The sequence below is a fragment of the Streptomyces sp. NPDC005202 genome, assembly GCF_040608235.1.
Classification (GTDB): Bacteria; Actinomycetota; Actinomycetes; order Streptomycetales; family Streptomycetaceae; genus Streptomyces.
This window is the reverse complement of sequence record NZ_JBEXHW010000005.1, coordinates 22,921-79,114: the sequence shown is the minus strand read 5'-3', so window position 1 is coordinate 79,114 and position 56,194 is coordinate 22,921. Positions and strand designations below refer to the sequence as shown.

The following is a 56,194-nucleotide window of genomic DNA, read 5'->3' as shown; positions in this document are numbered from 1 at the left end:
ACTACCAGCCGAAGTCGGACTTCGAAGCACAGGCCTACCAGCCGCTCGTGGACCAGGTGACCGCCGCCGACCAGGCCCGGGCCGCGCGCGCCGACTCCACCAGGGCGACCATGCCGGACGTGGTGTGGTTCGGGCTGGTCTCCGGGGCCGTGGTCACCATCGGCATGGTGTTCGCGCTGCAGATCCGGCGTACGACACGGGAGCTGATCCTTGCCGGGTTGTTCTCCGCGCTGATCGCCTTCCTGCTCTTCCTGATCTGGGACTTCGACGCGCCCTACAGCCGGGGGATCGCGGCGTCGGTACAGCCCTTCCTGAACCTGTTCCCGCACGTCACGGACTGACGGGCCCTCAGTGTCGAGAGCTCTCCGGGGTCTGACAGGCCCTCACCCGACGAACCGTCGGCGGGGGCGGCCCCCGCGCCGCTCCCGTCCCCCGGCCGCAGGAACGCGTCCCCTGTGCGGCGCATGCGATTGACCCGTTCGCCCGAGTGCGATCGCGCCGGAGTGCACATCTTCCTAGCGTTTCGATCATCGAGGTGCATTTCTGACACAAGCGGAAAAGGTCCGCAGCTGCTCCTCGGGGACCCGGAGGATTCATCATGCGCGTAATAAGCGTCGCTTCGGCCGCACTGCTGGGCGTCAGCGCCCTCACCTTCTCCGCGCCGACCGCCCTCGCGAGCGACAGTGACAGCGGCCGCTCCTACGGTGGCAGCAGTGACAGCCAGTCCTACGGTGGCGGCGACAGCCGCTCCAGCGGTGGGAGCGGCGACAGCCAGTCCGACGGTGGCGGCGACAGCCGCTCCAGCGGTGGGAGCGGCGACAGCCAGTCCGACGGTGGCGGCGACAGCCACTCCGGCGGTGGGAGCGGCGACAGCCACTCCTACGGTGGCGGTGGCGGTGGCGACAGCCACTCCGGCGGTGGGAGCGACGAGAGCCGCTCCGGCGGTGGCGGTGGCGACAAGCCGGAGCACTTCCAGCACGGCGTCCGCGCGGGCGAGGGCGGCACCATCGGCGGTTTCGACCTGAAGGAGATCGGTATGGGCACCGCGCTCATCGGGGGGTCGGTCGGCGCGGCGTACTACCTCTCGCGCCGCCGCACCGGCGAGGTCGAGGCCTGACCAGGTCCGTCCCGTCCGCACAGGCCTTCGCCCCGGATCCCAAGGGTCCGGGGCGAAGGCCTGTCGACGTGCGACGTCGAGGTGTGATGTGCAGGTGCGATGTCACGTGCGATGTCGAGACGTGATGCCGACGTGCGGCCGGTGGGCGACGCCGCGCAGCGCAGACGAAGAATCCGGCCTCCGAAGGGAAGGAGGCCGGATCACCTGGGCGAAGGAGTCGGATCCCGGAGGCCGGGCGGACACCTCCCGCGGCGACGGGGGGCGGATCCCGGCGTGGCCGGGTCAGATCCGCTTCTCCGAGCGGCGGCGCACCCAGAACGCGCCGCCCGCGACAACGGCCGCGGCCACCAGCCCGCCGCCGATGGCCATGTCGGCCGGGGTGGCCCCGGTGGAGCTGCTGCCGCCGACACCGCCGCGGACGCCGCCGATGACGGTGAAGGCCGCCGGGCGGGTCAGGGTCCGACCGCCGCAGTTGACCGTGATGTCGAACGAGCCGGGGCTGGCGTTTTCACGGATCGTCACGATGCCCCTCGCCGTGTCGCCGGCACCGTTGAGCTGCCTCAGCGGTGTCGTCGGGAACGCGCGCGACGACATGGTCCCGCCATTTTGGCAGCCGTCCACCGTGACCGTCATCTGCCCGCCGCGGGCAATCCCACTGCGCCCGGCCAAGATGTTGCGGGGGCTGCCCGGCCCGCCGAGACCGTTGCCCTGCCCGTTGCCCTGCCTGTTGCCCTGCCCGTTGCCCTGATTGCCAAAGCCATTACCCTGACCGTTTCCGAAGCCATTACCCTGACCGTTGCCGAAGCCATTACCCTGACCGTTGCCGAAGCCATTGCCCTGGCCGTTGCCAAAACCGTTGCCGTTGCCCTGCCCATTACCGAAACCATTTCCGTGCCCGTTGCCCCGATTGCCGAAGCCGTTGCCCTGCCCGTTACCGAAACCGTTGCCATGATTGCCGAAACCATTGCCGTGACCGTTGCCCCGATTGCCGAAACCGTTACCCTGCCCGTTACCGAAGCCGTTGCCCTGATTGCCGAAACCGTTGCCCTGCCCGTTACCGAAACCGTTGCCTCGGCCGTTGCCCTGACTGCCGAAGCCGTTGCCCTGCCCGTTACCGAAGCCGTTGCCCTGATTGCCGAAACCGTTGCCTTGCCCGTTACCGAGGCCGTTACCGAGACCGTTGCCTTGCCCGTTACCGAGGCCGTTACCGAGACCGTTGCCTTGCCCGTTACCGAGGCCGTTACCGAGACCGTTGCCCTGCCCGTTACCGAGACCGTTACCGAGACCGTTGCCCTGCCCGTTACCGAGACCGTTACCGAGACCGTTGCCCTGCCCGTTACCGAGACCGTTGCCCTGCCCGAGACCGTTGCCCTGACCGTTAACGAGACCGTTGCCCTGACCATTGCCGGGGCCGCCGCCCAGACCGCCGTCCCACATGACGGCCGGCAAATCGCCGCCCTTCGCGACAGCCTCCGGGGCGGCGAACCCGAGGGCGGCGACCGCGGCGACCGAGACCGCCAGGGGGGCACGAGGAGTACGCATGTGATCCTCCGCGGAAGGCGCCCCGGGGACCCGTCCCCGGTCGATCGGCGAGAAAGCACCTCCCGGAAAAACCCTCAGATGCCCTGCAGGGGGGCGCATTTCGGCGATGGTCCGTACTGGTGAGCCACCACGCCGGAGGACATCGCGCAATCGGATATCGGCGCAGGTCACGCACCGTCAGAAATTTCCTGTCCGGGGCGACTCGGATGGCGCACCGAAAGACGCCCGGTCCACCCGTTCGCGTCTTCCCCGTCGCCGGTTCCGCGTTCGCAACTTAGCGTTCTCGTATGCGCAAATGACGGGCGACGGCCGCATCGAGAGGGGATGGCGAATGTCTGCGAGCGAGCTGTCCGACATTTCCGAAGAGGATGAGCGGGAGCCACAGAAGAAACGTGCCCCGTGGGGCGTGATAGCGCTAGTTCTGCTCGCCGGACTCGCTCTCATTCGGAACGGTTCGGGAGAGTTCGACGTGGGTCCGCCGCAGCCCGCGACGGCGGTTGCCCCGGACAGCAGCCGCACGCCGGGCGCCACCTCGGGGACCCCGGAACCGCTGCCGCACTCGGTGCCCGACCGGGTCAGGATTCCCACGATCCAGGTCGACGCGCCCGTCACGCCGGTCGGTCTGGACACGGACGGCTGGGTCGGCGCGCCGCCGCCGGAGAACCCGAATCTGGCGGGCTGGTTCACCGGTGCCGTCACGCCCGGTGAAAAGGGGACGGCCGTCGTCGTCGGCCATGTCGACAACAAGATGGGTCCCGCCGTCTTCTACGGGCTCGGCGCGTTGAAGAAGGGAAACCGCGTCGAAATCCTGCGCCAGGACGGGAAGACAGCCGTTTTCGAGATCTACGGCATCGAGGTGTTCGAGAAGAACGACTTCCCCGGCGACCGCGTCTACGGCTCGAAGGGAACACCGGAACTGCGGGTCATCACCTGCGGCGGCGGTTACTCCAAGCAGACCGGCTACGACGGCAACGTCGTCGTCTTCGCCCGCCTGGTCCAGGTCCGCTGAGCGTCCCCGGCCGGGCGGGCACGAGAGGGCTCAGGTGCACCGGGCGGGCGCGGCCCGGTGCACCGGGTCACCGGGTCACCGGGTCAGCTCCGGCGCGGGACGGTGAGGTGGTAACCGTCGTCCAGCAGCTGCGGCAGGTACTTGCGCAGTGCTCGGACGCTCTGTGAGCGGTCGCCCCCGGCGTCGTGGGAGAGCACCACGACGCCGGGGGCGGCGCCGCTCTCGATGCGGTCGACGATGGTGCCGGTTCCGGGGGTGGTCCAGTCGAGGCTGTCGACGGTCCAGGCCAGCGGCTCCATGCCCATCTCGGCGCCGAGCTGGAAAATCGCCCGGTTCCAGGCGCCATAGGGGGCGCGGAACCACAGCGGCCGCTCGCCGTAGGCCTTCTCGATGACGTCGCTGGTGCGTTCCATCTCGGAGCGGATCCGGCGTCGGGTGAGCTGGGTGAGCAGCGGGTGGGACCAGGTGTGGTTGCCGACGACGTGTCCCTCGTCGGCCATCCGGGCCAGCAGGTCCCGGTTCCAGTCGGCCATCTCCCCGCACACGAAGAACGTGGCACGGACGTCGTACTTCGCCAGGGTGTCCAGGATGTGCGGGGTGTAGCGGGGGTCGGGGCCGTCGTCGAACGTCAGCAGCATGGTGCGGCCGCGTCCGGAGATGCGCAGGATCGGCTCGTGCCGCACGCGGGTAGGTCCGGGCTCGGCGCGCGGCGCGCCGTCGCCGGTGAGGGGCTGGAGACGGTAGGCGGAGGGCTTGAGGGCACTGCGCGCCTGGGGGCCCGGGGCGGGGCCGCCGGACCGTGCCGGAGTATCGGACGAACCGGAGAACAGCAGACCGGCCGTGCCGGCCGCTCCCGCCGCCCCCAGAGCGGCGGCCCCGGCGAGCAGGGCCCGGCGCCGCATGAGCAACTGATCCTTCTGCATGAATCATCAGTCGCCCGGTGTGCGACCGGCCCACCCCTCCAGCACCGGTGCGGCGGCACGAAAACACCCGCCCGGCCCAGTGACCCCGCTCAGCGGCGGCGCACGAGCGGGAACGGCAGCGTCTCACGGATCGTCAGACCGGTGAGGAACATGACCAGTCGGTCGACGCCGAGGCCGAGGCCCCCGGTGGGCGGCATGGCGTGTTCGAGGGCGTCGAGGAAGTCCTCGTCCAGTTCCATCGCCTCCGGGTCTCCCCCGGCGGCGAGCAGGGACTGGGCTGTGAGTCGGCGCCGCTGTTCCACGGGGTCGGTCAGCTCGGAGTAGGCGGTGCCCAGTTCGGAGCCGAAGGCGACGAGGTCCCAGCGCTCGGCGAGCCGCGGGTCGGTGCGGTGCTGCCGGGTGAGCGGGGAGACGTCGGTCGGGAAGTCCTTGTAGAAGGTGGGCAGCTGGGTCCGCTCCTCCACCAGCCGCTCGTACATCTCCAGGACGACGTCGCCGTGACCGTCGTCCGCGGTGTACGGCACGCCCGCGCGGTCGCAGTGCCGGTACAGGGTCTTCAGATCGGTGCCCGGGTCGATCTCCTCCCCCAGCGCCTCGGAGATCGCGCCGTGGACGGTCTTGACCGGCCAGCGCCCGGAGATGTCGTACTCCGTGCCGTCCTTACGGGCGACCGGGCTGCCGAAGGCGGCGGTCGCGGCGCCCTGGATCAGCTCGCGTGCGAGGTCGAGCATCACGTCGTAGTCGGCGTAGGCCTGGTAGGCCTCGAGCATCGTGAACTCGGGGTTGTGCTTGTAGGAGACGCCCTCGTTGCGGAAGGTGCGGCCCAGCTCGAACACCTTCTCCAGGCCGCCGACGCACAGCCGTTTCAGGTACAGCTCGGGGGCGATGCGCAGGTACAGGTCGAGGTCGTAGGCGTTGATGTGGGTGGTGAACGGGCGAGCGTTGGCGCCGCCGTGGATCTGTTGCAGCATCGGGGTCTCGACCTCGAGGAAGCCGCGGTCCAGCAGGCCCTGGCGCAGGGCCTGGACGGCGGTGGAGCGGTCGCGGACGACGGCGCGGGCACCGGGGCTCGCGACCAGGTCGAGATAGCGGCGGCGCACCTTGGTCTCGGGGTCGGCGAGGCCGCGGCGCTTGTCGGGCAGCGGGCGCAGGCACTTGCCGAGCAGCTGCCAGGAGGTGACGAAGACCGTCGGCTCGCCCTTGTCGCTGACCCCTGCGCGGCCGGTGGCGGCGATGTGGTCGCCGATGTCGGTGTCGGCGGTGAAGCGGTCGAGCGCGGGACCGAAGCCGTCGCGGGTGAGGGCGAGCTGGTGGTCGCCGGACCAGTCGCGCAGGACGACGAAGACGATGCCGCCGAAGTCCCGCACCAGCATGATCCGGCCGGCGACCGTGACCTGCTCGCCCGCCCGGACGTCGGCGAGGGTGTGGGTGCGGGCCGGGATCCCCACCGGATAGGGGTCGGTACCGGACGCGCGCAGCCGGTCGAGCGTGCGGTGCCTGACGCGGACCTGTTCGGGCAGGCCGGCGAGGGGGTCGCCGGGCCCGGCGCCCTGTCCTTCGCCGAGGCCGAGCGCAAACAGCGACGGCAGGCCCTCGGTGGTGGCGGGCCTGGGTCCGCGCTTCGGGTGGGCCTTGCCCCAGAGCTTGCGCAGCGAGGGTACGGAGACGAAGCCCTCGGCGATGCCGGAGGCCAGGCCGATGCGGGCCAGGGACGCGGTCTCGCCGTAGCAGATGAAGCGCGGGTACCACTCGGGGTGGTACTTGGCGTTGGAGCGGTACAGGGCCTCCAGCTGCCACCAGCGGGAGAAGAACAGCAGCAGGCCTCGCCACAGCCGCAGGACCGGGCCGGCGCCGATGCGGGCGCCCTCCTCGAAGACCGAGCGGAACGCCGCGAAGTTCAGGGAGATCCGGCGCACGCCCAGTTTCGGGGCGGCCGCGCACAGTTCGGCGACCATGAACTCCGTGACGCCGTTGGGGGCGCTGCGGTCACGGCGCATCAGGTCCAGGGAGATCCCGTCCCTGCCCCACGGCACGAAGGACAGCAGGGCGAGGAGCCGGCCGTTGGCGCCGAGGGCCTCGACGAGGAGGCAGTCGCCGTCCGCCGGGTCGCCGAGCCGGTCCAGGGCCATGGAGAAGCCGCGCTCGGTCTCGGTGTCGCGCCAGGCGTCGGCCTTGTCGACGATCTCCTCCATCTCCTCGTCGGTGAGGGTGGCGTGGCGGCGGATGCGGCAGGTGGCACCGGTGCGCCGGACGCGGTGCACGGCCTGCCGGGTCACGCGCATGTCGCGGCCGTCGAGGTCGAAGTCGGCCACGTGCACGATCGCCTCGTCACCGAGCTGGAGGGCGCCGAGCCCGGCGCGGGCGTAGGCCCTGGCGCCCTCCTCGGAGGCACCCATCACGGCGTGCGCCCAGGCGTAGCGGCGGGCCACGTCCAGCCAGGCCCCGATGGCGCGCGGCCAGGCCTCCCGGTCACCGACGGGGTCGCCGCTGGCCAGGCACACGCCGGCCTCGACGCGGTAGGTGACGGCGGCCTTGGCACTGGGTGAGAAGACGACGGCCTTGTCGCGGCGGGTGGCGAAGTAGCCGAGGGAGTCCTGGTCGCCGTAGGCCTTGAGGAGGGCGCGGATGCGCAGCTCCTCGTCGTCGTGCAGGGCCGCCTCCAGGCGCTGCGAGCGGAACAGCGTGGCCGCGGCGTTGAGCAGGGCGAGCGCGCCGAGCAGGCCGAGCAGGAAGGTCACGGGGCGGGGCGGGCGGCCGTCGAAGGAGCGCGCGGAGACCAGGCCGCCGCAGACCCGGTCGGCCGCCCACGCGAGGTGCTGGCTCTGCGGCAGCGTGCCGGGGAACAACGCCACCAGGCCCCAGCCGATCAGGATCGCCACGGCGAGCCCGGCGACCAGCACGGCGAGCGCCCGCCACACGGCGCCGCGGCGGGAGGCCGCGTAGAACTCCCTGCGGGCCGTGATCAGCAGGAGCAGCGCGAGACCGCACACGATCAGGGACGGAAGCGACTCGGCGTACAGGCCGACGGCGACGCCCAGGGCGTCGGTGAGGATCAGCAGGCCCAGGTAGACGACGACCAGCCACCAGGCGACCTTCTTGCGGGCGGCGGTGGCGCCGGCCAGCAGGAAGAGGAAGACGGCGTAGGCGAGGTTGGCGCTGACGGGGACAAGGAGCAGGTCGAGGATGCGGACGAGCGGGCGGAGCAGGGTGCGCAGCGGGGCGATCAGGGCCAGCAGCACACAGAGCAGGCCCAGGGCGCCGAAGAAGGTGGCGAAGCCCTCGGGCACCCTGCCGAGGAAGCCGCTCCCCGGCGGCCGCTGCGGACTCGCGGCATTCCTGGCCGGGGCGGCGTCGGCGGTGGCGGTCATGGTTCCGACGGAGTGGCACTCATGGTTCCGACTGTAGGAACACCCCGCCCGCCGCGCCCGTCGAGAGGTCCAGTGACGGTGCACCTCGGTTGGCCAGGTGGAATCGGCGCGCAGAGGATCGGCGGAACATCGGCACGAGTACCGTGCCTGCATGACGGAGGGGACAGCGGGTGGCGAAGGCGCGCCGCCGGCCTCCGTCGCGGCGCACCGGATGCCTTCGCACGGCATCTCGACGCTTCTGAAGACGCGCCGCGGCACGGATGAGCGCACAGGGGCCGGCAGCAGGGCGCTCCACGGTGGACGCGCAACGGATCCCGCACGGCGGCGCGACCTGCGGCTTCCGATAGCCTCACCGGCGTGACGGAACAGCACGCGCACCAGTTCGAGCGGGGTACGGACGGGCCGAAGCTCATCGTCGTCGGGGTGGACGGCTCCGACTCCTCGATGCGGGCCGCCGCCTATGCCGCCGGCCTGGCCCGGCGGCAGCGCGCGCTGCTCGCGGTCGTGTACGTGCAGCCGGTGATGACGGCGGGGGCGGCGCTCGGGGCGCCGGTCGCCGAGACGACCGACGAGATCGCCGAGGACCTCGTCCAGCAGATCCGCGAGGCCGCCGAGCGGCTCAAGGGGATATTCGAGGTCCGCTGGGAGTTCCACACGTTCCGCGGCGACCCGTACAACGGCCTGGTGAGGGCCGCCGACGAGCTGAAGGCGGACGCCGTGGTCGTGGGCGCCTCCGAGCAGGCCGGCCACCGGATCATCGGCTCGGTCGCCATCCGCCTGCTGAAGGCCGGTCGGTGGCCGGTTACCGTGGTCCCGTAGGGCCACTGCGGCGGGTCGGACACCCGCTCACTCCCCCACTCGTTACGTGGTGTCTTCCGTACCCGGCGCCACTGGGCCATCATGATCCGCCGTCAGCGATTGCCGTCTGCGAAGAGGTGAGGCTCATGGCCGGGCTCCGGATGGGCGAGGGCATCCTCCGCCGCAAACCCATCGAACACATCGAAGAGACGGAAATCGGCGAGGGCACACGGCTCGACCGGTCGCTCGGGCTGTGGCAGCTGACCGCGATCGGCGTGGGCGGCATCATCGGCGCGGGCATCTTCACCCTCGCCGGCACGGTGGCCAACGGCACGGCCGGCCCGGCGGTGCTCGTCTCCTTCCTCATCGCCGGTGTCGCCAGTGCCGCGGCCGCACTGTCGTATGCCGAGTTCGCGGGCCTCATCCCGAAGGCGGGTTCCGCCTACACCTACGGCTACGCCGTGCTCGGCGAGTTCGCGGGCTGGTTCATCGGCTGGGACCTGCTGCTGGAGTACACGGCGATCGTGGCGGTGGTCGCGATCGGCATCTCCGGCTACTTCAGCTTCCTGATCGGCGACATGGGCGCCCAGCTGCCGGCGTGGATGCTGGGGGCGCCCGGGACCGGCACCGGGCACCGGGTCGACCTGTTCGCGGCCGTGCTGTGCCTGATCATCGCGTGGCTGCTGAACCTCGGCATCAGGAACGCGGCCCGCTTCGAGACGGCCGTGGTGGTGCTGAAGGTCCTGGTCGTGCTGCTGGTGATCGGCGTCGGCGTCTTCCACATCACCACCGCGAACTACCACCCGTTCTTCCCGTACGGGATCGGCGGGGCGTTCACCGGTGCGGCCACCGTGTTCTTCGCGGTCTTCGGCTACGACGCCATGTCCACGGCGGCTGAGGAGTCCAAGGACGCCCAGCGACACATGCCGAAGGCGATCCTCTACTCCCTCGCGATCTCGATGGTGCTGTACGTGGCGGCGTGTCTGGTGCTGACCGGCATGCAGAACTACAAGGACATCGACAAGGAGAGCGGCTTCTCGACGGCGTTCAAGTCGGTGGGCCTGAGCGGGCTGGCGGACATCATCGCGGTGGGCGCGATCATCGGCATCCTCACCGTGATGTTCACCTTCATGCTGGGCGTGACCCGGGTGTGGTTCTCCATGTCCCGGGACGGGCTGCTGCCCCGGTGGTTTGCGAAGACCCACCCCACGCGTCACGTGCCGACGCGCGTGACGTGGATCGTCGGGGTGGCGTCGGCCGCCATCGCCGGGTTCCTGCCGATCGCCCAGGCGGCCGAACTGACCAACATCGGCATCCTGCTGGCGTTCGTGGTGGTGTGCGCGGCGGTGATCGTGCTGCGCTACCGGCAGCCGGAGCTGCCGCGCACCTTCCGCACCCCGTGGATGCCGTTCGTGCCGGCGCTGGGTGTGGTCTTCTCGATCTGGCTGATCACGTTCCTGCAGTGGCAGACCTGGGTGCGGTTCGCCGTGTGGTTCGTGATCGGCTGCGTGATCTACTTCGGGTACTCGTACAAGCGGTCGGTGCTGGCGCAGCGTCAGTCCGGGCCGGCGCCGCGTTAGAGGGTGCGGAGGAAGTCCTCGAGGATCCGGTTGAAGGCCTCCGGCTTCTCCAGGTTCGGGTAGTGCCCGACGCCCTCGATCGTCACGGAACGGCCGTTCGGCGCCGACTGGACGACCCGTTCCGCCATCCCGACGCTGTCGGAGGCGTCGAGGGCGCCGTGGACGGCCAGCACGGGGACGTCGATCTTCGGCAGCCGGGCCCAGGTGTCGGTGACGGGCACGAGCCAGTCCCTCTCATCGGGGGTGTGCTTGGACAGCGTGTGCGCGCACATCTCCCGCACCCGTCGTACGAGGTCCGGGTCGACCTCGTCGACGGTGCGGTGCGGACCTGCGAGGTTCTGTGCGAACGCGTCGAGCCAGCCGTCGACGTCGCCGGCGCCCAGGAGGCGGGCGCCCTCGGCCGCGCGGTTCAGGGTCCATGGGTCGGTGAACTCGAACTCGCTGGTCCCGGCACCGCTGACGACCAGCGCGCGCACCAGTTCGGGGTGTTCCAGTGCGGTGTCGGTGGCGACGGCTGCGCCCATGCACACGCCGACGAGGACGACGGGCCCGACGCCGAGGTGGCGCAGCAGGGCGGCGAGGTCGTCGGACCACCGGAACGGCTTGCTCGCGTTGGCGGACCAGCCGTGGCCGCGTACGTCGGGTGCGATCACCCGGTACCGGGAGGCGAGGGCCGGTAGCTGGTCGTCGAAGACGCGGTGGTCCGCCCACCCGGAGTGCAGCAGGACCAAGGGGTTCCCGGTGCCCGTGTCGCGGTAGGCGAGGTCGCCGTCGTCAGACGCGAAGCAGCTCAGCTCCGAAGCAACTGTCATGACAACCAAGGTGTCATCTTCTCCAGAGTTTGGCAACCAAGGTGTCATGATGGCGGGGTGAACGACATCGACCAGCCCCTCCCCCCTGACGAGCTCGGCCACCGCCTCAGCGAGGTGTTCGACCTGGTGGGCCCGCTGTACCGGCGCGCCACGCGCAAGGTGGAACAGGCCGAGCCCGTCGAGGGCGTGTCCGCCGGCGTCCGCGCCGTCCTCAACCTGCTGCGCCAGAACGGTCCGATGACGGTCCCGCAGATGGGCCGGGCCCAGGCGCTGAGCCGGCAGTTCGTGCAACGCATGGTCAACGACGCCGCGGCCCGCGGCTGGGTCGAGACCGTGCCGAACCCCGCGCACCAGCGGTCCTCGCTGATCCGGCTCACCGAGGAGGGCCGGTCGACCATCGCCCACGTCCTCGGCCGCGAGCACCATCTGATGCGCCAGGTCGGCGGCGGCCTGACGGACGCCGACGTACGCACCTGCGTGCGGGTCCTCACGGAGATGGTGAGGACCTTCGACCACGTCGACGTGGACTGACCCGCGTCACCGCCCCATCACCAGCCCGTCCTTCGCCGCACCCCGGCTGAGGACCACGTTGCGGATCCGGTCGCGCACGCCCTGCAGGTCGGCGCCCTGGGCGATGGCCTCGCTGATGTTCACCACCCGGCCCGCGTCGATGTCGAACAGCTCCGGGACGAACTCGGCCCGGACCACCTCCCAGCGTCCCCCCGGGCGCGCGGGCGGGGCGAAGGTGAAGCGGGCCAGGGTGCTCTGGTTGCCGCGCGGGTCCTGGACGCCGTGGTCGTTGGTCATCCGGCCGGCGATCTGGTCGCCCATCCCGTAGACCACCCAGGTGCCGTTGACCTTCTCGTAGGCCTGCGGGACGTGGGCGTGCGTGCCGAGGATCAGGTCGACGTCCGGGCGGCCGCCCGTGCGGGAGGCGGTGAGCCGCCGGGCCAGGATGGCCTGCTGCCGGTCGGGCGCGTCCTGCCACTGCGTGCCCCAGTGCAGGGACACCACGACCACGTCGGCGCCCGCCTGCCGGGCGGCCCGGGCGCCGGCGAGGATCCGGTCCTCGTCGATCGGGCCGACGGCCCACGGCTGCCCCGGCGGGAGGGGCCGGTTCGAGCCGTAGGTGCAGGCGAGGTGGGCGACCAGTGCCGGGCCCGCGCGCAGGAACGTGACGCTGCGCGCCTCGGCCTCGGTGCGCGCCGCCCCGGCGTGCCGCACACCCACGCGGTCGAGGGCGTCCAGGGTGCGCCGGATCCCCGCGGCACCGTCGTCGAGGGTGTGCTCGGAGGCGGTGGAGCAGCCGTCGTAGCCGGTCGCGGCGAGGCCCGGCGCCACCTCGGGCGGGGACTTGAAAAGGGGAGCGCCGGTGTAGGCGCCGTTCACGCCGTAGACGGTTCCCATGTGACACAGCGCCAGGTCGGCGCGGGCGACGACGGGCTCGACGCCCGCGAGCATCGGCCGGAAGTCGTGGCCGGCGCCACCGGCGTCGAAGGCGGCCCGGTCGTTGATCGAAGCGTCCGGCAGGACGTCGCCGGAGGCGACGAGCGTGAAACCGCCGGAGGCCGTCCGGGACGGCAGCGACGGCGCCGGACGCCCGGCAGGAGCCTGGTGCTCCCGGTACTGGGCCTGGCAGGCGGCGGCCGCGGCCAGGAGGGCCGTCACGACCAAGGCCACCTGCCGTCTGCGTGCGATCATCAGTTCACCCCACTGCGGTCGTATGGACAGACAATGGGTACGAATCTGCGGGCCTCCGCAAACGGCATCGGCACCCCCGTTAACCCGTCCGGTGTGCCGGAAGGGGCTGACGGACCGTTCGTCGAACCGTTCACCGACGCGATCGACCGTCCGCCGCACAGCCGTGCGCGTGCCCTGTCCCCGCACCGCACCCTGCGCTGCCATACGGCCATGACGGCCGGAACCACCCTCCCGCACCGGACGACGACCGCCGAGCACGAGCTCGCCGCGCTGCAGCGCGAGCACGGCCGGCCGCTGTTCGCACTGCTGCTGCGCCTCTGCGACGGCGACCGGCAGCGCGCCGAGGACCTGCTGCAGGAGACACTCGTCCGCGCCTGGCAGCACCCCGAGGCGCTGCGCGCCGACGCCTTCGACTCCGTACGGCCCTGGCTGCTGACCGTCGCCCGCCGGCTCGCCATCGACGCGCGCCGGGCCCGGCAGGCACGGCCGCCGGAGGTCGGGGACGCGGTGCTGGAGAACGCGCGGATGATCGCCGATCACGCCGAGCGGGCCGCCGCGATGCTGGATGTGCGTGAGGCTGTGAAGACACTCACTCCGGAACACCGTGAAGTCCTGGTGCTGGTGTATTTCCAGGGGGCGAGTGTGGCTGAGGCTGCCGAAACCCTCGGGATTCCGCCCGGTACGGTGAAATCCCGCGCGTACTACGCGCTGCGCGCCCTGCGCCGGGTACTACCGGGATACGCAGCCGACCTGCGGTGAAACCGACCCTTGAGTCAAACCTCCGTAAAGCGCCTTGCTGTGGACCACCGTTGAGTAATCGGCTGTCCTCATCCGTGTTCCGGACTGGGGGCCCAGGGTCGGGCAACGCGCACGCACCGGAGGAAGGCAGGAAGGGATGCTGCACAGAGGTCACGAGAGCACGGACGGCACCGGCGGCGATGAACTGGCCGTCCCGATGGCGTGGTTGTACGCCGAGTACATCGCCGACGAGTTGCTGCGAACCGGCGATCTGATGCCGCCGACGTCCTTCGAGTTCCGCGCCGGGCGGGACGCGCTGGCGCTGACCATCTTTCTCTCCGACACCGGCGGCGAGCTCTCCGGCATCCGGGTGGTCTCCCAGCTGGAGACCTGGCTGTCGCTGACGGCGTACGACCAGCCGTGGCAGGACTGGGTGCGCGAGCGCATGGCCGACCTCGCGGCCGACGTGCACGCCTCCGGGGTGCCCTCGCCGGACCTGGCGCTGGCCGAGGCGGCCTGGCGCTGGCTGGAGGAGACCGAGCTGCTCGCGCCCGACCTGGACGCGGTGCCGGGCGGCGCGGCGGTGGTCGGCGAGGACGAGGGACCGAAGGTGTGGACGCCGGCCTGGCAGCTCGGACTGCCCCTCGGACATCTCGCCATCCATCTTTTTTAGATTCGGACCAATCCGCGGGCCGGACCGCTCCGAATCTCTTGGTTGCGATTCTGTGCGTGGCTTGAGTGATTCGGCTGTCTGGTGCGTACGGGTGGGAGCAAGGAGTAACCCCACCCACACACATCGGCACGAGGATTCGGCATGAGGTCCCTGGAAAGGCATCGCGACGCCGGCGCGTACGCGCTCGGCGTGCTGGACGAGGCGGACGCCTTCCGCTTCGAGGACCACCTCATGGAGTGCCCTCGCTGCGCGGCGCACGTCACCGAGTTCGGTCCCACCACACGGCAGTTGATGCTGTACCGGCGGGCCACGCCGCGCTTCGTGCACCCCATGGCCCAGCCCGGCCCCCGGCTGCTGGAGCGGCTGGTCGGCGAGGTGACCCGCCGACACCGGGCCGGACGCCGGCGCCTTCTGTACGGCCTGGCCGCCTCGGTGGTGTTCGCCGTCGCCGGGCCCGGGATCGCCGCCATGGCCGGACACGGGGGGAATGCCGTGCAGGTCGCGGCCACCGACGCGAAGACGGGCGTGTGGGCGCAGGTCAGGGTCGAGAAGGTGGACTGGGGCAGCGAGGTGGAGCTGAAGGTCAAGGACGGGGCCGGTCCCCGTTCCTGCCGGCTGGTCGTCGTGGGCCGCGACGGCTCGCAGCAGACGGTGACCAGTTGGACCGTTCCCTCACACGACGCCCGGCCGAACACCATGTCGGGCGGGGCGGCGATGCATCCGGACGAGATCGCCCGCTTCGAGGTGCTGACGGCGGACGGGCAGCATCTGGTGACGCTCGACTCCACCTGAGCGACGGCTACTTGAGCAGCCTGGACAGCCTGCGGTCCGCGAGGGGCTTGCCGCCCGTCTGGCAGGTCGGGCAGTACTGCAGCGAGGAGTCGCTGAAGGAGACCTCGCGGATGGTGTCGCCGCACACCGGGCAGGGCTCGCCGGTGCGGCCGTGCACCCTCAGTCCGCTCTTCGTCTCCGCCTTCAGCCGTCCGGCGGCCAGGCCCCGGGAGCGCTCGACCGCCTCCGTCAGCGTGGTGCGCAGCGCCTCGTGGAGTCTTCGGGTCTCCTCCGGTGACAGGGAGGCGGCCAGCTTGAACGGGGACATCTTCGCCGCGTGCAGGATCTCGTCGCTGTAGGCGTTGCCCACGCCCGCGATCAGGCTCTGGTCGCGCAGCGCGCCCTTGATCCGGCGCCGCTCCCCCGCGAGCAGCTGCGCGAACCGTGTCTCGTCGAAGTCGTCGGCCAGCGGGTCGGGGCCGAGGCGGGCCACGCCCGGCACCTCCTGCGGATCCCGTACGACGTACACGGCGAGCCGCTTCTGGGTGCCCGCCTCGGTGAGGTCGAAGCCCGCACCGGTCTCCAGGGCGACGCGGAGGGCCAGCGGTCCCTTGCCGGGGCGGGGTGGCCCGTCCGGCAGCCGGTCCTTCCACTGCAACCAGCCCGCGCGGGCCAGGTGCGTCACGAGGTGCAGGCCGCCGTCCGTCTCCAGGTCGAGGAACTTGCCGTGTCGGCGCACCGCCGTGACCTCCTGCCCCTCGACGGCGGTGACGGGAGGGTCGTACGTCTTCAGGACGCTGATCGCGACGGGCAGCACGCGTACGACCTCGTGGCCGACCAGGTGGTCGGCCAGGAAGCCCTTGAGCGCTTCGACCTCGGGCAGTTCCGGCATACGTCCAGAGTGCCATCCGGCACCGACGGCGCCACGCGCCGCTCACGCCACGCCGGCCGCGAAGTCCCCTCAGCCCCGCTCCGGCACCACGAACTCGCACCACAGGCACTTACCGCCGCCCCGCGCGTCCACACCCCACACGTCGGTGAGCCGGTCGACGAGCATCAGCCCCCGTCCGGAGAGGCCCGACTCCCCCGGCTCGAGGCGGCGCGGCAGGGCGCTGGAGGTGTCCTCCACCTCGACCCGAAGCCGCCGGTCGGTGCCGGTGAGGACCCGCAGGGTGACGATCGCGGCGCCCTCGGTGTGCATCAGGGCGTTGGTGATCAGCTCGTCGGCGACCAGTTCGACCTCGTCGCAGCGTTCCCGGGCCCCCCAGGCGCGGACCGCGGCGCGGATCATGTGCCGGGCCTCGGTCAGGGCCTCGGGGTCGCCGGGGGCCACGTGCCGCTGCAGCCGGCCGCAGGGCTGCCGGTCGGCGAGGCCCTTGCGGCGCAGGAGCAGCAGGGCCACGTCGTCGTCGCCGCCGCGTTCCTCGGCCATGTCGATGAGCCGGTCGGCGAGCTCCCGTACGTCGTCGGGACCCGCGGCGATGAGCCCGGTGAGGGTCTGCATGCCTTCGTCGAGGTCGGTGCCGGGCCGTTCGACCAGGCCGTCGGTGCACAGCAGCAGTGTCTGCTCGGGGTCGAGTTCGAGGGCGGCGACCGGATACTCCAGGCTGCCGAACTCGGCGGACAGGCCGAGTGGCAGTCCGCCGTCGACACAGACCCGGTGGCAGGTGCCGTCGCTGTGCCGCACGAGCGGGTCGATGTGGCCGGCCCGTACCACCTGGACCACTCCGGTGGACAGGTCGGCCTCCGCGTACAGGCAGGTCGCGAAGCGGTCGGTGTCGAGTTCGTGCAGGAAGACGGAGGCGCGGGCCATCACGGTGGCGGGGGTGTGGCCCTCGGCGGCGTAGGCGCGCAGCACGATGCGCAGCTGCCCCATGACGGCGGCGGCGTGCGTGTCGTGGCCCTGGACGTCGCCGATGACGGCGCCGACCCGGCCGCCCGGCAGCGGGATCAGGTCGTACCAGTCGCCGCCGATGTCCAGGCCCAGCCGGGCGGAGCGGTAGCGGACGGCGACGTCGGCGCCGGGCACGCTGGGGATGGTGCGCGGCAGCATGGCCTGCTGCAGGCCCTGGGCGAGGTCCTTCTCCTGCTCGTAGAGCATGGCCCGCTGAAGGCTCTGCGCGATGCTGCTGCCGAGGGCGACGAGGACGTTGCGCTCCTCCGGCGAGAAGCCGCGCCGGTCGCTGTAGAGCAGGCCCATGGCGCCGATCGGCCGGGCCTGGGCAACCAACGGCAGGTAGGCGGCCGAGGTGATCTTCAGGTCGGTGATGTGCGGCCACAGGATGGGGAAGCGCTCGGCGAAGTCCTCCGGGGACTCGATGAAGCACGGGCTGAGGGTCCGCACCGCCTCGCTCATCGGATAGGGCTCGTCGATCCGGGTGACACGGGTGCCGGTTACGAAGCTGCCCGCGGGGCCCTCCGCGACCAGCCGGATGCGGCCGGCCTCGACCAGACCGAGGACCAGGCTGGTGGAGCCGAAGAGGGACAGTCCGTGGGTGTCCTTGACGACGTCGATGACGTCCTGGACCGTGCGGGCATGCGCGAGCGCGGCGGTGGTGAGCTGGACGACGTTGGTCTGCTCGCGCCGGGCGGCGTCCTGGGCGGCCCGCTCCTGGCCGCCGGCGCTGTCGCTGAGCTCCTCGGTGGCGTCCCGGAGGATCCCGATGATCCGGCGCGGGCGGCCCGTCTCGTCGCGTCGTATGCAGCCCTGGGTGTGGGTCCAGCGCAGGCTGCCGTCGTGGCGGCGGATGCGGAAGTAGGCGCCGTAGTTCTCGCTGCCGTCCTTGAGGGCCTGGGACACCACGCTGTCGAGCCGATGGGCCTCTGCCGAAGGCACCCGGGGGGCCAGGCTCTCGGGGTGGCCGTCGTACTCGCCGGGGCGCACGTCGAAGATCTCCTGGGCCTGGGCGTCCATGCTGAACAGACCGGTGTCCAGGTCCCAGTCGAAGCTGCCCATGCGGTTGAGCGCCAGGATCGAATCCGGGTGGGCGGGCCAGTCGTCCGGGAGTGACAGGGCGCTCGCTCCCCGTTCAGCCATGGGGCCACCTTGCCAGGATTTACCTGATTCTTCGAGCGGGGGTGCAGGGTCTCCACGGCCCGGTATCGCCGTCTGTTCCGCCGGGAAGCGGCTTGGGTGGTCGCCGCTGAGCCGGGTCGGTGGTCGCCGGGGGTCGGCGGGGTGGTCACCGGCGACGTCGCCTGCGCCGACTGCGGTGTTCGGGTGGCCGGGGGTGGGTAGCCGGGGAGGTGGCCGAGGAGTCCGTGAAGGGAGCGGGCCCCGGTCCGCGACCGGCTCGAGGAAGAGCTCCCCGCTCCGTCCCGTGGCCCTGTCGCCGCCGGGAGCGGGCAGGCCGTGGCGGAGGTTCCGGTGGGTGGCCGCGCCACGCCCTCCCGCTCCGTCCGGGGCAGTTCGCCACTATCTCTGCTTCACTGTCTGCTTCACTCGCTTCGGTAACGCAAGCGGAGCCGACCGATACGGTCGGTGACCGGCCGCTCGGTCACCACCAGGGAGGACTCGGGCACCACGGAGAGGAGCGCACAGCCGTGGGATGGTTCACCGCACCCGACTACTGGCTGAGCCGACTGGTCTTCCAGCGGGCTCTGGCCGCGGTGTATCTCGTCGCATTCCTGACGGCCGCCCTGCAGTTCCGGGCGCTGCTCGGCGAGCGCGGCATGCTGCCGGTCCCCCGCTTCGTCGCGCGGGTGCCGTTCAGACAGGCGCCGAGCCTGTTCCACCTGCACTACTCCGACCGCTTCTTCGCGGCCTGCGCGTGGGGCGGATGCGCCGTGTCCGCGGCGCTGATCGCGGGGCTGGACTCGGAACTGCCCCTGTGGGGCGGCATGCTGCTGTGGCTGGTCCCCTGGGCGCTGTATCTGTCGATCGTCAACGTCGGCCAGACCTGGTACAGCTTCGGGTGGGAGTCGCTGCTGCTGGAGACCGGTTTCCTCGCCGTGTTCCTCGGCAACGACGAGGTGGCCCCGCCGATCGTCGTGCTGTTCCTGCTGCGCTGGATCCTCTTCCGTGTCGAGTTCGGCGCGGGCCTGATCAAGCTCCGCGGCGACGCGTGCTGGCGGGAGCTGACCTGCCTGTACTACCACCACGAGACGCAGCCGATGCCGGGCCCGCTGAGCTGGTTCTTCCACCATCTGCCCAAGCCCCTGCACCGGGTGGAGGTGGCCGCCAACCACGTCACGCAACTGGTCGTGCCGTTCCTGCTGTTCACCCCGCACCCGGTCGCCACGGCCGCCGCCGCGCTGATGATCCTCACCCAGCTGTGGCTGGTGCTGTCGGGCAACTTCTCCTGGCTGAACTGGATCACCATCGTGCTGGCGCTGTCGGCGGTGCGCTTCCCGGCGCATCCGCCGTCCGTGCCCGCCGCGCCGCTGTGGTACGAGATCGTGGTCCTCGCCGTGTCCGCGCTCGTCGTGATCCTGAGCTACCACCCCGTGATGAACATGCTCTCCCGGCGGCAGGTCATGAACCGCTCCTTCGACCCGATCCACCTGGTCAACACCTACGGCGCGTTCGGCAGCATCAGCCGTGTCCGCTACGAGGTGGTGATCGAAGGCACCGTCGACGACGTGCCGCACGAGGACGCCGACTGGCGGGAGTACGAGTTCAAGGGCAAGCCCGGCGATCCGCGGTACTGGCCGCGCCAGTTCGCGCCCTACCATCTGCGGCTGGACTGGCTGATGTGGTTCGCCGCGCTGTCCCCCGCGTACGCAGGCGCCTGGTTCGGCGCCCTGGTGGAACGGCTCCTGGAGAACGACCGGGACACCCTCAAACTCCTGCGCCGCTCCCCCTTCCCACCCGACGAGCCACCGCGCTACGTCCGCGCCCGTCTCTTCCGCTACCGCTACACGACCTGGCGCGAACTGCGCGAGACGGGCGCCTGCTGGGACCGCACGTATGTGCGCGAGTACCTGCCGCCGAGCCGGCTGGCAGCGGTGGCCGAAAGGTCGTGAACGGCTCCGAACGGCTCACTGTCGGACCGGCCCGATACGGTCGCACCATGAGAGCCACGGGAACCTTCACCGTCACATCGTTCGTCCCGACCGAGCTGAAGCCGGACCCCGACGTCACCACCGGCCTTCCGGTGGGTGTCGCCACGATGGAGAAACACTTCGAGGGCGAGATCGCCGGCCGCTCGGCGACCTTGTTCACCGCCGCGTTCGACCAGACGACCGGCGTCGGCACCTACGTGGCCATGGAGTCGTTCGAAGGCTCGCTGCACGGCCGGCAGGGTGCCTTCAACTTCGTCCACTCGGCCACGACGACCGGCACCGACCGCACGGCCGAGTTCTTCACCATCGTGCCCTCCAGCGGCACGGGAGAGCTGGCCGGGATCCGTGGCACCGGCGGAATCGCGGTCGACACCAAGGGCACGCACCGGGTCTGGTTCGACTATGAGCTCGGCTGAGACGCGGGATCAGAGGCCGTAGACGCGGGTCGCCGTGCCCTGGAAGATCTGCGTGCGTTCGGGCTCGGTGAGGGACGAGGTCAGTTCGGACGCGGTGGCGAGGACTTCGCCGTAGGGTGCCGCCAGGGTGCACACGGGCCAGTCCGAGCCGTACATCAGGCGGTGGGGCCCGAAGGCCTCCAGGGCGACGTCGGCGTACGGCCGCAGGTCGTCGGTCGTCCAGGTTGCGAGGTCCGCCTCCGTGACCATGCCCGACAGTTTGCAGACGGTGTTGGGCAGGGCCGCGAGGGTGCGGACCGCCCTCGCCCAGGGCTCCAGCCGGCCGGAGGCGATGGGTGGCTTGCCCAGGTGGTCGAGGACGAAGGTGAGGCCCTCGTGGTCGGCGGCGGCCTTGGCGCAGGCGGGGAGCTGGTGGGGCAGGACGACCAGGTCGTGGACCAGGCCCGCGTCGGCGACGGCGGCCAGGCCCCGGCGTACGTCGGGGCGCAGCAGCCACTCCGGGTCCGGCTCGCCCTGGACCTGGTGGCGGATGCCCTTGAGGTGGCGGCCGCCGGGGAGTTCCCGCAGGCGGGCCAGTTCGTCGGCGACGTCGGGGCGGGTGAGGTCGGTCCAGCCGACGACGCCCGCGATCAGGTCGTGTTCGTCCGCCAGTGCCAGGAACTCCGGGGTCTCCTCGGGCACCGTGATCGTCTGGACGAGGACGGTGCGGTCCACTCCGGCCGCCCGTGCCTCCGGTTCGAGGTCCGTGATCGTGAAGTTCCGGCGCAGCGGCTGGAGTTCGGGACCCGTGATCCAGTCCTGGTCCCTCACCGTCAGGTCCCAGACGTGGTGATGGGCGTCGACGGTCACGGCAGCTCCCACACGACGGGCAGGCCGGCGTCCGCGCCCCCGGCGGAGTAGTCGTGCACCACGTCGAGCAGTTCGGCCATGCGGGCCTGCCAGGCCACGTTGACCGGCAGTTGCTCCAGCTCGGCGAGGATGCGGGCGTAGTCCTCGCACTCCAGGACGTGGAAGAGGTCGGTGCCGCTGCGCCAGATGGTCCAGGAGGTGGCTCCGGCGGCGCGGATGGCGTCGGTGAGCTCCTTGGGGACCTCGCGGTGGGCGGCTTCGTACGCGGTGATCCGGTCGGCGCGGACCTTGGTGTGCAGGGCGACTCTCATGACGGCTCCTCGGCGGGGACGGGGGCGTCGGCGGGCAGCAGGCCGGTCTCCCGCAGCTCCTGCCAGAAGGCGGTGGGCACACGCGCCGCGAACTGCTCGGCACAGTCGCGGACCTCGTGTGCCGAGCGGGCGCCGACGAGGACGCTCGCGACGGCCGGGTGGGCGGCGCAGAAGGCCAGCGCGGCGGCGCGCAGCGTGGTGCCGTGGCGGTCGGCGACCGTCTTGATGCGCAGCGCGCGCTCCAGCAACTCGGCGGGTGCTTGGGTGTAGTTGTATGTCGCTCCGGGTTTCGGGTCCGCCAGCAGGCCTGAGTTGAAGGCACCGCCGACGACGACCGACACGCCCCGCTCCAGGGCCGCGGGCAGCAGCTCGGTCAGTGCGCGCTGGTCGAGCAGGGTGTACCGGCCCGCGCACAGCACTACGTCCACATCCGTCTCGCGGACGAACCGGGTGAGCATCTCGGCCTGGTTCATGCCCGCACCGATCGCGCCCACCACGCCCTGGGAGCGCAGTTCCTCCAGCGCCGGGTAGCCCTCCCGGAAGGCCTGCTCGGCGTGGTCGTCCGGGTCGTGGAGGTAGACGACGTCCACGCGGTCCAGGCCGAGCCGTTCGAGGCTCTCCTCGAGGCTGCGCCGTACGCCGTCCGCGCTGAAGTCCCAGACGCGGTGGTGGGTGGCGGGTACGGCGAAGCCGTGGGCGCGGTCGTCGCCGCCCGCGTCCGTGGGTTCCAGCAGGCGGCCCACCTTGGTGGAGACCGTGCAGGCCGAGCGGGGGCGCCCGCGCAGGGCCGCGCCGAGCCGGCGTTCGGACAGGCCGAGTCCGTAGTGCGGGGCCGTGTCGAAGTAGCGGATGCCCTGCTTCCAGGCGGCGGTCACGGCCGCATGGGCCTGCTCGTCGCCGACCTCGGTGTACAGGTTGCCGATCCCGGCGGCGCCGAACCCCAGGGCGCTGACCCGGACGCCGCTCCGGCCGAGGGCGCTCACCGGCCCACCGGGCGCAGCCGCAGGCCCTGCATGCCGCCGTCGACGGCGAGGGCGGTGCCGGTGGTGGCGCCGGACAGCGGGCTCGCCAAGTACGCGATGGCACCCGCGACTTCGGCGGCCGTGACCAGGCGTCCGGTGGGCTGGCGGGCCTCCAGGGCGGCGCGTTCGGCGGCCGGGTCGGGGGCGGCGTCCAGCAGTCGGCCGACCCAAGGGGTGTCCACCGTACCGGGGTTCACGCAGTTCACGCGGATGCCGTCACGGACGTGGTCGGCGGCCATGGCGAGGGTCAGCGAGTACACGGCGCCCTTGGTGGCGCTGTACAGCGCCCGCTGCGGCAGACCCGCGGTGGCCGCGATGGAGCAGGTGTTGACGATCGCCGCGTGCGACGAGTTGCGCAGGTGCGGCAGGCAGGCGCGGGCCGTGCGGACCATGCCGAGGACGTTGACGTCGAACACACGGCGCCACTCCTCGTCGTCGTTGTCCTCGACGGTGCCCTGGGCGCCGATCCCCGCGTTGTTGACCAGGACGTCCAGTCCGCCGAGGTCGGCGACGGCGGCCGCGACGGCCTCGCGGACGGAGGCGTCGTCGGTGACGTCGGCGCGGTGGCCGAGGAGCGGCTTGTCGACGGACGAGGGGTCCAGGTCGAGGACGGCGACCTGGGCGCCGCGTTCGGCGAGGAGTTCGGCGGTGGCCCGGCCGATGCCGGAGGCGCCGCCCGTCACCAGGGCCGTCAGTCCCTCGAAGTCGCTCATGCCGCCTGTCCCTTCTGCCGGTCGGGGTCGTCGGCGGCCCAGAAGGTGCCGCCGGGGAAGGTGTACCGCGCGATGGACTCCGGCCGCATGGCGGCCGAGAAGCCCGGTGCGGTGGATGCCGTGTAGTGACCGTCGCGGATCACCGCCGGGTCCAGGAAGTGCTCGTGCAGGTGGTCGACGTACTCGATGACGCGGTCCTCGGTGGTGCCGGAGACGGCCACGTAGTCGAACATCGACAGGTGCTGCACGAGCTCGCACAGGCCGACACCGCCCGCGTGCGGGCAGACCGGCACGCCGTACTTGGCCGCCAGCAGCAGGATCGCGAGGTTCTCGTTGACGCCGCCCACGCGGGCCGCGTCGATCTGGACGATGTCGAGGGCGCCGGCCTGGAGAAGCTGCTTGAAGACGATGCGGTTCTGCACGTGCTCGCCGGTGGCGACCTTGACCGGCGCCACGGCCTCGCGGATGGCTGCGTGCGCGAGAACGTCGTCGGGGCTGGTGGGCTCCTCGATCCAGTACGGGTCGAACTCGGCGAGCGCCCTGGTCCAGCGGATCGCCTCGTCGACGTTCCAGCGCTGGTTGGCGTCGATCGCCATGCGGATGTCCGGCCCGACCACCGCGCGGGCCACGCGGCAGCGGCGTACGTCGTCGTCGAGGTCCGCGCCGACCTTCAGCTTGATCTGCCGGAAGCCGTCGGCGACGGCCTGTGCGGCGAGCCGGGTGAGCTTCTCGTCGCTGTAGCCGAGCCAGCCGGCGGAGGTGGTGTAGGCGGGGAAGCCCTGCTCGAGCAGCCGGGCCCTGCGTCCCTCGGCGCCCTGCCGGCCGCGGCGCAGGATCTCCAGGGCCTCCTCGGGGGTGAGCGCGTCGGTGATGTAGCGGAAGTCGATCTGGCGGACGAGCCACTCCGGCTCGGCGTCGGCGAGGAGCTGCCAGAGGGGTTTCGCGGCGCGCTTGGCGGCGAGGTCCCACACGGCGTTGATCAGGGCGCCGATCGCCATGTGCATCACGCCCTTCTCGGGCCCGAGCCAGCGCAGCTGGCTGTCTCCGATCAGGTCCCGGAAGAGGGTTCCGGGGTCGTCGCACACCTCATCGACGGATCGCCCGGCCACGTGGTCCCGCAGCGCGTCGATCGCGGCGACCTGGACGTCGTTGCCCCGCCCGATGGTGAAAGTGAATCCGTGCCCCTCCAGCCCGTCGGCCGCGTCCGTGCGCAGCACGAGGTACGCCGCCGAGTAGTCGGGGTCCGGGTTCATCGCGTCGGAGCCGTCGAGCTCGCGCGAGGTGGGGAAGCGGATGTCGAAGGTGTCGACCGCGGTGATGCGGACGGGCGTCGGGGACACGGATGGCCTTTCGGTCGATAACGGGAGAACCGGCGAGGTCAGTCCTGGGCGCGGCCCGTCGTCACCCGGGCGATCATGAGGGCGACAAGGATGATTCCGCCGTAGATGGCCTGGATCCAGAACGACGGCACCTGGGCGAGGGTGAGCAGGTTCTGGACCACGCCCAGCAGCAGGACGCCGGTCAGCGCGCCGAACATGGTGCCCTTGCCGCCGTCCAGGCTGATGCCGCCGATCACCGCGGCCGCGAACACCGTGAAGATCATGTTCTGGCCCTGGTTGGCGCTGATCGCGCCCACGTAGCCGGTCTGCATGATCCCGCCGACCGAGGCGAGGACTCCGGCGACGACGAACACGCCGAGCATGACCCGCTCGACGCGGATCCCGGCCGCGCGGGCCGCGTCCGCGTTGCCGCCGATCGCGTACAGGGCGCGCCCGATGCGGTGGTACTTCAGCAGGAATCCGGTGACCGCGAAGGCCACGGCGGCCAGCCACACCGACAGCGGGATGGTCAGGAAAGTGGTGGTGGCCAGGGAGTAGAAGCTGTCGGGCATGCCGAACAGCGTCTTGCCCTTGGTCGCGCCGACCAGCAGACCGCGCAGGACGATCAGCATCGCCAGCGTCACGATGAAGGCGTTGAGCTTGAACTTGACGACGAGGACGCCGTTGAAGGCGCCGATGGCCGCGCCCACGACGAGGATCGCGAGCAGGGCGAGCGCGGCCGGGAACTCCGTTCCCCAGCCGGACTGGGCCGAGGGCAGCACGAGGAGCGCTCCCACGGCGGGCGCGATGCCCACGACCGACTCGAGGGACAGGTCGAATTTGCCGGTGATGAGCACCAGCGACTCGGCGAGCACGACCATGGCGAGGGCGGCGGAGGCGCCGAGGATGGAGATCAGGTTCCGCTCGGTGAGGAACGAGTCGTTGACCGCCGTGCCGAGCACCATGAGGAGCAACAGGGCGGGTACGAGGGCGAGTTCGCGGGCCCGGCGCAGCAGGACCGTCCTGGCCGATCCCGCGGCGGGGGCGCGGACGGGCGCGAGCGGCGGGGCCGCCTTGGTGTCAGCCATGGTCCACTCCTTCGATGGAGGCGATCAGCTCGTGGTCGCGCCAGCCGGCCTGGTGCTCGGCGACGACACGGCCGTGGAAGAGGACGAGGACGCGGTCGCAGCGCCTGAGGTCGTCGAGCTCGTCGGAGACGACGAGCACCGCGGTGCCGTCCTCGCGGGCGGTGTCCATCCGGGCCAGCAGGGACTCCTTGGACTTCACGTCGACGCCCGCGGTGGGGTTGATGAGGACGAGCAGGCGCGGGTCGGAGGCGAGGGCGCGGGCCATCACGACCTTCTGCGCGTTTCCGCCGGACAGGTCGGAGACGGGCTGCTCGGGGCCCTCGGTGTGGATGTCGAGGCGCTCGATCAGCTCGCCGGCGAAGCCGCGTTTGCGGTCGGTGCCGACGAAGCCGAAGCGGCCCAGCCGGTCCAGGACGCTCATGGTGGCGTTGTCGCCGACGGTCATGCCGGCGACCAGTCCCTGCTCGTGCCGGTCGCGGGGTACACAGCCCACGCCCGCCTTGAGCGCCTCCTGCACATCGCCGAACGGAAGCTTTCTGCCGCCGAGTTCGGCCGTTCCGGCGGTCGGGGTGTGCAGCCCGGCGAAGGCCTCGGCGAGCTCGATCTTGCCGCTGCCACTGGAGCCGGCGAGTCCGACGACCTCGCCGCCGCGCACGGTGAGGTCGACGTTCTCGTACGCCTCGGAGGTGAGCCCGCGCGCGTCGAGGAGGACGGGCGCGTCGGCGTCGACGGACCGCTGCCGTACGGCCTGTTCGGCGCTGGACTCCCCCGCCAGGGACTCCCCCGCCATGGCCTCCACCAGGGCCGCCCTCGGCAGGTCGGCGACGGGGGCGGTGGTGATCCAGCGGGCGTCGCGCAGCACGGTGACGGTCTGGCAGACCTCGTACACCTCCTGCAGGTGGTGCGAGATGAACAGGAAGGTGACGCCGGAGTCCTGCAGGGCGCGCATCCGGGTGAACAGCCGTTCGATCTCGCGGTTGTCGAGCTGGGCGGTGGGTTCGTCGAGGATGATGAACCGCGCGCCGAAGCTCAACGCCCGTGCGATCTCGACCATTTGACGGTCCTCGACCTTGAGGTCGGCGGTGCGGGCCTGGGGGTCGACGTGCACGTCCCAGGTGTCGAGCAGCTCGGCGGCCCCGGCCTTGAGCCGGCGCCAGCTGATGAAGCCGCCGCGGCCGGTGGGCTGTCGGTTGATGCTGTGTCCACCCGGGGGACGACCCCCTGACCCCCGGCCGACCCTGAAGCTGAGCCTGGTCGGCTTGGCGGCGTGCATCTCCGCCATGAAGAGATTTTCGGCAACCGTCAGTTCCGGGACGAGAGTCGGCTTCTGGTACACGCAGGCGACCTTGCGGCGCCAGGCGTCGCGGTCGGTGAGCGGGGGTGCGGGCTCGCCGTCGAAGCGGACCTCGCCCTCGTCGGGGGCCTGCAGGCCGGTGAGGACCGTGACGAGCGTGGACTTGCCGGCGCCGTTGCGGCCGACGAGGGCGTGGGACTCGCCGGGCAGCACGGTGAGCCGGCCGTCGGTGAGGGCGACGGTGGGACCGTACCGCTTGACGATGCCCCGCGCCTCGACGAGCGGGGTGACCGGGCTTTCCTGGGTGCTCATTTGACCGTGTTGCCCCAGAGCTTGGGGTCGTCGACGTTGTCCTTGGTCACCAGGGGCGCGGGCAGCTGGTCCTCGAGGATGCCGCTGGGCAGCTTGACGATCGTGGAGTCGTGGTCGGTCGGGCCGGGCTTGAACGTCTTCCCCTGCATCGCCGCCTTGATGTAGTACATGCCGTACTTGGCGTAGGCGTCGGCGGGCTGGGAGACGGTGGCGTCGATCTCGCCCCTGCGGATGGCGTCGAACTCCTGCGGGATGCCGTCGTTGGAGACGATCACGATGTGACCGGCCCGACCGGCCTTCTTCAGCATGTTCTTGGACTTCAGGGTCTGCAGGGTGGGCGCGAGGTAGACGCCGCCGGCCTGCAGGTAGACGCCCTTGATGTCGGGGTTGGCGTTGAGCAGCGTGTCGAGCTTGGAGGCCGCGGTGTCGGACTCCCACTTGGCGGGGATCTCCAGGACCTTCAGCTTGGGGAAGTTCTTCTTCACGCAGGTGCGGAACGCCTCCGAGCGCTCACGGCCGTTGACCGAGGCGAGGTCGCCCATGATCTGCACGACCTTGCCGGAGCTGACGTGCGCGCCGAGGTACTGGCAGGCCTTCTCGCCGTAGGCGACGTTGTTCGCCCGGACGACCATGGCGACCTTGCCCTTGTCGGGCGCCACGTCGACGGCGACCACGGGTACGCCCTTGCGCTCGGCCTGGTCGAGGCCGGCCTGGATGGCGGCGCTGTCCAGCGGGGCGACGACGAGGCCCTTGACGCCCTGGTTGAGCTCGTTGTTGATGTCGGTGATCTGCTGTGAGGGGTCACTGTTGGAGTTGACCGTCTTCAGTGCGTCGACGCCTTCGGACGTGGCCATCTTCGGCACGTAGTCGTTGTACGACTGCCAGAACGGCGAGGTCAGCAGGGGCAGGATCACCCCGACCTTGCCGCTGCCGTCGCCTCCGGCGGTGGCGGGGCCGTTGTCCTTGGTGCTGCCGCATGCCGTGAGCGCCAGGGTGCCGCAGGCGGCCGCAGCCGTCGCGCGCAGCGCCCACGGGGAGATTCGCCTGCCTTGCCGTCCGTTCCGCACTTCTCTGCCGGCCATCTGTCGGCTCCTCATCGAGCGTGATCGAGCAGTTGCCCGCATACTTATCAGACCACTCGGGCGATACAACACCCCGCGGTGCCAAATTCTCGGGCTTTCCGGCCGTAGTGGTCGGACCACATCGGTGGTTAGACTGCGGCGCACGGCGACAGGAGGGCGTGGCGTGGACGAGACCGTGACCGGGGAGACGGAGCCGGAGCCCACTGCGAACGCTCCGCAGAAGGGCACGGTGACGCAGCGCGCCATCGAGCGGATCAAGGCGATGATCGCCGAGGGCCTGCTGGAGCCGGGCCAGCGGCTGCCCACGGAGCGCGACCTCGCGGCCCAGCTGGGCATCTCCCGCAGCTCGATGCGCGAGGCGATCCGCGCGCTGACGGTCCTCGGCATGCTGGAGGCCCGGCACGGCTCGGGCATCTACGTCACCCAGCTGGAGGCCGGTGACCTGCTGGAGACCTTCGGGGTCGTGGCCGATCTGTCCCGGGGCCCCCGCCTGGTGGAGCTGCTGGAGGTCCGCCGCATCCTGGAGTCGACGGCGACCGCGCTGGCCGCGGCGCGCATCACCGTGGACCAGCTGGCCGAAGTCGAGAAACACCTCGCGGCGATGAACGCCACCGACGACCCGGAGGAGATCCTCGCCCACGACCTGGCCTTCCACCGCGAGATCGCGGCCGCCGCGGGCAACGACACCATGGCCGCGATCCTCGAAGGCCTGTCCTCACGCACCTTCCGCGCCCGCGTCTGGCGCGGCTACCAGGAGGAGGGCGCCTTCGCCCGCACCCGCCGCGAACACGCCGCCATCCACCGCGCGCTGGCCGCCCGCGACCCGGAGGCGGCCCGGGCGGCCGCGGCCGCGCACGTGGGCGAGGTGGAGGAGTGGCTCAGGACGCAGCTGAGATCCTGACCGGCGTCGTACGGAGACCGGTCCAGCGTCCGCGGGCCGCGGGGGCATGGCCAGGCTCAGGCGCCCGTCGCGGGGGCATGGCCAGGCTCAGGCGCCCGCCGCGAGGGCATGGCCAGGCTCAGGCGCCCGCCGCGAGGGCATGGCCAGGCTCAGGCGCCCGTCGCGGGCACGGGTGGTTCCGGTCGGCGCCCCTGCGCCTCCGACCACTCCCGCAATTCGTTGGCGCCAACCTCCTCGATCAGCGTCTGCAGGGACTGCCGGGCCGCCACGTCGCGTTCCGGCTCGGGCAGGAGCAGGTACCGGTCGAGCGCCCGGCGCAGCGTCTCCCTCGCCCGCGCGGCCAGCACCCAGCGCGAGCCGGGGCTGAACAGCTGCCGCACGCCGGTGAAGAAGACGGCACCGCCCGCGATCAGCGCGGTCAGCCAGGCCGGTGCGTGCAGACCGGCGGCGACGACCGTCATCGATGTCGTGAGGAGGGCGCCCAGCTCCGTCACGTAGTGCAGCCTCCTCGCCCGGTCGCAGGTCCGTGCGTAGAACGCCAACTCCCGCCGGGCGAGGGCCAGCAGGGGATCCGGTTCCAAGGCCCAGGAGTGGTCGGGGACCCTTCGTCGTCTCATCGCCACATCATCGTGGCCGTGCCCGCGCGGGGGAAAGCCGGGGAAAGCCGGGGAAAGCCGGGGAAAGCCGGGGCGGGCGCACGGCGGGCGCGCCGGGCGCCCACCGTGCGTTCCGCCGCCTCATGCTCGCCGGAACCTCAAGGTCATCAGCTCGAACGGCCGCAGCGCCAGCCTGATGCGGCCCCGGTCCCGCTCCGGAGCGGCCGCGTCGGGCAGCGGCCGCTCCAGCAGGTCGGTGACCGTCACCGACGCGAACGCGAAGTCCGCGGTCAGCGTCGCCCGGGCCCGTCCGCCGCACGCCTCGTGGAACCGGACCACCACGTCGCCGCTGCCGTCGTCGGCGAGCTTCACCGCCGTCACCACCACCGCGTCCTCGTCCACCGTCACCAGCGGGGCGACCTCCCCGGCGCCGGTCACGTGACGCTCCGGCAGGTTGAGCCGCCAGCCCTCGCGCACCGCGTCCCCGATGTCCGCGCCCGGTACCAGGGCGTGCCGGAAGCGGTGGACGCCCTGGTCGGTCTCGGGGTCCGGGAAGCGCGGGGCGCGCAGGAGCGAGACGCGGACCGTGGTGGTCGTACCGCGGTCGCCGTCGGTGCGGACGGTGCGGGTCACGTCGTGGCCGTACGTGGAGTCGTTGACGACCGCGACGCCCCAGCCGGGCTCCGCCACGTGCACGAAGCGGTGGTTGCAGGCCTCGAACTTGGCCGCCTCCCAGGAGGTGTTGGTGTGGGTGGGGCGGTGGAAGTGCCCGAACTGGGTCTCCGACGCGTACCGTTCGGCGTGCACGTCGAGCGGGAAGGCCAGCTTGAGGAACTTCTCCGTCTCGTGCCAGTCGACCTCCGTGTCCAGCACCAGCCGCCGCTCCCCCGGCGGCAGCGACAGCACCTGGGTGACGCGGGACGCGCCGAAGGACCGTGCGATCCGCACCGACGCGCCGTCCTCGCCGGCGGTCACTGAGTCGGCGTCGGTCAGGTCGGTGACCGTGTTGCGGTAGAACTCGTCCACGTCCCAGGCGTCCCACATGTTCGGGAAGTCGGGGTGGAGCTGGAGGAGGTTCGCGGCCCGGCCAGGGGCGATCGTCTCGCGGTCGGCCTCGATGTCGTACACCGAGACGACGAGGCCCTGGGCGTCGATCTCGATCCGCAGCAGGCCGTTGTCCAGCACGTGTCCGCCGTCCGTGCGCGGCGCGAGTGCCGTCTCGCCCTCGGTCCGCGCAGGTGCCGCGCCGCCCGCCGGGACGCCGGCCCGGGGGTGCGGCGCCGCGTTGAACACGAGCGGCGTCGTGCCCTCGCCCGCGAGGGCCCGCTGGGCGGCGTCGATGATCCCGTTCAGCTTCTCGGCGATCCGCCCGTAGGTCGCCCGCGCCTCGCGATGCACCCAGGCGATGGACGAACCCGGCAGGATGTCGTGAAACTGGTGGAGCAGCACCGTCTTCCAGATGCGGTCCAACTCCTCGTAGGGGTAGGCGAATCCGGTGCGGACGGCGGCCGTTGCCGCCCACAGTTCGGCCTCCCGCAGGAGGTGTTCGCTGCGCCGGTTGTCCTGCTTGGTCCGGGCCTGGCTGGTAAGGGTGGCGCGGTGCAGTTCGAGGTAGAGCTCGCCGACCCACACGGGTGGGTCGGGGTATTCGGCCTCGGCCTTGTCGAAGAAGGCCTGCGGGGTCTCCCACTCCACCCTGGCCGAGCCTTCGAGGTCGCGCAGCCGGGCGGCCTTGGCGACCATCTCGCGGGTGGTGCCGCCGCCTCCGTCGCCCCAGCCGGTGGGCGCGAGGGAGTGCCAAGCGACGCCCTTGTCCTTGAAGTTGCGGGCGGCGTGGGCGATTTCGCTGCCCTTCATGGAGCAGTTGTAGGTGTCGACGGGCGGGAAGTGGGTGAAGATCCGGGTGCCGTCGATGCCCTCCCACTGGAAGGTGTGGTGCGGGAACTGGTTGGTCTGCGACCAGGAGATCTTCTGCGTCAGCAGCCGCGTGGAGCCCGCCGCCCTGATGATCTGCGGCAGGCCCGCGGCGAAGCCGAAGGTGTCGGGGAGCCAGGCCTCGTCGTTCTCGATGCCGAACTCGTCGAGGAAGAACCGCTTGCCGTGCACGAACTGCCGGGCCATCGCCTCCGAGCCCGGCATGTTGGTGTCCGACTCCACCCACATGCCGCCGGCCGGCACGAACCGCCCGTCCGCCACCGCCTTCTTCACCCGCGCCCACACCTCGGGCCGGTGCTCCTTCACCCACGCCCACTGCTGCGCCTGCGACATGGCGAAGACGAAGTCGGGCTCGTCCTCCAGCAGCGCGGTCATGTTGGACGTCGTACGGGCCACCTTGCGCACGGTCTCGCGCAGCGGCCACAGCCACGCCGAGTCGATGTGCGCGTGCCCGACGGCGCTGATGCGGTGGGCGGAGGGCACGGCCGGGGCGGCGAGCACCTCGGTGAGCTGGGAACGGGCCCTTGCCGCCGTGCCGTTCACGTCCTGCAGGTCGACCGCGTCGAGCGCCCTCTCCACCGCCCGCAGGATCTCCCAGCGGCGCGCCGACTCCACGGGCAGCTCGGCCATCAGCTCGCCGAGCACCTCCAGGTCGATCACCAGTTGCCACACGGTCTCGTCGAAGACGGCGAGGTCCATGCGGGTCAGCGTGTACTGCGGGTCGCTGCCCGCGGTCTCCTTGTCGCCGAGCTGCGTGGGCCGGAAGGGGTGGTAGTCGAGGATGACGGGGTTGGAGGCGGCCTCGATGTGCAGCCGTACCTCCTCGCCGCCCGCGACGGGCGCGCCGATGCGCACCCACTGGTTGCGCGGGTTGAGGCCCTTCACCGGGGTGCCGTCGGGCCGGTAGACCAGGCCCTCGCACTGGAAGCCGGGCATGTTCTCGTCGAACCCGAGGTCCAGCAGCGCCTCGACGGTCCTCCCGGCCCACGCCTCGGGCACGGTCCCGGTGACCCGGAACCAGCTGGTGCCCCACGGAGCACCCCACCGGGCGCCCACCTCGATCGGCTCGGGCTCGGCCGCGAGTCCCTCCGCGACCGGCACGGGCTCGCCGGGCGCATGCCACACCGCCACCTCCAGCGGCACGGACTCGGGGTACACGGCGGGGCGGATGCGCTCCTCGAGGACGCGCCTGAGGCGGGCCTCGACCAGGCTGCGGTCGTCATGCATGGCGGGGTGCTCCGTAGGTCGTGAGGTCGTACGTCAGCGGGTGGTTACCAGGTGTGGGTGACGGTCACAGGGGCCGACGAGGTGTACAGCTCCCCCACCGCACGCAGTTCGAATCGCGCCGTCTGCTCGCCCGGCGCGGGCGTCAGGCCGCCGACGAAGTACGCCCGCTGGCACGTGCCGCCGAGGAACCGCCGGAGGAACCGCATCCTTCCGTCGGGCAGGACGCGGTGCAGGGCGTAGTGGCGTACGGCGCCGGGTGCGGGGTTCCAGGCGAAGCGCAGGTCGCCTCCGGAGGCGGCGGTGATCCGCACTCCGGTGGGTGCGGCCGGCCCCGTCGGTCGCGGTCAGCCGGACGCCGATCGCGTACACGGTCACAGGTTGCGCCGGTGCCAGGTCCGGGTCCAGGCCGGCAGGAAGTCGAAGCTCGACAAGTGCCCTTGCAGGCCGTCCACGCTGACGTCGAGACCACGTTCGGCGGCCGCGTCGACGAGCCGGACCAGGTCCCCCGGGGTTCGCGGACGGCGGTCGGCGCCTCGACGGGCCGTGCCTGCTCGGTGACGCTCACGTCTCCTCCCTCCGGTCGGCGCGCAGGACGAGCAACATCAGCGCAACGGTGACGACGAAGACGACGAGGGAGATGGCGGAGGCGTAGTCGACGCGGCCGGTCAGGCCGGTGCCGGTGCGCTGCACGAGCATGACGAGGGTGGTGTCCTCGCCCGCCGGGCCGCCACTGGGGCCGGCCATCAGGTACACCTCGGAGAAGACCTTGAAGGCGGCGACCGAGGAGAGCGCACCGACGAGGACCATGGTCGAGCGGACGGCCGGCACGGTGACCGTCAGGAAGCGGCGCACCGCGCCCGCGCCGTCCACCGCGGCGGCCTCGTGCAGCTCGCGCGGCACGTTGGCGAGCGCCGCCAGGTAAATGATCACGTAGTAGCCCAGGCCCTTCCACACCGTGACGGCCATGGCGCTCAACAGAAGCAGCCTGTCGAGGTCCAGGGCGCTGCCGGGGTTCATGGCGACGGCCTCGGTGAGGAACTTCTTTCCGGACGACTCGGGGGTCGCGGTCAGCGCCTGCGGGTCGAGGGCGGGTCGCCGCCGCGGCCGAGCTCGGCTTCTCGGTTCCGGCGGACGTGTCGGTGGTGGCCTGGGAGGACTCGGCGCTGTGCCGCATGGTCAAGCCGTGGCTGTCCGCCCTGTCCCGGGGGAGCGGCGGTCCCAAGAACCCGGCGGGTGACGGCTGCGTCGCGCTCGGCATCCACCAGTCCGAGGGCGACGAACCGGCGGATCAGGTCGGGATGCAGGCCGGAGCGGCGGGCGACGGTCTCCAGGGAAAGCCTGGGCACGGGCACGATCGCGTACTGCACGCGCGCTGCTGCCGGAGCCGTCCGCTCCGGTGCCCCGCGCGTCTCGGCCGGTCGGTCGGTCATCGTGTCCTCCTGGGGTCGAACGAGGAGACGGCGGCGAGTTCCTCGAACAGTTCGCGCTCCCGGTCGCTGAGCCGGGGCGGCACCATGACGCGGAGCTCGGCGTAGAGGTCGCCGCCCGTGCCGCGTGGCCCCGGCATGCCCTCGCCGCGCCGCCGCAGCCGCCGGCCGCTCGAGGAGCCAGCGGGCACCGTCACCTTCGCTGTGGCGCCGCTCGGCGTGGGCACGGGTACGGTCGCGCCGAGCGCGGCCTCCCAGGGGGTGACCGGAAGCTGGACGTGGACGTTCCGGCCCTCGAGGCGGAACTGGGGGTGCGGCTGGATCCGCACCCGCAGGTACAGGTCTCCGGCGGGGCCGCTGCCCCGGCCGCCTTCGCCGGCCAGCCGGATGCGCTGCCCGTCCGTGACCCCGGGCGGCACGTCGACCTCGTAGCGCCGCTGCCCGGAGGGCCCGGTGAGGGTGACGGTGCGGCGGCCACCGCGGTAGGCCTCCTCGACGGTGAGCGGCAGTTCGGCCTCCTGGTCGGCTCCGGGGATGCGCATCCGCCCGGCGCCGCCGAAGAACGAGCCGAACAGGTCCTCGAAGTCGACGCCTTCGTCGCCGAAGCCGGTGGTGCCCTACCGCACCCGGGGGCCGCCGCCCCCGGTGGACCACCGGAAGCCGCCGCCGGCTCCCGCGCCGGCAGCGACCCGCTCGTCCCAGTCCTCGGGGATCTTCCGGAAGTCCTCGCCGAAGCGGTCGTAGCGGGCCCGCTGGTCCGGGTCGGACAGGACGCTGAAGGCCTCGTTGATCTCCTTGAACCGGTCCTCCGCCCCGGGGTCCTTGTTGACGTCGGGGTGGTACTTGCGGGCCAGGGAGCGGTAGGCCCGCTGGATCTCGTCGCGGTCGGCGTTGCGCGGGACGCCGAGCACCTCGTAGAAGTCGCGTGCCATCGACGGTCACTCCCGCTTGGCGACGGTCACGGCAGCCGGCCTCAGCTGCTGCTGGGCCTCTCCGTAGCCGGGGCGCAGCACCTGGACCACGGTGTTCGGTGCGGCGTCGGGGTCCTGGACCACGCCGACGACCTCGTGCCGGGTGGGGTCGAAGGCCACGCCCGTCTCGGCGTGGCGCGGGTAGCCGAGGCGTTCGAGGACGTTCACGGCCTGGTCGCGCACGGCCCGGACGCCCTCGACGATCGCGCCGGGGTCGGCGCCCGCGTGGCTCAGGGCGAGTTCGAGGTTGTCGATGACGGGCAGAAAGGCCGCGGCCGTGCGTGCCCGCTCCACGGCCCGTTCCCGCTCCAGCTCCCTGGCGTGGCGTTTGCGCAGGTTGTCGAGGTCGGCGAGGGCGCGGCGCCAGCGGTCCTCGACCTCCTTCAGCGCGGCTGCGTACTCGTCCTCGGGTGCGGCGGGGCCGGTCGCCGCGTCGGGCCCCGGCTCGGCCTGCGCGGTCTTTCAGGTCGGGGCGGGTCCGCTCTCGGGGCGGCCGCTGCTTCGGGGCCCGCTCTTCGTGCGCGCGCCGGCCCTGCTGTCCAGTCCGGCGAGCAGCCGGACCGCCTCGTCGGCGACATCGTCGTCGGCCACGACGTCGTACCGGCTGGGCTGCATGGAGCGGACCGAGGCGAAGTCCCGGCGACCGCCCTGCGCCGCGTGCAGCAGCAGGCCGAACAGGGCGCCGACGACCGCTCCGAAGATCAGTCCGTACAGGGCCAGCAGCAGGCCGGAGACGACCGGGTTGACCCAGTTGAGCAGGCCGAAGAGCGTCTGCGGGGCCTGGTAGTCCTTCACGTAGTCCTTGCCCGCGGTGTATCCGGTGTAGGGCACCGGCTGGAGCGTGTACGGATTGCGCGGGGCGTGCCCCATCCAGGGATGGTCGGGGTTGAACCATTCGGGCATCGAGAAGTACAGGCCGCGGTGGAGTTCGGGGGCGTACCGGCGGGACGCCTCGAAGAGTTCCTTGATCAGGTCCCGCTTGGGGCCCATCTTCACGGCGTTGCGGTCGGAGACCTTGGTGTCCCACAGGGCGAAGCCCTCGTGGTGCTTCGAGGTGAGCACGTGGTACTGGGCGCCGGCGTCCCGGAACAGTTCCACTCACGCCCGCGGGTCGAACTTCTCCGCGGTGAACCGCGGGATGAAGTCGTCGTAGGCGAAGTCCTCGCCGTACGTGTCCCGATGGTAGGCGTACACCGCGTTGCCCGGGTCCTGCAGGTGGTTCCAGTACCACTCGGCGTACTGCTTGCCGACGGGCGACCAGGCGGGGACGGAGTAGACGCCCCAGTGGATGAAGATGCCGAACTTGGCGGCCTGGAACCAGTACGGCGCCTGGTGTGCGGACAGGGAGGCCTCGGTGGGCCGGTAGTCGGCGACGCCGAGCGTCAACCTGCTTGTCCTGGCCGCCACCTGGGTGCCGCGTCCGGTGACGGTGACCGCGCCGTCCCGGGCGGTGCCGGGTGCGGTGCCCCGGATCGGCGGCCCGTGCGTCCGTCGGCGCGGTGAGCGGCAGGGCGGCCGAGGCGGCGACGCCCGCCGCGGCACCAGGACCTGACGTCTTGGATACATGCTCATGAGCGGCTCCCATTCATCGGATGTCTGATGATTGGACGGACCCCAGAGACTGTCAATGGGGCAGGGAACCAAGGGAGTTGATTTATTGATCGGATGACCTGCCGGTCGACGGCCCTCGCCCGACCGGCGCGCCGTGAAAAGGCCAAGAAGACCGATCCCCATCTCTCAGCGCGAGGGCCCCTCGACGCGGCGCCCGCATCCGGGCACAGTTCTCCCTACGTACCCACGAGTACGACCATGCCCGTCCCCTCCCGAGGAGCGCCCGTGACCAGCTGGGTCGGCCGGAGTGCCGCCGAGATCGCCGCCGCCGTACGCGAGAAGCGGGCCACGCCCCGCGAGGTGGTGGCCGAACACCTCGCCCGGATCGAGCGGCTCGACGGCCGCGTCGGCGCCTTCCGGACCGTCCGCGCCGAGGCGGCGCTGGCCGAGGCCGACGAGGTCGCGGCCCGGCCCGACCTGGACGAACTCCCCCTCGCGGGCGTGCCGGTGGCCGTCAAGGACAACCTCGCGGTGCGGGGCGAGTCCACGCGCATCGGGTCGGCCGCGACCCCGGACACGCCCGCCGAGGACGACCATGTCACCGTGGCCCGGCTGCGGGCGGCGGGCGCGGTGGTCGTCGGACTGACGAACGTGCCCGAACTGTGCGTCTTCGGCACCACGGAGGGTGTGCACGGCACCGCCCGCAACCCGTGGGACACCACCCGCACGGCGGGCGGCTCCTCGGGCGGCAGCGCGGCCGCGGTCGCCGCCGGGATGGTGCCGATCGCCCTGGGCAACGACGGCATGGGCTCGCTGCGCATCCCGGCCGCCAACTGCGGCCTGGTCACCATCAAGCCGGGCCACGGGGTGGTGCCTGCGGGCATCAGCGACGGCGACTGGTTCGGCATGTCCGAGAACGGCCCGCTCGCCACCACGGTCGAGGACGCCCGCCTGATGCTCTCCGTGCTGGCCGACACCGAGGTCGTGCGCCGGGAGGAGCCCGTCACCCGCACCATCGCCGTGTCCGTACGCAGCCCCCTGGCCGGTGTCACCATCAGCAAGCCGTACGCGGCCGCGGTACGGGACGCGGCCCGGGTGCTGGCCGGAGCGGGACACCGGGTGGTGCGCGCCGAGCCGCCGTATCCGCTGTCGCTGGGCGTCACCGCCCTGCAGCACTGGACGGCGGGCACGGCCGTGGACGCCGCGGGTCTCGACCCTCGGCGGCTGGCCCGGCGCACCCGGGTCCATGCCGCCGTCGGGCAGCGCTTCGTGAACGGGGTGCGCACGGGCGCCCAGCGGGAGCAGCTGCGCAGGCGGCTCGAGCCGTTCTTCGCCGAGCACGACGTGCTGCTCACCCCGACGCTGGCCCGCCGCTCCCCCAAGGCCGGGCCCTGGCACGAGCGGGGCTGGCTTCCCAACGTGCTGGCCAACAGCAACTACTCGCCGATGACGCCACCGTGGAACCTGACCGGCTGGCCCGCGATGTCGGTCCCGTTCGGCGCCCTGCCCTCCGGCGCGCCCTGCGCCGTACAACTCGTGGGCCGCCCGGGCTCGGAGGCGGATCTGCTCGACCTGGCGGAGCAGATCGAGCGGCTGCACCCGTGGCAGCGGACGGCCGGCCTGGCGTAGCGCCCGGACGCGGCGCAGCGCCAGGACGCGCCTCAGAGGGCCTTGTACATGATGTGCAGCCCCACCAGGCCGTGCCGGGGATGCTCGTACGCTTCCGGCACGGTGCCGAGGATGGTGAAGCCGAGGGAGGTCCACAGTCCGACAGCGGGGTTGGTCTCGACGACGGCGTTGAAGACCATGCCGCGGTAGCCATCGGCCTTGGCGGCCGCCAGGACGTGTTCGGCCAGCGCGCGGCCGATGCCCTGTCCGGCGTGGTCGGGGTCGACCATGAAGCCCGCGTTGGCGATGCGTGCGGCGGGGCCGCCGTAGTTGGGAGTGACGTAGGCGGAGCCGACGACGGCTCCGGTGGCGTCCTCGGCGACGTACACGCGTTTGGCCGGACTCATCCACAGGGCCCGGGCGTCCTCCTCGGAGGTGTCCGGGTCCCAGGCGTAGGTCTCGGCGGCGGCGACGATCCGGTGCCAGATGGGCCAGATCCGCGGCCAGTCCTCGGCCACGGCTTCTCTGATCAGCATGGGCGTGAGTCTCGCACGCCCATGCGGTCGGCGATCGCGATGGGTCCTGCCGGGTCAGTCCACGCTGGGCAGGATGTGCGGCTCGGCGAGGTCGTCCTCGTAGCCCGCCAGGCGGATCGGGGCGGACCGGGCCCACACGTCGAGGCTGCCGAGGTCCCCGGGCCGCCGGCCCACGCGTTCCGTGCGTTCCTCGGGGCGCTGATCGCGATTCGTCTTCTCCGGTGTCACCGCGCACTCCTTATGTGTCGGTCACCCTCGGGGCATCCCTGCCGGTCAGCCGTCCGGCACCTGGCGCCCGCTCGGGTCTGGGTCGAAGGCAGGTCGGACGCGGTGGCGCCGGCAACTCGGTTGCGAGCAGGCCGTTGTGGACCGGCTTGCCCCGGGACGGACCATGGGTGTGGTGGGAACCCCTTGGTGCTGTCCGTCTACTCCAGATTAACCAAATGAGCAGCCCCCCGCTCGATGGGGCCGCAAACAACGGGTAACTTTCTGAAGTCGGCCGTGTTCATTCAGCCCGTTACGGGTAATTTCGTCAGGTAATGCGCTGTCCAGAATTCACCCGACCGGCCTACATGAAGCTGCTGTCACGGACATCAGAGCGAAGGTTGTGCAGTTCAAGTGCCGTTGGCTGAGACGCAAGCTCGCCATGCTCTGCTGACCTACCGCAACGGCTGTCTCGCGGGAGGACTGACGCATGGAGCTGCGCAGCGTCGAGGAGCTGATGGACCTGCTGTACGCCTGCCGGGGCGCCGCCGACACGCCGGATCACGACGACCGGCCCGTCGACCTGCACGACCACGCCCTGCGCACCGCCGCACTGCTGCGTCGGCGCCGCCCCGCCGACAAGGAGCTCCAGGTGGCGGGCCTGGTGCACGACATCGGGCACCTGCTGCACCCTGCCGACGGGGCCGGAGCCGCTCACCGTGCGGCCGACGCGGTCCGCGGTCTGCTCGGCGAACGCGTCTGCCGCCTGGTACGGCACGCGGCCGCCCGGGACGGCGCCCCGAGCGACGCCGAAGCCCTGGCCGACGACGACGTCCTGACCCTGCGCCAGGCGGACGAGGAGGCCCGCACCGACGGCCTCGACGCCGGGGTCCTGGAGGACTGGCGGACGGTTCTGGAACTCGTGGCGGCGCGGGCCTCACGGCTGGGAGCCGTTGACTGACCCTCCGTCAGGGGACATCGTCCGGCCGGCTCTTCGTCTCGGGCATGGCCGATGCAGGCCCCCTGTGAGACCGTACGCCGGTGACGTCGTCCTACGGACTGCAGGGCAGGGCCGCCATCGTCACCGGCGGCACGCGCGGGATCGGGCTCGCGGTCGCGCGGGCGCTCGCCGGTGCCGGCGGGCTGGTGTGCGTGACCGCGCGGGACGCCGACGAGGTGCGGCGCACCGCCCGGGAGCTGGGCGGCATCGGACTGGCCGGCACGGTCGCCGATCCCGCCCGTCCGCGGGAGCTGACGGATCTGGTCCTGCGCGAGTTCGGCCGGATCGACGTCCTGGTCAACAACGCGGCGACCAAGCAGCCGTACGGTCCGCTCATGGACGTCGACGCGGACGCCTGGCGCGAGGCGTTCGCCGTCAACGTCGAGGCGCCCCTGCGGCTGGTGCAGTGCGCTGGCGGGCCTGGATGGCCGAGCACGGCGGCGCGGTGGTCAACCTCTGCACGGAGGGCGCCGGTCACGTCGGGCCGAACGTCGGCGCGTACGGCACCAGCAAGGCCGCCCTGCTGCACCTGACACAGCAGCTCGCCGGCGAGCTCGCGCCGAAGGTGCGGGTCAACTCCGTCTCCCCCGGGCTCGTCCGCACCGAGATGGCGCGCTTCGTGTGGGAGCCGGGCGAGGAGCAGGTGGCCGCCGGGCTGCCGCTGGGGCGGATCGGGGAGCCCGAGGACGTCGCGGAGGCCGTGCTGTGGCTGGTCTCCGATGCGGCGGCATGGGTCACCGGGGCCGATCTGCTGGTGGACGGGGGCACCCGCGTGCGGGCCGCGTCCACCCGGACCGCAGAGGCGGTGCACGACCGGCTACGGACGCAAGCGACGCCGCCGGCTCACCACTTGCCCGGCGCGTAGTCCTTCAGGAAGACGCCGTACAGGTCCTCGCCCGCCTCGCCGCGCACGATCGGATCGTAGACGCGGGCCGCGCCGTCGACCAGGTCGAGCGGGGCGTGGAAGCCGGCCTCGGCCAGGCGGACCTTGTCGGGGTGGGGACGCTCGTCGGTGATCCAGCCGGTGTCGACGGCCGTCATCAGGATGCGGTCCTTTTCGAACATCTCCTGGGCGCTGGTGCGCGTGAGCATGTTCAGGGCGGCCTTGGCCATGTTGGTGTGCGGGTGGCCGGCGCCCTTGTAGCCGCGGCCGAAGACACCCTCCATGGCGGAGACGTTCACGATGTAGGTGCGGCGGGCCGGCGAGGCCGCCATCGCCGCGCGCAGACGGCTGATGAGGATGAAGGGCGCCGTCGAGTTGCAGAGCTGGACCTCGAGCAGCTCGACCGGCGTGACCTCCTCCACCGTCTGGATCCAGCTGTTGGTGTCGTGCAGGTCGGGCACCAGCCCGCCCGCGTCGATCGCCGTGCCGGCCGCGATCCGTTCCAGGGACGCCGAGCCCGAGACCAGGGCCAGGTCCGTGACGTCCTGCGCGGTGAGCGCGCCGCCGCCCGCGACCGGCAGCGCGGCCACGGCACCGGAGCCGAAGGTGCCGATCACCTCGGCCGCCGGCAGCTCACCGGACGGCAGCGGGGCCGACTCGGCGGCGACCAGCTCGCTGTAGGCCTGCGGGGAGCGCCGTACGGTCTGGGCGGCGTTGTTGATCAGGATGTCCAGCGGGCCCTCGGCGGCCACCGAGTCGGCCAGCGCCACCACCTGCGCCGGGTCGCGCAGGTCGATACCGACGATCTTCAGTCGGTGGATCCACTCGTCGCTGTCGGGCTGGGCCTTGAAACGGCGGATCGCGTCGTTCGGGAAACGGGTCGTGATCGTCGTGTGCGCACCGTCGCGCAGCAGCCGCAGCGCGATGTACATGCCGATCTTGGCCCGGCCGCCGGTGAGCAGCGCCCGCTTGCCCGTCAGGTCGGTGCGGGCGTCGCGCCGGGCACGGTTCTCGGCGGCGCAGGCCGGGCAGAGCTGGTGGTAGAAGTAGTCGACCTCGACGTAGCGGGTCTTGCAGATGTAGCAGGAGCGCGGGCGCTGGAGTATGCCCGCGATCTGGCCCTCGGCGGTCCGGGAGGAGGGCAGGATGCCCTCGGTCTCGTCGTCGATGCGCTGGGCGGAGCCGGTCGCGGTGGCCTCCGTGACCGCCCTGTCGTGCGCGGTCTTGGCAGCCCGGCGCTCCTGGCGGCGGCGCTGCTTGACCGTGCGGTAGATGTGCGAGGTGGCCCGGCGCACCTTGATCGCGTCGGGGTGGTCGACCTCCAGCCGGTCGAGCTCCTCGAGCACGCTGAGGCAGACGGCGAGGCGCTCGGGGTCGATGCCGGGCCCGTACGCCACCTCGTCGCCCGGCCCGTACACCACCTCGTCCGTGGTCGCCGGGCCGTCCTCTGTCACCGTCATCGCGCTGCCGTTTCCCTGATCACCCGCGCAGCGCTCCGGTCGCGCCCGCTGTCGAACGCGGAATCTTACGGAGCGCCGGGCCGCACCGCCAAACCCGCGGCGATCAGGGCCCGCAGACCGTGATCAGCGTCTCCACCTCCTCGGACACGGCGTCGGCGAGCCGGTGGAGGTCCGGCACGGCCTTCGCGTCGGCGACCAGCCCGTAGTGGACGCGGCCGCGGTAGGTCGAGATCGCGACCGCCAGGGACTGGCCGCGGGCCAGCGGCGCGAAGGGGTAGACCTCGGTGAGCGGGTGGCCGCCCAGCTTCAGGCCGAGGCCCGGCAGCGGCACGCTGGTGACCAGGATGTCGAACCAGAGCCGGGCCGCTTGGCCGACCAGCGGTCCGCCCAGCCGGTGGCCGAGCGCGGGGACGTGGTCGGCGAGCAGCGCGACGGCACCCGCGCCCCGGTTGGGGCCGGCGTCCTTGTTGCGGTCCATGGCGGTGCGGACCGCGTCCAGGCGGCGCAGCGGGTCCGGGTCGCCGACGGGCAGCTCCATCAGGTAGCCGGAGAGCCGGTTGCCCTGGGGGTGGGCGGTGCGCGGGCGGCGCCTGGAGACCGGGATCAGGGCGCGGGGCGCGACGCCCTCGCTGCCGTCGCCGCGCTCGTCGAGCCAGCGGCGCAGGGCGCCGGCGACCACCGCGATCAGGACGTCGTTGACGGTGCCGCCCACAGCCTTGCGCACCAGGTGCACGTCGTCGATGTCGACGACCACGCCGGCGGTGCGGCGGGTTCCGGTGGGGGCGGCGGTGAGCGCAGGTGTGGAGCGTGTGGCGAGGGTGGAGCGGGCGACGGAGGCCCCGATGTCCAGGGCCCGGCCCACGTCGGACAGCGCGCCGCGCAGCAGCCCGGGCAGCTTGCGCACGTCGTCCAGCAAGCCGCGCGGGGGCTCGGCGCGACGGGGCCGAGGCGCGGGCATGTCCATCGGGTCAAGGACGGCCGCGGCGAGCGTCAGGGCGCGCAGGCCGTCGGCGAGGGCGTGGTGGAACTTGAAGAGCACGGCGAAGGACACGCCGTCCTTGCCGGGCAGCACGTGCGCCTCCCACGGCGGCCGGTCGCGTTCCAGCGGGCGTTCCATGAGCCGGCCGGCCACCGCCTGGAAGTCGGCGGTCGGGGCGTGCAGCCGGACGTGGTTGAGCGGGTCGAAGCCGGGGTCGGGCTCGCGGGCCGCGCCACCGAACGACAACGGCTGCCTGAGGCCGAGCGAGAGCGGCTGCCGCAGGTCGAGCGGCCGCCACACGTCCCGGATGCGCATGCGCAGCCCGGGCACGGCGGCCGCACGGGCCGCAAGCAGGTCGGCCGCGTGGGCACCGGCGGTGGGCGAGTGGGCCGTGAAGACCCCGAGCGCACCGAGGTGCATGGGGTGGTCGGCGGACTCGATGTTCCAGAACGCCAGGTCGAGTGGAGCGAGCAGGTCAGAAGTCAATGGCTTGCCTCGCGTCGACGGTGGGTGAGCCTGCAGTCAATCGCTCCCGGCCGATTACGGTCAAGTGCGATCAAGCTACGCTTAGTTAACAGCAGATTAAGTCCCGCCCCGGGGGAAAGGGGCGGGACACATGGGGTGCGTCGTGTCACTTCACCCCCGACGGGACGTCACTTCAGCGCAGGCGGCGCGGCCTGCGCCGATGTGCCCCACGCCGACGGCCGCGGGCCGACGGTGAAGTGGAGGGCGTCCAGCGAGCGCAGTGCGTCGGTGGTCAGATACGTCCGGTCGTACGTCACCCCGTTGGCGCGGGCCGTCTGGATGTAGCGGTCGGCCGAAGAGGTGCCGGGCGCCGTGATCGTCAGTCCGCCGCGCGGGTGGAAGCGGCGGTCCAGGCGGAGGTCGACGCGCTCGAAGACGGGAGTGGACAGGCCCCAGGTGTCGTAGCCGGGCTGCACCGGGAAGAGACCGATGGACGACAGCACGTTCCAGGCGGACATGGTGCCCAGGTCGTCGTTGCCGGTCAGACCGGTCGGCGTGTCGGTGAAGAGGGTCAGGGCGGCGTGCACCACGTCGGTCGTCTTCCACGGCTGACCCGTCGACAGGTAGGTGTACGGAGCGACGAGGTCGGGCTCGTTCTGCGGGTTGTACTTGTCGGTGTTGTAGTAGGCGTACGGTCCGTTGACCCACACCTCGCGGGCGGTGCGCGCCGGGTCCTTGAGCAGCTGGTCGTAGGCGAAGAACTCGTCGAGCCGGTCGTTGGCGGCCCGCGTGCCGCCGATCAGGCGCACCAGACCGGGCAGGTCCTGCGGCACCAGCCACTGGTACTGCCACGACGTGCCCTCGTGGAAGCCCACGCTCTGCGCCGGACTCCACGGTCCGGTGAAGGCGCCGAAGGTGTCGCGGGCGCGGAAGAAGCCGGTCGACGGGTCGAAGATGTTGCGGTAGTTCCGCGAGCGGGCGACGTACCGCTCGGCGTCCTCCCGGTGGCCGAGGTCGCGGGCCATCTGGGCGAGCACCGCGTCCGACAGGGCGTACTCCAGGGTCGCCGAGGCCCCGAAGGCGTAGTCCGAGTGACCGGACTTCGTGGGCTCGTGACCCTTGATGTACGGGGCGAAACCGCGGGCGATGTAGTCCGGGTTGGCGTTGCGGCCCACCGCCGACGAGTCGGCGGGCGGCACTTGGTCGGCGTTCCTCTTCAGCGCCCGGTACGCCCGCTCCTCGTAGCCGCCGAGCAGACCCTGCTGGTAGGCGTTGGTCAGGAACGGGGTGACCGGGTCGCCGGTCATGACGTTGGTCTCGACGGTGCCGTAGCCCCACTTGGGCAGCCAGCCGCTCTCCTCGGCGATCCTGATCACGGAGATCGCCATGTCGCGGGACTCGCGGGGCGCGAACAGGGCGAGGAACTCGGCCTGGGTGCGGTAGGTGTCCCACAGGGACCAGTTCTGGTAGTACGTGAAGCCCTTGGCCCGGTGCACGCGCTGGTCCCAGCCGGTGTAGCGGCCGTCGGCGTCGCTGCCGACGTTGGGTGCGAGGAATGACCGGTACAGCGCCGAGTAGAAGGTGCGGCGCACGGTGAGGTCCCCGCCGTACGTGCGCACGTCGTCGAGCCGGTCCTCCCAGGCGCGCCGGGCCGCGCCGCGGACGGTGTCGAACGAACGGCCGCCCTCCGCCGCGAGGTTGCCGGCCGCGCCCCGGGCGTCGACGTACGACAGGGAGGTGGTCGCCTCGACGGTGCGGTCCTTGGTGGTGTCGAAGCGGACGTAGGCGCCGCCGCGCCCGGTCCTCGCGCCCGCGGTCACGATGGGGCCGTCCCAGGTGCCGTGGGCGGTGAAGGGCCGGTCGAAGCGGGTGATGGTGTAGACGGTGTAGGGCCGGGTGTCCTTGCAGAAGCCGCGGCCCGTGATGGCGGTGCGCACGGTGCGGTTGTCGAGGATCTCCACCTCGGCGGAGACCGCCTTGTGCAGGGCCTGGGCCGCGTTCAGCAGGACGTTGGCCTTGCCGGTGGCCGGGAAGGTGTAGCGCTGCACACCGGTGCGGGCGGTCGCCGTCACCTCGGCCTTGATGCCCGACTCCAGCCCCACCCGGTAGTAGCCGGGGCTCGCCGCCTCGTCGTCGTGGCGGAAGGCGGCCGCGTACTTCGCGTAGTCCGTCTGCGTGACGTCACCGGTGGTCGGCAGCACCGGCAGGTCACCGCCCAGGCGGCAGCCGACACCGGAGAGGTGGACCAGGGAGAAGCCGCGGATGTGGTTCTGGGCGTAGTCGTAGCCGGTGCTGTGGCCGGTGTCCGGCGAGAGTTGCACCATGCCGAAGGGCACGGCCGCGCCGGGAAAGGTGTTGCCTTCGTTCGCGGTCCCGATGAACGGGTTGACCAGGTCGGTGAGCCGGCCGTCGCGCGGTTCGGCGGCCCGTGCGACGTCGGGAGCGGCGGACAGCGCGGACGCTGCCACCGCCCCCGCCATGCACAGGCGCAGGCGCCGGGTCCATCTCATGCAGGAAGCCCTCCAGAAGGAGACGTCGTTGCCTGCATGATCACGTCTGAAGGTCAGTCAGCCGGGCATCCCGCGGGTGTCGCGCGCGACGCGTCGCGGATCAGCGCCTCGTGCGCGGCCCTCAGACGCGCCGCGTCCGGCTTGAGGGCCCTGCGGTGATAGGTCATCAGACCGTTGAGCTCACCCTCGACGTCGCTGATCCGGGTGTGGACCGCGCCCGTTGCCGCCGCGGCACGCCAGTGCGCGCACCTCGTCCAGCTTCGTCAGGTAGTCGTCCGTGTACGTCGTCGGGTCGACGTCGACGTACGACTGCTGCACCGACCAGGCGTGGCCCGGCACCGCGAGGCCGAGACCGCCGTACTCGCCGCTGACCCGGGCGCGTCTGCCGTCGGGGTGGGGCGGCAAAGCGGGGCTGATGCAGCCGTGCTCGTCCATGATGTCGCCGGCGCCGCCGTCGGCCCCCAGGTTGAGTCCTGACATGCCGTTGACCAGCCGGGTCGGGTCCCACGCCGTGGCCTGCTCGGCGATGCGGGCCTCGTCGTACTGGCCCCAGCCGGCGTTGAAGGTGACCCACATGACGACCGACGGGCTGCTGATGTGCTCGTCGATCATCTCCTGCATCTCGCGCTCGTACTCGGCGCGGGCGGCGGCGCTCGGACCCACGCGTGGGACCGTTGCTCCAGAAGGTGCCGACAACGTTGCCATCCGCTCCGGTGAGGCCGCCCTCGCCGTCGTACCGCAGGTCGGCGGTGCCGCGGGCGGTGCCGCGTGCCGACGGTCAGCTCGACGGGGCGGGGAGGTCTGTTCGCGGTCCCAGTCGTCGACCCAGTGGTCGATGGTGAGCCGGCCGTCGATCCAGAGGCGGAAGCCGTTGTCGCCGGTGATCGAGAAGGTGTGGGGGCCGGTCTTCTCCGGGACGATCCGGCCGGTCCAGCGGATGCTGGCGTCGTCCGACCGTCCGGTGGTGAAGGCGAGGCGAGGCTCCAGGTTGTCGAAGTCGAGGTTCGGGTCGAATCCGGTGGCCTTCAGTTGGTGGAAGTCGAAGGCGCCGGGGCGGACTGGGTGTAGTACTCGCCCTTCAGGCCGTGGATCTCGACGGGGTCGTCGGCGGCGGCGCTCGCGGCGGGGCGGCGGTGAGTCCGGCGAGGCCGTGGGCCACGGCGAGCAATAAGCACGAGTCGGTTGGTCAGGCGGCTGGTGCGCACGGATCCTCCTGGCAGGAAGGAAGGCGGCTGTGTCTGCGTGCCCAGGTCGCGCGGGACGGCGGCCGGCCCGGAACAACGTTGTCATGGGGCAGCAGTGGGCATGACAACACTGATTCCGCCTTTCATCCAGGGACATGACACAACCGCGGAGATCCAAGTGGACCGGGCGTCCGGCACGCGCGCACCATGGTGGCGTCACTTCCGCGCCGTGCGAGCCCACCGCGACTGGCACCCTCCTGCAGAAGGGAAGTGAGGGAGATGCCGAAGGTCTCCCGGGAGACGGCCACCCAGGGTGGCGACTACGGTTCGGTCGTCGACCACTCCGAGGACCTCGACCCCTACACGGTGGACTTCCTGACGTTCCGCGAGGACATCGACCACACGCCGCTGCTCAGGGGGCTCCCGGACGGACGGTGCCAGTGCCCGCACTGGGGCTATGTCTTCAAGGGCGAGCTCGTCTTCCGCTACCCGGACCACGACGAGGTGTACCACGCCGGGGAGGCGTTCTACGCCCCGCCCGGGCACGTCCCCGTCCACACCGAGCCGGGCAGCGAATACCTCCAGTTCAGCCCGGCCGACGACCTGCGCCGGTCCAGCGAGGTCGTCATGACCCACTTCCCGCCCCTGTCCGGCTGAGCGGGCCGGCTCCTACGACACCCTCTGCCCCTTCCCCAGCGCGATCACCCCGCCCTTGGACACGGTGTACAGCTCCGCGTCCCGCTCCGCATTGACGCCGATCGTCGCGCCGGGCGGCACCTCGACGTTCTTGTCGAGGACCGCTCCGCGCACGATCGCCCCCCGGCCGATGTGGACGTTGTCGTGCAGCACCGAGCCCTTGACGACCGCCCCCGGGTCGACCAGCACGCCCGGCGAGAGCACGGACCGCGTGACCTGCCCCCGGATCAGGCAGCCGGCGCTGATGATCGACTCGCCGGCGATGCCGCCGGCGTTGAAGCGGGCCGGCGGGAGCTGGTTGGAGTGCGTGTAGATCGGCCAGCTGCGGTTGTAGAGGTTGAAGGCGGGGCGCTCGGCGATCAGGTCCATGTGGGCGTCGTAGTACGCGTCGAGGGTGCCGACGTCGCGCCAGTAGCCCTGGTCGCGGGTGGTCTCGCCGGGCACGTGGTTGGCGCTGAAGTCGTACAGCTGCGCCTCGCCGCGGTCGGTGAGCTGGGGCAGGATCGAGCCGCCCATGTCGTGCACCGAGTTCTCGTCCTCGGCGTCCCGGTGCAGCGCCTCGATCAGCGCCTTGGTGGTGAAGAGGTAGTTGCCCATGGAGGCGAAGACGCACTCGGGGTCGTCGGGCAGGCCCGGCGGGTCGGCGGGCTTCTCCAGGAAGCGCTCGACGGTCTGGCCGTCGGAGCCAGGGGTGATCACGCCGAAGGACGAGGATTCGGCGCGCGGCACCCGGATGCCGGCGACCGTGACGCCCGCGCCGCCCTCGATGTGCTGCTGGAGCATCTGCCACGGGTCCATGCGGTAGACGTGGTCGGCGCCGAAGACCGCGACGTAGTCGGGCTGTTCGTCGTAGATGAGGTTGAGCGACTGCAGGATCGCGTCGGCACTGCCCAGGTACCAGCGGGGGCCGAGCCGCTGCTGCGCCGGGACCGGGGTGACGTAGTTGCCGAGCAGGCTGGACATGCGCCAGGTGGTGGTGATGTGCCGGTCCAGCGAGTGCGACTTGTACTGGGTCAGGACGCAGATGCGCAGGATGTCGCCGTTGACGAGGTTGGAGAGGACGAAGTCGACGAGCCGGTAGGTGCCGCCGAAGGTGACCGCGGGTTTGGCCCGGTCCGCGGTCAGGGGCATCAGGCGCTTGCCTTCGCCGCCCGCCAGTACGATTCCGAGGACCGAAGGTCCGCCACGACGCATGGCCGCTCCCCTCACCCGGTTGAACCACTACTGCCCCTGAGCAGGGAGGACTAAGCCTGCTTGAGGATCTCCTCGTACAACCGCACCGTGTGCCGGGCGACCGTGTCCCAGCCGAACTCCTCCACCGCGCGCTCCCGGCCGGCCTCGCCCATCCGGCGTGCGGTCTCCGGGTCGCCGAGCACCCGGTCGAGGGCGCGGGCCAGGCCCGCTTCGAAGTCCTCGTCCACCGCTACGAGTACCCCGGTCCTGCCGTCCTCGACCACCTCGGGAATGCCGCCGACCCGGGAGGCCACCACGGGGGTGCCGCAGGCCATCGCCTCCAGATTGACGATGCCGAGCGGCTCGTACACCGAGGGGCAGACGAAGACGGCGGCGTGGGTGAGGAGCTGGATCACGTCCGGGCGCGGCAGCATCTGCGGGATCCAGTGCACGCCCTCACGGACCCGGCTCAGCTCCTGGTACAGATCGCGGAACTCCCGGTCGATCTCCGGCGTGTCGGGCGCCCCCGCGCACAGCACGACCTGCGCCGCCGGGTCGATGTCCCGCACCGCGCGCAGCAGGTGGGGCACGCCCTTCTGGCGGGTGATGCGGCCGACGAAGAGCACGTACGGCCGGTCCGGGTCGAGGCCGATCCGGGTGAGCGCGTCGGTGCCCGGGTCCGGCCGGTAGAGGGTGGCGTCGATGCCGTTGTGGATGACGTGTACCCGGGCCGGGTCGAGGTCGGGGTAGCAGCCGAGGATGTCCTCGCGCATGGCGCCGGAGACGGCGACGACGGCGTCGGCGGCCTCGATCGCGCTCCGCTCGGCCCAGCCGGACAGGGCGTATCCGCCGCCGAGCTGCTCGGCCTTCCAGGGGCGCAGGGGCTCCAGGGAGTGGGCGGTCATCACGTGCGGGACGCCGTACAGGAGCTTGGAGAGGTGGCCGCCGAGGTTGGCGTACCAGGTGTGGGAGTGGACGAGTTCGCGGCCTTTGAGGGCGGCGGTCATGGAGAGGTCCACGGAGAAGGTGCGCAGCGCGTCGTTGGCGCCGTCCAGCGTGGACCAGGGACGGTGGCGCACCACGCCGTCCGCGCGTCCCTCGCCCCAGCAGTGCACCTCAAGGTCGACGAGCGGTCTCAACTCCCGCGCGAGGAACTCGACGTGGACGCCCGCACCGCCGTACACGTCCGGCGGGTACTCCCGGGTCAGAAGTCCCACTCGCACCCGCAACCCCCTGTCTCAGCGGCCGGTTCCCTCATGGTCACCCAGATGCGGCACGTGGGGAAGAGCGCGGCGCTCGTGTGAAACAACAGTCACCGCAGACCCCGCCGCCGGGGACACGGTAGTAGAGGCAGCAGCTGCGGCGCCGGAAGTTCGCGCCGGTGAGCGTGCCGGTCCCGGCCAGGAAGGGGTGCGCAAGGAGCCGCGCGGCGAGGTCCCGGGCGCGGTCGCCCGCCTCCGGACGGCCGCCGGCCCGCGCCCACCTCTCCAGCTGGCGCGCCGCTCCCGCCAGCGCGGACGCCGCGTTGCCCCACAGCAGTCCCGGTGCGATCCGGTGACGGGCGCGCAAGGCGGCCGCCAGGGGCTGGAGGTGGCCTTGCAGGACGACGTCGGCGACCGTCGCCGCGTCCCCGGGCAGCGGGCGCACCTCGGCGAGGTACAAATCGTCGGGGGCGCTGCCGGCGGGATCCCAGTGCAACAGGCGCGGGCCGAGGTCGGGGATGCGCCCGTACAGGGCGGCGCAGCCCAGCGCGGCGGACCACAGCCGGGCCGCGAGCGCCTGCTGCGCCACCGAGGCGGCGATGCGAGGTTCGGGGGCGCGGATGCCGTCGGCCACCTTGCGGATACGCGTCGTCAGGGGATTTCCGTAGGCGTCCGACGCCTCGTCCGCGTAGGCCTGGGCCAGCGTGGGCAGCGGGCCGTGCGGTGCGCCGCCCGTGCGCAGGAGGAAGAAGCCCCCGAGGGGGCGGAGCGCGGCGAGATCGGGGTCGAGGTCCATGAAGAGCAGTAGTACCAAGGCCCCTAGGGGGTGCCACCGGGGGTCTCCGCCCCGTGTCGCCCACCTGGGGGAGGACGGCGTTTCGCCCACCTGGGGGAGGACGGCGTTCGAGGCGTACTCCATCGGCAGTAGGACCCATTGCCTGCTCAGGGACGACGACGGCAAGAGATCGGCACAGCAAGGTGTTCGTCATGGAAGCCGACCGTTCGTCGCGCAGGGGTCACCGCCCCCGCCTCACGCAGGGGAGCAGCTCATGAGCGCCCTCGCGTTGTCCGTGCTGCTGTCGCTGGTCTCCGCCGTCGCCTACGCCGGCGGGGCGATCGTGCAGGAGCAGGTCGCGGTGTCCTCCCCCGGCGAGCAGTACGCGCCGCTGCGCCGGCCGGCCTGGTGGGCGGCGGTGGCGCTGAACGGGCTCGGCGGGCTGCTGCACGTGGTGGCCCTGGCCTGCGGTCCGCTCAGCCTGGTCCAGCCGCTGGGCGCGCTGACCATCGTGTTCGCGCTGCCCATGGCGGCCCTGTTCGTCGGCCGCAGGGCGGGCGCCACCGCCTGGCGGGGCGCGATCATGGCGACGGTGGGGCTCGCGGGCCTGCTGTCCCTGGTGGGCGTGTCCGATGCGCAGTCGCTGGACACCGCGCAGCGGGTGGCCGTGGCCGTGGTCACCGGCGGTGTGGTCGTGGCCCTGATGGTCGCGGGCCGGGCGGCGCACCGGCACCCGGCGGTGCGCAGCGTGCTGCTCGCCACAGCCTCCGGCATCGCCTTCGGCATGTCCTCGGTGTTCACCAAGACGGTCGCGGTCGACTGGACCGACGGGGTCTCGCCGGCGGACATGCCGTCCCTGGCCGTGATAGGTGTGCTGGCCACGGCCGGCGTGCTGCTGTCGCAGGCGTCCTACCGGGGCGGCGGACTCGCGGCGCCGCTGGCCACCCTGACGGTGGTGAACCCGGTGGTGGCGGCCGCGGTCGGCATCACGATGTTCGGCGAAACCTTCCGCTACGCCACCACGGGCACGGTGCTCGCCCTCGGCTGCGGCGTCGTGGCGGCGGGCGGCCTCATCCTGCTCACGACCGAGCGCATCGAGCGCACCGCTCCGGTGGAGCTCGCCGGGACCGTGCCCCCTCAAGAGCTGCTTGCCGAGATCCCCGAGATCCCCGAGCGGCCCGGGGCCGCGCTGGAGGACGTCTTCGTCCCGTCCGCGCCGCCTCAGGACGCGGTGCCGTACGAGCAGGACGAACCGCCGCTCACCCTCGGCCCCTTCTACGGCGGCCTGTACGTCCCGATGCCCGTCCTGGACCGGCATCGCACGCGCGTCAGATCCTGACCCCACCGGCCCGGAGATAGGCGACCGGGTCGATGTCCGTACCGAAGCCGGGCCCCGTCCGCACTTCGAAGTGCAGATGCGGGCCCGTGGCGTTGCCCGTGGCCCCCGAGCGGCCGATGCGCCGGCCGCCGGTCACCGACTGCCCGGCCCGCACGGAGATCGCCGACAGGTGCCCGTACTGGGTGTAGCGTCCGTCGGCGTGCCGGATCACCACCTGGTAGCCGTACGCGCCGCCCCAGCCGGCGCTGACCACCCGGCCGGCCTCGACCGCCTTCACGGACGTGCCGGTGGGCACTTCGAAGTCGACACCGGTGTGGTAGCCCTTCGACCAGTGGGCGCCGGCCGCGTGGTACGAGGTGCCGACGGGGCCGTTCACGGGGGCGACGACGGTGTGCGAGGCGGAGTGGGACCTGCTCTCCGTCCCGGCGGCGGTCTTCGCCGCCTTGGACCGGTGCGTGGAGGCGGACGCCTCTTCCTTGTGCGGTGCGGACGTCGGACGGAGCGCAAGCCGCTGCCCCGGCAGGATCAGGTCCGGGTCGGCGCCGACCGTCGTGCGGTTCGCGGCGTACAACTGCCGCCAACCGCCCGGGACATGACGTTCCTCGGCGATGCCGGAGAGGGTGTCACCGCGGACCACCGTGTACATCTCGGCGGTCCCGGCCCGGGACTGGGGCGTGGTCTGCGGCTGCACGTCGCTCACGGAGCTCTTGGCGCTCTTGGCGCTCTTGGCGCTCTTGGCGCTCTTGGCGCTCTTCACGGTCCGGGCCGGCGTACCGGCCGGGTGGACATCGGGAGTTGCGCCGCCCCGGGTCAGACCGGCCCGGACCGAACACACCGGCCAGGCGCCGGGACCCTGCCCGTCGAGCACCTTCTCCGCCACGGCGATCTGCTGGTCCTTGGTGGCCAGGTCCGCGCGCGGAGCGTACCTCGTGCCGCCGTAGGCCTCCCAGGTGGACTGGGTGAACTGCAGTCCGCCGTAATAGCCGTTGCCGGTGTTGATGCTCCAGTTGTCGCTCGACTCGCAGGCGGCGACCTTGTGCCAGGTGGACACGTCGGCCGCGTGGGCGGCACCGGCGCCGACGAGCGGGATCGCCATACCGGCGCCCGCCGTGACGGTGAGTGAGGCGCGGTTGATCCTGTTCGGCTGATACCGGCGGTGCCGACCGCGTACGGCCATGTCTCCAGCCCCCTCGACATGCGTCAGGAGGGGCAAAAGTAAACGCCGTAAACAGGCCATGACAAGACGGCTATCGGCCGCTTCGTCACCCCAAGTGGCCGGTACGGGACCTCCGTTGGCCTCCGTTGGCCGGATCGGCCGGGAGCGCGGTGAGCCACAGGGCACCTGCCGTGCGTAATGAAGCCTGTCGGGTCCGGATGTGCGGTCGCCGTACCGGCACGTCAGGATGGTCGAAGGGCAAGGAAGGGCAATACTGACGGGCACGGTCGGCACCACCGACGGCAGGACCTACGCGATCTACTGAATCTTTGAGGAGCAGGCGGTATGAGCACAACAGCCCAGATCGGCGTCACGGGGCTCGCGGTCATGGGCCGCAACCTCGCCCGCAACTTCGCGCGCAACGGCTACACGGTCGCGGTGCACAACCGGACGGCGTCGCGGACGCACGCCCTGGTGGAGGAGTTCGGGCACGAGGGCGACTTCATCGCGGCCGAGACCGCCAAGGAGTTCGTGGCGGCGCTGGAGCGGCCGCGCCGCCTGGTCATCATGGTCAAGGCCGGTGACCCGACCGACGCGGTGATCCAGGAGTTCGCGCCGCTGCTCGAGCCCGGCGACATGATCATCGACGGCGGCAACGCGCACTTCGCGGACACCCGGCGCCGGGAGCGCGAGCTGCGCGAGCAGGGCATCCACTTCGTCGGCGCGGGCATCTCCGGCGGTGAGGAGGGCGCGCTGCACGGGCCGAGCATCATGCCGGGCGGTTCGAAGGAGTCGTACGAGTCGCTCGGCCCGATGCTGGAGAAGATCTCCGCGAAGGCGGCGGACGGGGCGCCGTGCGTCACCCACGTGGGGCCGGACGGCGCCGGGCACTTCGTGAAGATGGTGCACAACGGCATCGAGTACGCCGATATGCAGCTGATCGGCGAGGCCTACCAGTTGCTGCGCGACGTCGCCGGATACTCCCCCGCGCAGATTGCCGAAATCTTCCGCACCTGGAACACGGGCCGTCTGGATTCGTACCTGATCGAGATCACGGCGGAGGTGCTGTCCCACGTGGACGCGGCGACGGGCAAGCCGTTCGTCGACGTCGTGCAGGACCAGGCCGAGCAGAAGGGCACCGGCCGCTGGACGGTCCAGATCGCGCTCGACCTGGGCGTCCCGGTGTCCGGCATCGCCGAGGCGGTCTTCGCCCGCTCCCTGTCCGGCCACACGGCGCTGCGCGAGGCCTCGCGGGGCCTGGCCGGGCCGAAGGCCTCGCCGCTGAGCGAGTCGGAGGCGTCCGCGTTCGCCGACCGGGTGGAGCAGGCGCTGTACGCCTCGAAGATCGTGTCGTACACGCAGGGCTTCCACGAGATCGCCGCGGGCAGCGAGGAGTACGACTGGGGGATCGACCTCGGCGCCGTCTCCTCGATCTGGCGTGGCGGCTGCATCATCCGCGCGGCCTTCCTGGACCGCATCCGCGCCGCCTACGACGCCCGGCCCGACCTGCCGAGCCTGCTGTCCGACGAGACGTTCGCGCAGGAGATCGCCGCCGCGCAGGACGACTGGCGCGAGGTGCTGGTCGCCGCGACCCGCCAGGGCGTCCCGACGCCCGGCTTCGCCGCGGCCCTCGCCTACTACGACGCCCTGCGCGCCGAGCGCCTCCCGGCCGCCCTCACCCAGGGGCAGCGCGACTTCTTCGGCGCGCACACCTACCGGCGCGTCGACCGCGACGGCTCCTTCCACACGCTGTGGGGCGGGGACCGGTCGGAGGTGTCCGCGTAGGCGGACGGCAGGGCCGAGCCGGAGGTCGCACGGCGGCACGCGTCGGGCACAGCCACACCGGTACGCACCCGCGGCACGCGTCCGCCACAACCACACCGGTACGCACCCGCGGCACGCGTCCGCCACAACCACACCGGTACGCACCCGCGGCACGCGTCCGCCACAGCCACACCGGTACGCACCCGCCGT

43 protein-coding genes and 10 pseudogenes (1 of these 53 cut by a window edge) are annotated in these 56,194 nt (G+C 71.8%); 19 read left to right on the top strand and 34 right to left on the bottom strand.

Annotated elements, in window-relative coordinates:
• Positions 1 to 341, top strand: the 3' end of a protein-coding gene (locus ABZV31_RS11610) for a DUF4239 domain-containing protein (protein ID WP_355891851.1). Its footprint begins 394 nt before the window's first position; 341 of the gene's 735 nt are visible here — the last part of the coding sequence; its start codon lies beyond the left edge, outside the window; the stop codon is at positions 339 to 341.
• 257 nt (positions 342 to 598) lie between these two features.
• Complete coding sequence (locus tag ABZV31_RS11605) at positions 599 to 1,117, top strand: hypothetical protein (protein ID WP_355891423.1); 519 nt, start codon at positions 599 to 601, stop codon at positions 1,115 to 1,117.
• Between the two features lie 282 nt (positions 1,118 to 1,399).
• Here the strand turns inward: ABZV31_RS11605 and ABZV31_RS11600 are convergent, their stop codons facing one another.
• Positions 1,400 to 2,659 carry a hypothetical protein gene (locus tag ABZV31_RS11600; RefSeq protein WP_355891421.1) on the bottom strand — a complete coding sequence of 420 codons (1,260 nt, stop codon included), beginning with the start codon at positions 2,657 to 2,659 and terminating at the stop codon, positions 1,400 to 1,402.
• A 331-nt stretch (positions 2,660 to 2,990) separates the two neighbouring features.
• Here ABZV31_RS11600 and ABZV31_RS11595 point away from each other — a divergent pair, with 331 nt between their 5' ends.
• Positions 2,991 to 3,668, top strand: coding sequence for a class F sortase (locus tag ABZV31_RS11595; RefSeq protein WP_355891418.1), 678 nt, complete (start codon positions 2,991 to 2,993; stop codon positions 3,666 to 3,668).
• Positions 3,669 to 3,751: 83 nt separating this feature from the next.
• Here the strand turns inward: ABZV31_RS11595 and ABZV31_RS11590 are convergent, their stop codons facing one another.
• Both ABZV31_RS11590 and lysX read right to left on the bottom strand, forming a co-directional pair.
• Positions 3,752 to 4,591 carry a polysaccharide deacetylase family protein gene (locus tag ABZV31_RS11590; RefSeq protein WP_355891415.1) on the bottom strand — a complete coding sequence of 280 codons (840 nt, stop codon included), beginning with the start codon at positions 4,589 to 4,591 and terminating at the stop codon, positions 3,752 to 3,754.
• Positions 4,592 to 4,680: 89 nt separating this feature from the next.
• A complete protein-coding gene (gene lysX / locus ABZV31_RS11585) occupies positions 4,681 to 7,959 on the bottom strand; it encodes a bifunctional lysylphosphatidylglycerol synthetase/lysine--tRNA ligase LysX (protein ID WP_355891412.1) in 3,279 nt (1,092 codons plus the stop codon).
• 357 nt (positions 7,960 to 8,316) lie between these two features.
• Here lysX and ABZV31_RS11580 point away from each other — a divergent pair, with 357 nt between their 5' ends.
• Positions 8,317 to 8,778, top strand: coding sequence for a universal stress protein (locus ABZV31_RS11580; RefSeq protein WP_355891409.1), 462 nt, complete (start codon positions 8,317 to 8,319; stop codon positions 8,776 to 8,778).
• Between the two features lie 125 nt (positions 8,779 to 8,903).
• Positions 8,904 to 10,337 carry an amino acid permease gene (locus ABZV31_RS11575; protein ID WP_355891406.1) on the top strand — a complete coding sequence of 478 codons (1,434 nt, stop codon included), beginning with the start codon at positions 8,904 to 8,906 and terminating at the stop codon, positions 10,335 to 10,337.
• On the opposite strand, the gene ABZV31_RS11570 is transcribed toward ABZV31_RS11575, so the two are convergent.
• Positions 10,334 to 11,149 (bottom strand): alpha/beta hydrolase, encoded by an 816-nt coding sequence (locus ABZV31_RS11570; RefSeq protein ID WP_355891403.1) that lies wholly within the window; start codon positions 11,147 to 11,149, stop codon positions 10,334 to 10,336. The two genes, ABZV31_RS11575 and ABZV31_RS11570, sit on opposite strands and share 4 nt — an antisense overlap.
• Positions 11,150 to 11,206: 57 nt before the next feature.
• Between ABZV31_RS11570 and ABZV31_RS11565 the strand changes: the two genes are divergently transcribed.
• Positions 11,207 to 11,680 carry a MarR family transcriptional regulator gene (locus ABZV31_RS11565; RefSeq protein WP_355891400.1) on the top strand — a complete coding sequence of 158 codons (474 nt, stop codon included), beginning with the start codon at positions 11,207 to 11,209 and terminating at the stop codon, positions 11,678 to 11,680.
• Positions 11,681 to 11,686: 6 nt separating this feature from the next.
• Here ABZV31_RS11565 and ABZV31_RS11560 read toward each other — a convergent pair whose 3' ends face one another.
• The gene (locus ABZV31_RS11560; RefSeq protein ID WP_355891397.1) at positions 11,687 to 12,850 is read right to left on the bottom strand and encodes a CapA family protein; all 1,164 of its coding nucleotides are present in this window, start codon (positions 12,848 to 12,850) and stop codon (positions 11,687 to 11,689) included.
• A 210-nt stretch (positions 12,851 to 13,060) separates the two neighbouring features.
• Between ABZV31_RS11560 and ABZV31_RS11555 the strand changes: the two genes are divergently transcribed.
• The 3 genes from ABZV31_RS11555 (at position 13,061) to ABZV31_RS11545 (ending at position 15,053) form a co-directional block, all read left to right on the top strand.
• Positions 13,061 to 13,609: a sigma-70 family RNA polymerase sigma factor gene (locus tag ABZV31_RS11555; RefSeq protein ID WP_355891849.1), complete on the top strand. Its 549-nt coding sequence runs from the start codon at positions 13,061 to 13,063 to the stop codon at positions 13,607 to 13,609.
• A gap of 136 nt (positions 13,610 to 13,745) precedes the next feature.
• Positions 13,746 to 14,261, top strand: coding sequence for a hypothetical protein (locus tag ABZV31_RS11550; RefSeq protein ID WP_355891394.1), 516 nt, complete (start codon positions 13,746 to 13,748; stop codon positions 14,259 to 14,261).
• Positions 14,262 to 14,402: 141 nt separating this feature from the next.
• Positions 14,403 to 15,053 (top strand): zf-HC2 domain-containing protein, encoded by a 651-nt coding sequence (locus tag ABZV31_RS11545; RefSeq protein WP_355891391.1) that lies wholly within the window; start codon positions 14,403 to 14,405, stop codon positions 15,051 to 15,053.
• Between the two features lie 7 nt (positions 15,054 to 15,060).
• Here the strand turns inward: ABZV31_RS11545 and ABZV31_RS11540 are convergent, their stop codons facing one another.
• Both ABZV31_RS11540 and ABZV31_RS11535 read right to left on the bottom strand, forming a co-directional pair.
• The gene (locus tag ABZV31_RS11540; protein ID WP_355891388.1) at positions 15,061 to 15,924 is read right to left on the bottom strand and encodes a DNA-formamidopyrimidine glycosylase family protein; all 864 of its coding nucleotides are present in this window, start codon (positions 15,922 to 15,924) and stop codon (positions 15,061 to 15,063) included.
• A gap of 69 nt (positions 15,925 to 15,993) precedes the next feature.
• Positions 15,994 to 18,069, bottom strand: coding sequence for a SpoIIE family protein phosphatase (locus tag ABZV31_RS11535; RefSeq protein ID WP_355891385.1), 2,076 nt, complete (start codon positions 18,067 to 18,069; stop codon positions 15,994 to 15,996).
• A 506-nt stretch (positions 18,070 to 18,575) separates the two neighbouring features.
• Between ABZV31_RS11535 and ABZV31_RS11530 the strand changes: the two genes are divergently transcribed.
• Both ABZV31_RS11530 and ABZV31_RS11525 read left to right on the top strand, forming a co-directional pair.
• Positions 18,576 to 19,997: a lipase maturation factor family protein gene (locus ABZV31_RS11530; protein WP_355891382.1), complete on the top strand. Its 1,422-nt coding sequence runs from the start codon at positions 18,576 to 18,578 to the stop codon at positions 19,995 to 19,997.
• Between the two features lie 47 nt (positions 19,998 to 20,044).
• Positions 20,045 to 20,452 (top strand): DUF3224 domain-containing protein, encoded by a 408-nt coding sequence (locus ABZV31_RS11525; protein ID WP_355891379.1) that lies wholly within the window; start codon positions 20,045 to 20,047, stop codon positions 20,450 to 20,452.
• Between the two features lie 9 nt (positions 20,453 to 20,461).
• Here the strand turns inward: ABZV31_RS11525 and ABZV31_RS11520 are convergent, their stop codons facing one another.
• The 8 genes from ABZV31_RS11520 to ABZV31_RS11485 are packed head-to-tail and all read right to left on the bottom strand — an operon-like array spanning position 20,462 to position 28,442.
• The gene (locus ABZV31_RS11520; RefSeq protein ID WP_355891376.1) at positions 20,462 to 21,301 is read right to left on the bottom strand and encodes an amidohydrolase family protein; all 840 of its coding nucleotides are present in this window, start codon (positions 21,299 to 21,301) and stop codon (positions 20,462 to 20,464) included.
• Positions 21,298 to 21,612 (bottom strand): L-rhamnose mutarotase, encoded by a 315-nt coding sequence (locus ABZV31_RS11515; protein WP_355891373.1) that lies wholly within the window; start codon positions 21,610 to 21,612, stop codon positions 21,298 to 21,300. The genes ABZV31_RS11520 and ABZV31_RS11515 overlap by 4 nt, the downstream gene beginning before the upstream one ends.
• Positions 21,609 to 22,595 carry an aldo/keto reductase gene (locus ABZV31_RS11510; protein ID WP_355891370.1) on the bottom strand — a complete coding sequence of 329 codons (987 nt, stop codon included), beginning with the start codon at positions 22,593 to 22,595 and terminating at the stop codon, positions 21,609 to 21,611. Before ABZV31_RS11510 ends, ABZV31_RS11515 begins: the two co-directional genes overlap by 4 nt.
• Positions 22,592 to 23,347 carry an SDR family oxidoreductase gene (locus ABZV31_RS11505; protein ID WP_355891367.1) on the bottom strand — a complete coding sequence of 252 codons (756 nt, stop codon included), beginning with the start codon at positions 23,345 to 23,347 and terminating at the stop codon, positions 22,592 to 22,594. Before ABZV31_RS11505 ends, ABZV31_RS11510 begins: the two co-directional genes overlap by 4 nt.
• Entirely contained in the window at positions 23,344 to 24,687 is a 1,344-nt protein-coding gene (locus ABZV31_RS11500) for an L-fuconate dehydratase (protein ID WP_355891364.1), read from the bottom strand. Before ABZV31_RS11500 ends, ABZV31_RS11505 begins: the two co-directional genes overlap by 4 nt.
• Before the next feature lie 38 nt (positions 24,688 to 24,725).
• The gene (locus tag ABZV31_RS11495) at positions 24,726 to 25,754 is read right to left on the bottom strand and encodes an ABC transporter permease (protein WP_355891361.1); all 1,029 of its coding nucleotides are present in this window, start codon (positions 25,752 to 25,754) and stop codon (positions 24,726 to 24,728) included.
• Positions 25,747 to 27,360, bottom strand: coding sequence for a sugar ABC transporter ATP-binding protein (locus ABZV31_RS11490; RefSeq protein ID WP_355891358.1), 1,614 nt, complete (start codon positions 27,358 to 27,360; stop codon positions 25,747 to 25,749). The genes ABZV31_RS11495 and ABZV31_RS11490 overlap by 8 nt, the downstream gene beginning before the upstream one ends.
• Positions 27,357 to 28,442, bottom strand: a complete 1,086-nt coding sequence (locus ABZV31_RS11485; RefSeq protein ID WP_355891355.1) for a sugar ABC transporter substrate-binding protein — start codon at positions 28,440 to 28,442, stop codon at positions 27,357 to 27,359. The genes ABZV31_RS11490 and ABZV31_RS11485 overlap by 4 nt, the downstream gene beginning before the upstream one ends.
• Positions 28,443 to 28,605: 163 nt before the next feature.
• On the opposite strand from ABZV31_RS11485, the gene ABZV31_RS11480 reads away from it, so the two are divergent.
• The gene (locus ABZV31_RS11480; protein ID WP_355891352.1) at positions 28,606 to 29,343 is read left to right on the top strand and encodes an FCD domain-containing protein; all 738 of its coding nucleotides are present in this window, start codon (positions 28,606 to 28,608) and stop codon (positions 29,341 to 29,343) included.
• A 149-nt stretch (positions 29,344 to 29,492) separates the two neighbouring features.
• Here ABZV31_RS11480 and ABZV31_RS11475 read toward each other — a convergent pair whose 3' ends face one another.
• The 5 genes and pseudogenes from ABZV31_RS11475 to ABZV31_RS11455 form a co-directional block, all read right to left on the bottom strand.
• Positions 29,493 to 29,960, bottom strand: a complete 468-nt coding sequence (locus ABZV31_RS11475; protein ID WP_355891349.1) for a DUF4231 domain-containing protein — start codon at positions 29,958 to 29,960, stop codon at positions 29,493 to 29,495.
• A gap of 120 nt (positions 29,961 to 30,080) precedes the next feature.
• Positions 30,081 to 33,101, bottom strand: coding sequence for a glycoside hydrolase family 38 C-terminal domain-containing protein (locus ABZV31_RS11470; protein WP_355891346.1), 3,021 nt, complete (start codon positions 33,099 to 33,101; stop codon positions 30,081 to 30,083).
• Between the two features lie 44 nt (positions 33,102 to 33,145).
• Positions 33,146 to 33,430 (bottom strand): annotated as a pseudogene (locus ABZV31_RS11465) (endo-beta-N-acetylglucosaminidase); the annotation flags it as partial.
• A 45-nt stretch (positions 33,431 to 33,475) separates the two neighbouring features.
• Positions 33,476 to 33,601 (bottom strand): annotated as a pseudogene (locus ABZV31_RS11460) (glycosyl hydrolase); the annotation flags it as partial.
• Between the two features lie 61 nt (positions 33,602 to 33,662).
• A pseudogene (locus tag ABZV31_RS11455) lies at positions 33,663 to 34,085 on the bottom strand (sugar ABC transporter permease); the annotation flags it as partial.
• Between the two features lie 107 nt (positions 34,086 to 34,192).
• Between ABZV31_RS11455 and ABZV31_RS11450 the strand changes: the two are divergent.
• A pseudogene (locus ABZV31_RS11450) lies at positions 34,193 to 34,312 on the top strand (substrate-binding domain-containing protein); the annotation flags it as partial.
• Between the two features lie 27 nt (positions 34,313 to 34,339).
• Here ABZV31_RS11450 and ABZV31_RS11445 read toward each other — a convergent pair.
• The 4 pseudogenes from ABZV31_RS11445 to ABZV31_RS11430 all read right to left on the bottom strand — a co-directional run.
• A pseudogene (locus ABZV31_RS11445) lies at positions 34,340 to 34,531 on the bottom strand (MerR family transcriptional regulator); the annotation flags it as partial.
• Positions 34,528 to 35,460, bottom strand: a pseudogene (locus ABZV31_RS11440) (J domain-containing protein). The pseudogenes ABZV31_RS11445 and ABZV31_RS11440, both read right to left, overlap by 4 nt.
• Before the next feature lie 6 nt (positions 35,461 to 35,466).
• Positions 35,467 to 35,946 (bottom strand): annotated as a pseudogene (locus tag ABZV31_RS11435) (nucleotide exchange factor GrpE); the annotation flags it as partial.
• Between the two features lie 15 nt (positions 35,947 to 35,961).
• A pseudogene (locus ABZV31_RS11430) lies at positions 35,962 to 37,065 on the bottom strand (alpha-L-fucosidase).
• Between the two features lie 270 nt (positions 37,066 to 37,335).
• Between ABZV31_RS11430 and ABZV31_RS11425 the strand changes: the two are divergent.
• Positions 37,336 to 38,679, top strand: coding sequence for an amidase (locus ABZV31_RS11425; protein WP_355891343.1), 1,344 nt, complete (start codon positions 37,336 to 37,338; stop codon positions 38,677 to 38,679).
• Positions 38,680 to 38,711: 32 nt separating this feature from the next.
• On the opposite strand, the gene ABZV31_RS11420 is transcribed toward ABZV31_RS11425, so the two are convergent.
• Positions 38,712 to 39,194: a GNAT family N-acetyltransferase gene (locus ABZV31_RS11420; protein ID WP_355891340.1), complete on the bottom strand. Its 483-nt coding sequence runs from the start codon at positions 39,192 to 39,194 to the stop codon at positions 38,712 to 38,714.
• Between the two features lie 54 nt (positions 39,195 to 39,248).
• Positions 39,249 to 39,422: a hypothetical protein gene (locus tag ABZV31_RS11415; RefSeq protein WP_355891337.1), complete on the bottom strand. Its 174-nt coding sequence runs from the start codon at positions 39,420 to 39,422 to the stop codon at positions 39,249 to 39,251.
• Between the two features lie 466 nt (positions 39,423 to 39,888).
• On the opposite strand from ABZV31_RS11415, the gene ABZV31_RS11410 reads away from it, so the two are divergent.
• Together ABZV31_RS11410 and ABZV31_RS11405 are read left to right on the top strand one after the other, a co-directional pair.
• The gene (locus ABZV31_RS11410; protein WP_355891334.1) at positions 39,889 to 40,359 is read left to right on the top strand and encodes a hypothetical protein; all 471 of its coding nucleotides are present in this window, start codon (positions 39,889 to 39,891) and stop codon (positions 40,357 to 40,359) included.
• 80 nt (positions 40,360 to 40,439) lie between these two features.
• A pseudogene (locus ABZV31_RS11405) lies at positions 40,440 to 41,263 on the top strand (SDR family oxidoreductase).
• On the opposite strand, the gene ABZV31_RS11400 reads toward ABZV31_RS11405, so the two are convergent.
• From ABZV31_RS11400 to ABZV31_RS11385, 4 genes and pseudogenes are all read right to left on the bottom strand, one after another.
• On the bottom strand, positions 41,242 to 42,741 hold the full coding sequence (locus tag ABZV31_RS11400) for an SDR family NAD(P)-dependent oxidoreductase (protein ID WP_355891332.1): 1,500 nt from the start codon (positions 42,739 to 42,741) through the stop codon (positions 41,242 to 41,244). The pseudogene ABZV31_RS11405 and the gene ABZV31_RS11400 overlap by 22 nt on opposite strands.
• Before the next feature lie 103 nt (positions 42,742 to 42,844).
• Positions 42,845 to 44,206: a wax ester/triacylglycerol synthase family O-acyltransferase gene (locus ABZV31_RS11395; RefSeq protein WP_355891329.1), complete on the bottom strand. Its 1,362-nt coding sequence runs from the start codon at positions 44,204 to 44,206 to the stop codon at positions 42,845 to 42,847.
• A gap of 167 nt (positions 44,207 to 44,373) precedes the next feature.
• Positions 44,374 to 46,695, bottom strand: coding sequence for a GH92 family glycosyl hydrolase (locus tag ABZV31_RS11390; RefSeq protein ID WP_355891326.1), 2,322 nt, complete (start codon positions 46,693 to 46,695; stop codon positions 44,374 to 44,376).
• Positions 46,696 to 46,748: 53 nt separating this feature from the next.
• Positions 46,749 to 47,864 (bottom strand): annotated as a pseudogene (locus ABZV31_RS11385) (PA14 domain-containing protein).
• A gap of 294 nt (positions 47,865 to 48,158) precedes the next feature.
• On the opposite strand from ABZV31_RS11385, the gene ABZV31_RS11380 reads away from it, so the two are divergent.
• Positions 48,159 to 48,536, top strand: coding sequence for a hypothetical protein (locus tag ABZV31_RS11380; RefSeq protein WP_355891324.1), 378 nt, complete (start codon positions 48,159 to 48,161; stop codon positions 48,534 to 48,536).
• 12 nt (positions 48,537 to 48,548) lie between these two features.
• Here ABZV31_RS11380 and glgC read toward each other — a convergent pair whose 3' ends face one another.
• Genes glgC through ABZV31_RS11365 form a run of 3 tightly spaced genes read right to left on the bottom strand, consistent with a single transcriptional unit; the run spans position 48,549 to position 51,746 of the window.
• On the bottom strand, positions 48,549 to 49,769 hold the full coding sequence (glgC, locus tag ABZV31_RS11375) for a glucose-1-phosphate adenylyltransferase (RefSeq protein ID WP_355891322.1): 1,221 nt from the start codon (positions 49,767 to 49,769) through the stop codon (positions 48,549 to 48,551).
• Between the two features lie 50 nt (positions 49,770 to 49,819).
• Positions 49,820 to 50,971, bottom strand: coding sequence for a glycogen synthase (glgA, locus tag ABZV31_RS11370; protein ID WP_355891319.1), 1,152 nt, complete (start codon positions 50,969 to 50,971; stop codon positions 49,820 to 49,822).
• Between the two features lie 37 nt (positions 50,972 to 51,008).
• Positions 51,009 to 51,746, bottom strand: coding sequence for a (2Fe-2S)-binding protein (locus ABZV31_RS11365; RefSeq protein WP_355891316.1), 738 nt, complete (start codon positions 51,744 to 51,746; stop codon positions 51,009 to 51,011).
• A 253-nt stretch (positions 51,747 to 51,999) separates the two neighbouring features.
• Here ABZV31_RS11365 and ABZV31_RS11360 point away from each other — a divergent pair, with 253 nt between their 5' ends.
• Entirely contained in the window at positions 52,000 to 53,064 is a 1,065-nt protein-coding gene (locus tag ABZV31_RS11360; protein WP_355891314.1) for a DMT family transporter, read from the top strand.
• Here the strand turns inward: ABZV31_RS11360 and ABZV31_RS11355 are convergent.
• Positions 53,054 to 54,241, bottom strand: a complete 1,188-nt coding sequence (locus ABZV31_RS11355) for a transglycosylase family protein (protein WP_355891311.1) — start codon at positions 54,239 to 54,241, stop codon at positions 53,054 to 53,056. The genes ABZV31_RS11360 and ABZV31_RS11355 overlap by 11 nt on opposite strands.
• 324 nt (positions 54,242 to 54,565) lie before the next feature.
• Here ABZV31_RS11355 and gndA point away from each other — a divergent pair, with 324 nt between their 5' ends.
• A complete protein-coding gene (gndA, locus tag ABZV31_RS11350; protein WP_355891309.1) occupies positions 54,566 to 56,005 on the top strand; it encodes an NADP-dependent phosphogluconate dehydrogenase in 1,440 nt (479 codons plus the stop codon).
• The last annotated feature ends 189 nt before the right edge of the window (positions 56,006 to 56,194 follow it).

Bases quoted from the DNA above. Each gene is read 5' to 3' on its own strand.
- ABZV31_RS11605 (WP_355891423.1), top strand. From the start codon at position 599: ATGCGCGTAATAAGCGTCGCTTCGGCCGCACTGCTGGGCGTCAGCGCC.
- ABZV31_RS11600 (WP_355891421.1), bottom strand. From the start codon at position 2,659: ATGCGTACTCCTCGTGCCCCCCTGGCGGTCTCGGTCGCCGCGGTCGCC.
- ABZV31_RS11595 (WP_355891418.1), top strand. From the start codon at position 2,991: ATGTCTGCGAGCGAGCTGTCCGACATTTCCGAAGAGGATGAGCGGGAG.
- ABZV31_RS11590 (WP_355891415.1), bottom strand. From the start codon at position 4,591: ATGCAGAAGGATCAGTTGCTCATGCGGCGCCGGGCCCTGCTCGCCGGG.
- lysX (WP_355891412.1), bottom strand. From the start codon at position 7,959: ATGACCGCCACCGCCGACGCCGCCCCGGCCAGGAATGCCGCGAGTCCG.
- ABZV31_RS11575 (WP_355891406.1), top strand. From the start codon at position 8,904: ATGGCCGGGCTCCGGATGGGCGAGGGCATCCTCCGCCGCAAACCCATC.
- ABZV31_RS11570 (WP_355891403.1), bottom strand. From the start codon at position 11,149: ATGACAGTTGCTTCGGAGCTGAGCTGCTTCGCGTCTGACGACGGCGAC.
- ABZV31_RS11560 (WP_355891397.1), bottom strand. From the start codon at position 12,850: ATGATCGCACGCAGACGGCAGGTGGCCTTGGTCGTGACGGCCCTCCTG.
- ABZV31_RS11555 (WP_355891849.1), top strand. From the start codon at position 13,061: ATGACGGCCGGAACCACCCTCCCGCACCGGACGACGACCGCCGAGCAC.
- ABZV31_RS11550 (WP_355891394.1), top strand. From the start codon at position 13,746: ATGCTGCACAGAGGTCACGAGAGCACGGACGGCACCGGCGGCGATGAA.
- ABZV31_RS11545 (WP_355891391.1), top strand. From the start codon at position 14,403: ATGAGGTCCCTGGAAAGGCATCGCGACGCCGGCGCGTACGCGCTCGGC.
- ABZV31_RS11540 (WP_355891388.1), bottom strand. From the start codon at position 15,924: ATGCCGGAACTGCCCGAGGTCGAAGCGCTCAAGGGCTTCCTGGCCGAC.
- ABZV31_RS11535 (WP_355891385.1), bottom strand. From the start codon at position 18,069: ATGGCTGAACGGGGAGCGAGCGCCCTGTCACTCCCGGACGACTGGCCC.
- ABZV31_RS11525 (WP_355891379.1), top strand. From the start codon at position 20,045: ATGAGAGCCACGGGAACCTTCACCGTCACATCGTTCGTCCCGACCGAG.
- ABZV31_RS11515 (WP_355891373.1), bottom strand. From the start codon at position 21,612: ATGAGAGTCGCCCTGCACACCAAGGTCCGCGCCGACCGGATCACCGCG.
- ABZV31_RS11505 (WP_355891367.1), bottom strand. From the start codon at position 23,347: ATGAGCGACTTCGAGGGACTGACGGCCCTGGTGACGGGCGGCGCCTCC.
- ABZV31_RS11495 (WP_355891361.1), bottom strand. From the start codon at position 25,754: ATGGCTGACACCAAGGCGGCCCCGCCGCTCGCGCCCGTCCGCGCCCCC.
- ABZV31_RS11490 (WP_355891358.1), bottom strand. From the start codon at position 27,360: ATGAGCACCCAGGAAAGCCCGGTCACCCCGCTCGTCGAGGCGCGGGGC.
- ABZV31_RS11485 (WP_355891355.1), bottom strand. From the start codon at position 28,442: ATGGCCGGCAGAGAAGTGCGGAACGGACGGCAAGGCAGGCGAATCTCC.
- ABZV31_RS11475 (WP_355891349.1), bottom strand. From the start codon at position 29,960: ATGAGACGACGAAGGGTCCCCGACCACTCCTGGGCCTTGGAACCGGAT.
- ABZV31_RS11470 (WP_355891346.1), bottom strand. From the start codon at position 33,101: ATGCATGACGACCGCAGCCTGGTCGAGGCCCGCCTCAGGCGCGTCCTC.
- ABZV31_RS11420 (WP_355891340.1), bottom strand. From the start codon at position 39,194: ATGCTGATCAGAGAAGCCGTGGCCGAGGACTGGCCGCGGATCTGGCCC.
- ABZV31_RS11410 (WP_355891334.1), top strand. From the start codon at position 39,889: ATGGAGCTGCGCAGCGTCGAGGAGCTGATGGACCTGCTGTACGCCTGC.
- ABZV31_RS11400 (WP_355891332.1), bottom strand. From the start codon at position 42,741: ATGACGGTGACAGAGGACGGCCCGGCGACCACGGACGAGGTGGTGTAC.
- ABZV31_RS11390 (WP_355891326.1), bottom strand. From the start codon at position 46,695: ATGAGATGGACCCGGCGCCTGCGCCTGTGCATGGCGGGGGCGGTGGCA.
- ABZV31_RS11380 (WP_355891324.1), top strand. From the start codon at position 48,159: ATGCCGAAGGTCTCCCGGGAGACGGCCACCCAGGGTGGCGACTACGGT.
- glgC (WP_355891322.1), bottom strand. From the start codon at position 49,769: ATGCGTCGTGGCGGACCTTCGGTCCTCGGAATCGTACTGGCGGGCGGC.
- ABZV31_RS11365 (WP_355891316.1), bottom strand. From the start codon at position 51,746: ATGGACCTCGACCCCGATCTCGCCGCGCTCCGCCCCCTCGGGGGCTTC.
- ABZV31_RS11360 (WP_355891314.1), top strand. From the start codon at position 52,000: ATGAGCGCCCTCGCGTTGTCCGTGCTGCTGTCGCTGGTCTCCGCCGTC.
- ABZV31_RS11355 (WP_355891311.1), bottom strand. From the start codon at position 54,241: ATGGCCGTACGCGGTCGGCACCGCCGGTATCAGCCGAACAGGATCAAC.
- gndA (WP_355891309.1), top strand. From the start codon at position 54,566: ATGAGCACAACAGCCCAGATCGGCGTCACGGGGCTCGCGGTCATGGGC.